General features: G+C 66.5%; 55 protein-coding genes and 1 tRNA gene. 34 read left to right on the top strand and 22 right to left on the bottom strand.

All coding sequences use genetic code 11. The annotated features are described in order from the left end of the window. Nucleotides 1-577: 577 nt before the first annotated feature. Entirely contained in the window at nt 578-1090 is a 513-nt protein-coding gene (locus VI123_RS16945; RefSeq protein ID WP_336339241.1) for a metal-dependent hydrolase, read from the top strand. A 68-nt stretch (nt 1091-1158) separates the two neighbouring features. Here the strand turns inward: VI123_RS16945 and VI123_RS16940 are convergent, their stop codons facing one another. Together VI123_RS16940 and VI123_RS16935 are read right to left on the bottom strand one after the other, a co-directional pair. Beyond that, nucleotides 1159-1542 carry a PIN domain-containing protein gene (locus VI123_RS16940; protein ID WP_336339240.1) on the bottom strand — a complete coding sequence of 128 codons (384 nt, stop codon included), beginning with the start codon at nt 1540-1542 and terminating at the stop codon, nt 1159-1161. After that, nucleotides 1523-1756, bottom strand: a complete 234-nt coding sequence (locus VI123_RS16935; RefSeq protein WP_336339239.1) for an antitoxin VapB family protein — start codon at nt 1754-1756, stop codon at nt 1523-1525. The genes VI123_RS16940 and VI123_RS16935 overlap by 20 nt, the downstream gene beginning before the upstream one ends. Before the next feature lie 252 nt (nt 1757-2008). Here VI123_RS16935 and VI123_RS16930 point away from each other — a divergent pair, with 252 nt between their 5' ends. Next, nucleotides 2009-2776, top strand: a complete 768-nt coding sequence (locus tag VI123_RS16930) for a LolA-like protein (protein WP_336339238.1) — start codon at nt 2009-2011, stop codon at nt 2774-2776. A gap of 51 nt (nt 2777-2827) precedes the next feature. Here VI123_RS16930 and VI123_RS16925 read toward each other — a convergent pair whose 3' ends face one another. Then, nucleotides 2828-3394: a hypothetical protein gene (locus VI123_RS16925; RefSeq protein WP_336339237.1), complete on the bottom strand. Its 567-nt coding sequence runs from the start codon at nt 3392-3394 to the stop codon at nt 2828-2830. 172 nt (nt 3395-3566) lie between these two features. On the opposite strand from VI123_RS16925, the gene VI123_RS16920 reads away from it, so the two are divergent. Next, the gene (locus VI123_RS16920; protein WP_336339236.1) at nt 3567-3827 is read left to right on the top strand and encodes a ubiquitin-like small modifier protein 1; all 261 of its coding nucleotides are present in this window, start codon (nt 3567-3569) and stop codon (nt 3825-3827) included. 14 nt (nt 3828-3841) lie between these two features. On the opposite strand, the gene VI123_RS16915 is transcribed toward VI123_RS16920, so the two are convergent. After that, entirely contained in the window at nt 3842-5146 is a 1305-nt protein-coding gene (locus VI123_RS16915) for an acetamidase/formamidase family protein (RefSeq protein ID WP_336339235.1), read from the bottom strand. A gap of 602 nt (nt 5147-5748) precedes the next feature. Here VI123_RS16915 and VI123_RS16910 point away from each other — a divergent pair. Beyond that, nucleotides 5749-6657 (top strand): aldo/keto reductase, encoded by a 909-nt coding sequence (locus tag VI123_RS16910; protein WP_336339234.1) that lies wholly within the window; start codon nt 5749-5751, stop codon nt 6655-6657. 194 nt (nt 6658-6851) lie between these two features. On the opposite strand, the gene VI123_RS16905 is transcribed toward VI123_RS16910, so the two are convergent. After that, nucleotides 6852-7640, bottom strand: a complete 789-nt coding sequence (locus tag VI123_RS16905; RefSeq protein WP_336339233.1) for a M14 family metallopeptidase — start codon at nt 7638-7640, stop codon at nt 6852-6854. Nucleotides 7641-7685: 45 nt separating this feature from the next. After that, nucleotides 7686-8168, bottom strand: a complete 483-nt coding sequence (locus VI123_RS16900) for a DUF309 domain-containing protein (protein ID WP_336339232.1) — start codon at nt 8166-8168, stop codon at nt 7686-7688. Nucleotides 8169-8292: 124 nt separating this feature from the next. On the opposite strand from VI123_RS16900, the gene VI123_RS16895 reads away from it, so the two are divergent. The 4 genes from VI123_RS16895 to VI123_RS16880 all read left to right on the top strand — a co-directional run bounded on the left by VI123_RS16895 (nt 8293) and on the right by VI123_RS16880 (nt 12587). Further along, a tRNA-Leu gene (locus VI123_RS16895) sits at nt 8293-8376 on the top strand. Between the two features lie 511 nt (nt 8377-8887). After that, entirely contained in the window at nt 8888-10210 is a 1323-nt protein-coding gene (locus VI123_RS16890; protein ID WP_336339231.1) for a PGF-CTERM sorting domain-containing protein, read from the top strand. A 305-nt stretch (nt 10211-10515) separates the two neighbouring features. Continuing rightward, nucleotides 10516-12270, top strand: coding sequence for a PGF-CTERM sorting domain-containing protein (locus tag VI123_RS16885; protein ID WP_336339230.1), 1755 nt, complete (start codon nt 10516-10518; stop codon nt 12268-12270). Nucleotides 12271-12446: 176 nt separating this feature from the next. After that, nucleotides 12447-12587, top strand: coding sequence for a hypothetical protein (locus VI123_RS16880; protein ID WP_336339229.1), 141 nt, complete (start codon nt 12447-12449; stop codon nt 12585-12587). Between the two features lie 401 nt (nt 12588-12988). Here VI123_RS16880 and VI123_RS16875 read toward each other — a convergent pair whose 3' ends face one another. Continuing rightward, complete coding sequence (locus VI123_RS16875) at nt 12989-14008, bottom strand: DUF1616 domain-containing protein (protein ID WP_336339228.1); 1020 nt, start codon at nt 14006-14008, stop codon at nt 12989-12991. Between the two features lie 201 nt (nt 14009-14209). Between VI123_RS16875 and VI123_RS16870 the strand changes: the two genes are divergently transcribed. The 7 genes from VI123_RS16870 to VI123_RS16840 all read left to right on the top strand — a co-directional run bounded on the left by VI123_RS16870 (nt 14210) and on the right by VI123_RS16840 (nt 24361). After that, entirely contained in the window at nt 14210-16279 is a 2070-nt protein-coding gene (locus tag VI123_RS16870; protein WP_407067016.1) for a hypothetical protein, read from the top strand. A 104-nt stretch (nt 16280-16383) separates the two neighbouring features. Then, nucleotides 16384-18072, top strand: coding sequence for a sodium:phosphate symporter (locus VI123_RS16865; RefSeq protein ID WP_336339226.1), 1689 nt, complete (start codon nt 16384-16386; stop codon nt 18070-18072). A gap of 85 nt (nt 18073-18157) precedes the next feature. After that, the gene (locus VI123_RS16860; protein WP_336339225.1) at nt 18158-18856 is read left to right on the top strand and encodes an ABC transporter ATP-binding protein; all 699 of its coding nucleotides are present in this window, start codon (nt 18158-18160) and stop codon (nt 18854-18856) included. A 7-nt stretch (nt 18857-18863) separates the two neighbouring features. Then, nucleotides 18864-21926, top strand: coding sequence for an FtsX-like permease family protein (locus tag VI123_RS16855; protein ID WP_336339224.1), 3063 nt, complete (start codon nt 18864-18866; stop codon nt 21924-21926). Nucleotides 21927-21994: 68 nt separating this feature from the next. Then, nucleotides 21995-22270 carry a hypothetical protein gene (locus VI123_RS16850; RefSeq protein WP_336339223.1) on the top strand — a complete coding sequence of 92 codons (276 nt, stop codon included), beginning with the start codon at nt 21995-21997 and terminating at the stop codon, nt 22268-22270. After that, complete coding sequence (locus VI123_RS16845; protein ID WP_336339222.1) at nt 22270-23358, top strand: DUF4350 domain-containing protein; 1089 nt, start codon at nt 22270-22272, stop codon at nt 23356-23358. The genes VI123_RS16850 and VI123_RS16845 overlap by 1 nt, the downstream gene beginning before the upstream one ends. Then, the gene (locus VI123_RS16840) at nt 23351-24361 is read left to right on the top strand and encodes an AAA family ATPase (protein WP_336339221.1); all 1011 of its coding nucleotides are present in this window, start codon (nt 23351-23353) and stop codon (nt 24359-24361) included. The genes VI123_RS16845 and VI123_RS16840 overlap by 8 nt, the downstream gene beginning before the upstream one ends. A 12-nt stretch (nt 24362-24373) precedes the next feature. Here the strand turns inward: VI123_RS16840 and VI123_RS16835 are convergent, their stop codons facing one another. Genes VI123_RS16835 through VI123_RS16825 form a run of 3 tightly spaced genes read right to left on the bottom strand, consistent with a single transcriptional unit; the run spans nt 24374 to nt 27242 of the window. Continuing rightward, complete coding sequence (locus VI123_RS16835; protein WP_336339220.1) at nt 24374-25312, bottom strand: hypothetical protein; 939 nt, start codon at nt 25310-25312, stop codon at nt 24374-24376. Then, on the bottom strand, nt 25309-25812 hold the full coding sequence (locus VI123_RS16830; RefSeq protein ID WP_336339219.1) for a hypothetical protein: 504 nt from the start codon (nt 25810-25812) through the stop codon (nt 25309-25311). Before VI123_RS16830 ends, VI123_RS16835 begins: the two co-directional genes overlap by 4 nt. After that, nucleotides 25809-27242 (bottom strand): DUF58 domain-containing protein, encoded by a 1434-nt coding sequence (locus VI123_RS16825; RefSeq protein WP_336339404.1) that lies wholly within the window; start codon nt 27240-27242, stop codon nt 25809-25811. The genes VI123_RS16830 and VI123_RS16825 overlap by 4 nt, the downstream gene beginning before the upstream one ends. Before the next feature lie 270 nt (nt 27243-27512). On the opposite strand from VI123_RS16825, the gene VI123_RS16820 reads away from it, so the two are divergent. Continuing rightward, nucleotides 27513-28424, top strand: coding sequence for a hypothetical protein (locus VI123_RS16820; RefSeq protein ID WP_336339218.1), 912 nt, complete (start codon nt 27513-27515; stop codon nt 28422-28424). Nucleotides 28425-28445: 21 nt separating this feature from the next. Here VI123_RS16820 and VI123_RS16815 read toward each other — a convergent pair whose 3' ends face one another. Beyond that, nucleotides 28446-29663: a glycosyltransferase family 2 protein gene (locus VI123_RS16815; protein ID WP_336339217.1), complete on the bottom strand. Its 1218-nt coding sequence runs from the start codon at nt 29661-29663 to the stop codon at nt 28446-28448. A gap of 540 nt (nt 29664-30203) precedes the next feature. Continuing rightward, complete coding sequence (locus VI123_RS16810; RefSeq protein WP_336339216.1) at nt 30204-30383, bottom strand: hypothetical protein; 180 nt, start codon at nt 30381-30383, stop codon at nt 30204-30206. Between the two features lie 120 nt (nt 30384-30503). Between VI123_RS16810 and VI123_RS16805 the strand changes: the two genes are divergently transcribed. The 3 genes from VI123_RS16805 to VI123_RS16795 all read left to right on the top strand — a co-directional run bounded on the left by VI123_RS16805 (nt 30504) and on the right by VI123_RS16795 (nt 32858). After that, nucleotides 30504-30704 (top strand): hypothetical protein, encoded by a 201-nt coding sequence (locus VI123_RS16805; RefSeq protein ID WP_336339215.1) that lies wholly within the window; start codon nt 30504-30506, stop codon nt 30702-30704. A gap of 72 nt (nt 30705-30776) precedes the next feature. Beyond that, entirely contained in the window at nt 30777-31616 is an 840-nt protein-coding gene (locus VI123_RS16800; RefSeq protein ID WP_336339214.1) for an inositol monophosphatase family protein, read from the top strand. Between the two features lie 93 nt (nt 31617-31709). Then, on the top strand, nt 31710-32858 hold the full coding sequence (locus VI123_RS16795) for a DUF63 family protein (protein WP_336339213.1): 1149 nt from the start codon (nt 31710-31712) through the stop codon (nt 32856-32858). A 13-nt stretch (nt 32859-32871) separates the two neighbouring features. On the opposite strand, the gene VI123_RS16790 is transcribed toward VI123_RS16795, so the two are convergent. The 3 genes from VI123_RS16790 to VI123_RS16780 all read right to left on the bottom strand — a co-directional run bounded on the left by VI123_RS16790 (nt 32872) and on the right by VI123_RS16780 (nt 37753). Beyond that, a complete protein-coding gene (locus VI123_RS16790; protein WP_336339212.1) occupies nt 32872-34581 on the bottom strand; it encodes a YcaO-like family protein in 1710 nt (569 codons plus the stop codon). Nucleotides 34582-34612: 31 nt separating this feature from the next. Continuing rightward, nucleotides 34613-35431 carry a transcriptional regulator TbsP gene (gene tbsP / locus VI123_RS16785; RefSeq protein ID WP_336339211.1) on the bottom strand — a complete coding sequence of 273 codons (819 nt, stop codon included), beginning with the start codon at nt 35429-35431 and terminating at the stop codon, nt 34613-34615. A gap of 240 nt (nt 35432-35671) precedes the next feature. After that, a complete protein-coding gene (locus tag VI123_RS16780) occupies nt 35672-37753 on the bottom strand; it encodes a hypothetical protein (RefSeq protein WP_336339210.1) in 2082 nt (693 codons plus the stop codon). A gap of 146 nt (nt 37754-37899) precedes the next feature. Between VI123_RS16780 and glyA the strand changes: the two genes are divergently transcribed. Continuing rightward, nucleotides 37900-39147 carry a serine hydroxymethyltransferase gene (gene glyA, locus VI123_RS16775; RefSeq protein WP_336339209.1) on the top strand — a complete coding sequence of 416 codons (1248 nt, stop codon included), beginning with the start codon at nt 37900-37902 and terminating at the stop codon, nt 39145-39147. 16 nt (nt 39148-39163) lie between these two features. On the opposite strand, the gene VI123_RS16770 is transcribed toward glyA, so the two are convergent. Further along, a complete protein-coding gene (locus VI123_RS16770; protein ID WP_336339208.1) occupies nt 39164-39511 on the bottom strand; it encodes a hypothetical protein in 348 nt (115 codons plus the stop codon). A 211-nt stretch (nt 39512-39722) separates the two neighbouring features. Here VI123_RS16770 and VI123_RS16765 point away from each other — a divergent pair, with 211 nt between their 5' ends. Next, nucleotides 39723-40616: a bifunctional methylenetetrahydrofolate dehydrogenase/methenyltetrahydrofolate cyclohydrolase gene (locus VI123_RS16765; protein WP_336339207.1), complete on the top strand. Its 894-nt coding sequence runs from the start codon at nt 39723-39725 to the stop codon at nt 40614-40616. Next, entirely contained in the window at nt 40617-41102 is a 486-nt protein-coding gene (locus VI123_RS16760) for an NUDIX hydrolase (protein ID WP_336339206.1), read from the top strand. It abuts the gene before it with no gap. Here the strand turns inward: VI123_RS16760 and VI123_RS16755 are convergent. Next, on the bottom strand, nt 41099-41818 hold the full coding sequence (locus tag VI123_RS16755; RefSeq protein WP_336339205.1) for a DUF7117 family protein: 720 nt from the start codon (nt 41816-41818) through the stop codon (nt 41099-41101). The two genes, VI123_RS16760 and VI123_RS16755, sit on opposite strands and share 4 nt — an antisense overlap. 59 nt (nt 41819-41877) lie before the next feature. Here VI123_RS16755 and VI123_RS16750 point away from each other — a divergent pair, with 59 nt between their 5' ends. Next, nucleotides 41878-42024 (top strand): hypothetical protein, encoded by a 147-nt coding sequence (locus VI123_RS16750; RefSeq protein ID WP_336339204.1) that lies wholly within the window; start codon nt 41878-41880, stop codon nt 42022-42024. 229 nt (nt 42025-42253) lie between these two features. Here VI123_RS16750 and VI123_RS16745 read toward each other — a convergent pair whose 3' ends face one another. Next, complete coding sequence (locus tag VI123_RS16745) at nt 42254-42526, bottom strand: amphi-Trp domain-containing protein (RefSeq protein ID WP_336339203.1); 273 nt, start codon at nt 42524-42526, stop codon at nt 42254-42256. Between the two features lie 209 nt (nt 42527-42735). On the opposite strand from VI123_RS16745, the gene VI123_RS16740 reads away from it, so the two are divergent. Continuing rightward, on the top strand, nt 42736-43011 hold the full coding sequence (locus VI123_RS16740) for a PadR family transcriptional regulator (protein ID WP_004518082.1): 276 nt from the start codon (nt 42736-42738) through the stop codon (nt 43009-43011). A gap of 109 nt (nt 43012-43120) precedes the next feature. Next, nucleotides 43121-44401 carry an MgtC/SapB family protein gene (locus tag VI123_RS16735; protein WP_407067012.1) on the top strand — a complete coding sequence of 427 codons (1281 nt, stop codon included), beginning with the start codon at nt 43121-43123 and terminating at the stop codon, nt 44399-44401. Here the strand turns inward: VI123_RS16735 and VI123_RS16730 are convergent. Then, nucleotides 44389-44715: a hypothetical protein gene (locus tag VI123_RS16730; protein WP_336339202.1), complete on the bottom strand. Its 327-nt coding sequence runs from the start codon at nt 44713-44715 to the stop codon at nt 44389-44391. The two genes, VI123_RS16735 and VI123_RS16730, sit on opposite strands and share 13 nt — an antisense overlap. 117 nt (nt 44716-44832) lie before the next feature. Here VI123_RS16730 and VI123_RS16725 point away from each other — a divergent pair, with 117 nt between their 5' ends. Further along, entirely contained in the window at nt 44833-45768 is a 936-nt protein-coding gene (locus VI123_RS16725) for an A/G-specific adenine glycosylase (RefSeq protein ID WP_336339201.1), read from the top strand. Nucleotides 45769-45814: 46 nt separating this feature from the next. Further along, on the top strand, nt 45815-46822 hold the full coding sequence (locus VI123_RS16720; protein ID WP_336339200.1) for a sodium:calcium antiporter: 1008 nt from the start codon (nt 45815-45817) through the stop codon (nt 46820-46822). Nucleotides 46823-46875: 53 nt separating this feature from the next. Here VI123_RS16720 and VI123_RS16715 read toward each other — a convergent pair whose 3' ends face one another. Further along, complete coding sequence (locus tag VI123_RS16715; protein ID WP_336339199.1) at nt 46876-47409, bottom strand: GNAT family N-acetyltransferase; 534 nt, start codon at nt 47407-47409, stop codon at nt 46876-46878. Nucleotides 47410-47643: 234 nt separating this feature from the next. Here VI123_RS16715 and glmS point away from each other — a divergent pair, with 234 nt between their 5' ends. From glmS to VI123_RS16685, 6 genes are all read left to right on the top strand, one after another. Then, on the top strand, nt 47644-48090 hold the full coding sequence (gene glmS / locus VI123_RS16710) for a methylaspartate mutase subunit S (RefSeq protein ID WP_336339198.1): 447 nt from the start codon (nt 47644-47646) through the stop codon (nt 48088-48090). 87 nt (nt 48091-48177) lie between these two features. Next, complete coding sequence (locus tag VI123_RS16705; protein ID WP_336339197.1) at nt 48178-48756, top strand: NADPH-dependent FMN reductase; 579 nt, start codon at nt 48178-48180, stop codon at nt 48754-48756. Nucleotides 48757-48907: 151 nt separating this feature from the next. After that, nucleotides 48908-49555, top strand: a complete 648-nt coding sequence (locus VI123_RS16700) for a YIP1 family protein (protein ID WP_336339196.1) — start codon at nt 48908-48910, stop codon at nt 49553-49555. A gap of 26 nt (nt 49556-49581) precedes the next feature. After that, nucleotides 49582-49845 carry a hypothetical protein gene (locus tag VI123_RS16695; RefSeq protein ID WP_336339195.1) on the top strand — a complete coding sequence of 88 codons (264 nt, stop codon included), beginning with the start codon at nt 49582-49584 and terminating at the stop codon, nt 49843-49845. 64 nt (nt 49846-49909) lie between these two features. After that, entirely contained in the window at nt 49910-52072 is a 2163-nt protein-coding gene (locus VI123_RS16690) for a DHH family phosphoesterase (protein WP_336339194.1), read from the top strand. Nucleotides 52073-52112: 40 nt separating this feature from the next. Further along, nucleotides 52113-52601: a cupin domain-containing protein gene (locus VI123_RS16685; protein ID WP_336339193.1), complete on the top strand. Its 489-nt coding sequence runs from the start codon at nt 52113-52115 to the stop codon at nt 52599-52601. 1 nt (nt 52602) lies between these two features. Here the strand turns inward: VI123_RS16685 and VI123_RS16680 are convergent, their stop codons facing one another. Continuing rightward, complete coding sequence (locus VI123_RS16680) at nt 52603-54495, bottom strand: methyl-accepting chemotaxis protein (RefSeq protein WP_336339192.1); 1893 nt, start codon at nt 54493-54495, stop codon at nt 52603-52605. Between the two features lie 128 nt (nt 54496-54623). Beyond that, nucleotides 54624-54758 (bottom strand): hypothetical protein, encoded by a 135-nt coding sequence (locus VI123_RS16675; protein WP_336339191.1) that lies wholly within the window; start codon nt 54756-54758, stop codon nt 54624-54626. Between the two features lie 104 nt (nt 54759-54862). Here VI123_RS16675 and VI123_RS16670 point away from each other — a divergent pair, with 104 nt between their 5' ends. Continuing rightward, entirely contained in the window at nt 54863-56518 is a 1656-nt protein-coding gene (locus VI123_RS16670; protein WP_336339190.1) for a tRNA uridine(34) 5-carboxymethylaminomethyl modification radical SAM/GNAT enzyme Elp3, read from the top strand. The last annotated feature ends 1 nt before the right edge of the window (nt 56519 follow it).

Here is a 56519-nt window from a genome sequence, read left to right as displayed (position 1 = left end):
TGTGTGCCTGTGGGAGTCACTCGCGGAATACAGTAAGATGGCAGTCGGGTCGAATACTCGATTCGGCTTGCGACTTCGCGGCTTTTGCCAGTTCAAACCCCGCTATCTGGCGTTCATCGGGGCTCGTGGAGAACCCGAGCTTACACTCGGTGTGGGGTGTGTCTGAGAAGGGCCGTTGTCGTTCAGACACCAACAGCCAGTACACTCGGTGTGAGGTGTGCCTGGGACAGACTTCTCGTCAATCAGGTAGCGACAATCACACCCTGTCTCGACTCTATCCCCGCGTCACCCATTCCAGAACACTACCCACATCGGCAGCCGTGGAGCCGCTCTGGCAATTATCGTCGAAATAGAGGTGCCAATCCGCACACGGACCAACTGTTATCAAAGACACTGAACACGGTGAGGTGTGTCCCAGCAATGGCAGCGCGTCTACACTCAACAACCCAAGAGGGCACTCACAGCGCCCTCTGTGACGCGATCAATGTGAACTGCGTATCTGAAGCAATAGCACACGAAAGCCCCATCCCACACAAGGCATTTCCTCGCAGACGGCTTCATCACTACCAATCAGAGCATGGTCCTCCCGATTGAGCACTTCATCATCGCCCTCCTTCCAGTCGCAGGATACGCACTCCTCCGGGACAGACGGCTCCCGTCGCTCCGGCTAGCCGCGGTCACGTTCTTCGGGAGCCAGTTCCCGGACCTCGTCGACAAGCCACTGGCGTACGAACTCTATCTGATTCCCTCCGGGCGGGTGTTCATGCACTCGCTGCCGTTCGCGATTCCGCTCTCGATTGTCGTCATCGCATACGCCGTCCGAACAGACCGTCCCAGACTTGGGGCGGCGTTTGCGTTCGCGCATCTCTCACACCTGGTAGCAGACAACCAACGTATCCTGCCACCGGACTTCTACGTATCGCCGGACCTGCTCTGGCCGCTCCGGCCGCCAGTCGCACGCTCGTCGGTCCCGCAGTGGGTCGGCGAGGGCGCAGTGAACCTTCACCTCTGGACCGGGTTCTCGGTGGTCGTCCTCGCGCTGGCGGCGTACGTCTTGGTCGGTGACCTGCAAACGCATCTCGACCTGTAACTGCTGTCAGCCGACTGGGACTCGCCTGAGCTAGACATGTCGGTGACTGTGGCTCGAATAGCGAAGAATCAGTACGTTTCCGTGTCGAGTCCGTCCACGCGGTCGAAGTGATCATCACGAGTGACAAGTGACCCAGACGAGTCTCGAACCATCCCAGCGATGAGGGTGTCCATCGCTCCGATCTTTGCCCCCTTCTCGCGGAGCTCTGTCTTGATTACTGCGGCTTCCGCTGCACCGTCAACGGTGAGTTCAAGCGGCTCTACCCACTCCAGGTCTTCCTTGGCGTCTTTGATGCCGTCTCGTCCCCGCAACCGAGCAGCACCGACAAATACCTCGTGGAGTGAGACGGTGGGTGCAAAAATCGGCAACTGCCTATTTTCCTGGAGAAATTGGGCTATCGCCTCCTCGCCATGCAGATAATCAATGAGCGCGTTAGTGTCCAAACAATTCATCCTGACGCTCCTCGAAGTCCTCGGCAAGTTCCTCACGCCCCTCCACAACCTCGTCCCGCAGTCCGCTGTCTTTCCACGCACCGAACCCCTTCATCAGGTCCTGTTCGCCGCCGGTTATCCGGAGCAGGGTGTCTGTAAAGCTCTCATCCTCCCGCTTCATCTCGCGTAACCGCTCGTACGCTTCTTCTGTCACAGTGATTGTTTTCGTCGCCACAGTGTAAACATACATGTACACATACAAATAGCTACCGAGCACATACAACACGGAACGAACTGCCTTGGGGTCAAGCCCCGAGGCACTCGGCCTGTTCCGCCTGTAGATGGGTGGTTATGGAGGACCGATACCGTTCTTGTTCCATTCTACCGGAGTGCTTTCCCAGGGTTGAGGCCCGATGGTTATCAGCCATCACTCCGCCACGGGTCAACTCCGCGACGTTTTTAGAAGCCAGGCATACGAGGGTAGCGTATGCGACGACTGGTCCTCGCCGTATGCCTCGTGTCCCTCCTCGCGGGGTGTGGCACATTCATCGGTGATAGCCCGCCGCCGAGCGACGAACGCGCCGTCGCGGCCGTCGAGGAGGCGAACCGTTCGATAGCCCCCGTCGACGCGTACCGATTCGAGATGGACATGCACGTGGCCGCGTCGGCCGACGGCCAGTCACGGACCGTACAGGTCGACGGGGACGGTGCGGTCAACGTCTCTGCAAAGCGGATGCGGGCGACGTCACAGACCCAGGACCAGACGGTCGACTCCTACGTCGACGGGTACAGAGCGTACCAGGGGTGTCAGGAGCCATGGGGCGGCTACGCCGTCGAGAACGTCTCCCGGACCGAGCCGTGGGCGACCGCGACGCCGCTCCATCGGCAGGTCCTGCTGTTCGAACGCTCGAACGTGTACTGGCGCGGGAACGAGACGCTCGACGGCAACCGGACCGTCCTCGTGACGGCCTCTCCGAGCGCCGATACCCTCGAATCGATTATGGACCGCCGCCGGACCGGTGACGTCGGTCTGGACGGTGCCTCGCTAGAGAACGCGACGGCTCGACTGTGGCTCGACCCGGAGACGAACCGGCCGGTGCAGTCGGAGTTACGGATACGGATATCGCAGCGTGGCGCGACCGCGACTGCGACGATTACGGTCCAGTACACGGGGTACGACGAGCCGACCCGAGTCTCGATTCCGCCGGACGTGTACGACGACCCATACCAGCTCGGCTGTCCCGGGGCCGGCTGACGCCGGTCGTCGGTGAGGTTCGGCCGCGGGGCCAGCGCGTCGGGAGCTCGCTCAGTCCGACCAGCTTTCGTACAGGTCACGCCCGACCACGCCCAGGCCGACGAGCGTGATGAGGTTGAGGAGGAAACCGCCGACGACCGGAATCGCGAAGGGGACTGCCAGCAACAGCGCGCCGGCGACCCCGTCGGTTACGCTGACGGTCCCGTCGTCTCCGATGACCGAATTGCCGACCCAGACGGCGGTAATCCCGGTGCCGACGATACCGAGGACGCCGAGAAGGAGCAGTCCGGGAATCGAAATCAGCGCGCCGATGACCGTCAGTGCGAGCAACACCAGTCCGATGGGAAGCAGAATGCCGACAAGAATCCCCCAGCCGATGGCGGCGCCGGGGTCGTCCTGAATCTCTCGCACGGCGTTGGTGGTGTATTCCGGGCCGATAGCGGCGGCCGCGGCACCCAATACTGCGAGAACGACGAAGCCGATACCGAACTGGAGGACCACTCCGAAGGCCGGGTTTGTGAAACCGTCCGGTGCCGTCGACTGTGCTGTTGCGACCCCGGAGAGTCCGAGTACGGCGAGGAGACTCCCGAGGCTACGGAGGGCATGCTTGGAGGGCATCGTAGCGTCTCTCCCCTTTCGATTGGGAATGTAAACATCTTCTGGGAGTGTGAGTCCTGTCATGCCGGTCGCCGATGTCCACGCTCTCGATACGTCTCGTCGAGCTACTGACATCGGGTCGAGAATCCGAGCGAGACCTGTCTTTTTGAACTCCGCGACACGACTAGTCAACGTGGAAGTGACTGTGTACGGCCCGCTTCGGGCGGCGACGGGGGCGAAGACGGTCGAAGTCGGAGCCGACGGTGACACGGTCGGAACCGTCATAACGGCCTTAGTCGACGCGTATCCGCGTGCGGAATCACAGCTGGTCGACGAAGACGGCGACCTTCGGCCGAGCGTGCGTGTGATGGTCGGCGGCGAGAGTGCCGACCGCGACGAACGGGTGCCGCCCGGCGCGGCGGTCGAGATTTTCCCGGCGATGCGCGGCGGCTGAGCGTCGGTGCGTCGCTACAGGTCGTACTGTTCGCGGACGGTATCGGCGAGGCCACGGTCTTCGAGCAGGTCCATCGGCGCGAGCATCGAGAGCTGCACGACGCCGGGCAGCCGCGCGATTTCGACGCCGCCGGTGAACGTACATCTCGCTCGGACCTCGCCCTCCGACATGTCGAACAGCGTGCCGGCGCGTGCGAACGCGTTCTCGGTGGCGTCGTTGATGGTCGCGCCGGACCCGATAATCTGGAGCGGCGCCGCGTCGACGACGTCGTCGACCTGATGTTCGGCGGCGAGGGCGTCGCCGGCCGCTCGTTCGGCGTCCGTGTACGGTTTGGCGATGTCCGGCAGGTCCGACTCGTTCGGGAGCAGGAGCGGGCCGTCGATGTCGAGGCCTTTGATGACGCTGACTTCGAGTTCGGTGCGGCCGCTCACGTCGGTCGTGTGAAGCGAGAGTTCGCCGTCGCCCTGGTTTGCGTGCAGGTCACCGACGTACAGTCCCGCGCCGTCGATTTCGACGGGACAGATGAGCGTCGCGCCGGGGCGGACGTCGTTCGAGTCCAGGTGACCGTCCGTACGGGCGTCCAGCGCCGCTTCGTCGGGGAGACCCCAGTCGTGGTCGGCACCGATGAGGAACTGGCCGAAGTCACCGGCGTTGTGTGAGTCGGGGAACTCCACCGACGGCGTCGTGCCGATGTTCCCGATGAACGGCCGGAGATGGCCGAGCGTCCCGGGTATCTCGTCGGGCTTGTACAACAGAATCGGGTGTTGCCGGGAGTGTTCCGGCAGTGCCATCGCCTCGTCGGCGCGTTCCGCGAGGTCCGCGGCGCCGTCGGGGCCGACCGTCAGCCCGACCGAGCGGTCATCGTCGAACGCGACGGTGTAGCCGAACTCGAAGCCAAACGAGGAGGCGTTGGCCCCACACTCCGCGCAGCGAATCGCGTCCTCGCCGGTGCCCTCAACGACGCTGTCGGGCCACTCGGTCCCACACTCCGGACACCGGTGGTCGACGAACGGGTCGCTCCCGAACGCGCCCTCGCGCTCGGCCATGCTGCCCGTGCTCGTCGCGACGCTCGTCACCTCAACGTCCTTGATGTGGACGGCGAGGGCATCGCCAGGCTCGGCGTTCTCGACGCGGATGGGACGTGTCACCTCGTGGCCGCCGCGGAACTCGGGAGTTATCATCGGTCCCCAGCACGCGGGCGGCGTGTGCGTGCGAACGGTCCCACCGTCGGCGACCGTCCCGGCCCACTCCTGGTCCGGGCCGACGAGTCCCAGTGTGAACCTGTCGACGTCGAGTTCCTGCTGGATTTGCTCTGACATACATTCTCAAGCACGGGCTATTGGAGAATAAATCATCGTGTGGATCGAATCGTCCCCAAGTGTCGACCTGCACAAACAAACGTCCGCCACGGTACGTTCCTCAACTCCACCGCGAAGTCCCACTGACGGTGCTCATCTGACCCACAACTAGGCGCTGGAGCGTCTCGCGTTTGCAGACTTTTCGAACTCTCGGCCGAGTAGCCTCGGTACCTGAACGTTTGCTTACGACCCGTCGAGTAAGGTTCTCTTCACGCGCACCGCTGACATCACACCAGGTCGTCCAAGGATAGCGGCCAGCGTCTCGATTATCCTCGGGAACTAACGAGTCGTCTGGATCGCCGCTATTCTGCCGGGTTACAACCCCTTCCAGCTACACACTACAGGAACGAAGTAAATTCTCCTGTAAAGCCACTCGAATCGCGGAGCCTCTGTTTAGCATGGTCCCGATGAAACCGTGGTACAGAGCTGTAAATTATAGGCACGCAATTATGTCATACAGAGTTTATTTCTTTGCCCCATATCTAAATATGTTGAATTATAAAGCCCATACCAATACAGGCCCGGTTCTACTGTCATGATTATATCAGATAAAACTGAGGAAAATGAAGCGACCACAACAGTCAGCCGACATGGCAACCGAGCAGAATGGTACGACCACGGTCCCTACTCTCGGGTTCGGCACCTACCGAACTGGAGGGTATAAGTGCTACAACGCGGTTAGTAATGCGCTTGAGTGTGGGTACACGCACATTGACACTGCGATGGCCTACGAAAACGAAGCGGCCGTCGGTCGCGCAATCGAACACTCCAGCGTTGACCGCGACGACCTCTTCTTGACGACGAAAATCAAGGGATATCCCGAAATGGTCGAGTATGACCGCTTGATTCAGGCAGCTAAGGGATGTCTCGAACGGCTGGGAACGGAGTATTTAGATCTGTTATTGGTTCACTGGTGGAACCCGCTGGCAGATATGGAAGAAACGTTCAACGCGCTCAACACACTCGTCGATGATGGGTTGGTCAATCAGATCGGGGTGAGTAACTTTTCTATCAAGGAGCTCATGCGGGCGATGCAGCTTTCAGACGCTCCTATTGCGACAAATCAGATTGAATACCATCCCTATTGGGGTGACGAGGAACTCGTCAGATTTTGCCAGGATAACGATATCACAGTTACCGCGTACAGTCCGCTTGCAGAGGGGCGAGTTGTTGAAGACGATGTCCTACGTTCGATTGGTGACCGGTACGGTAAATCGGCAGCACAGCTATCGATCAGGTGGCTAATACAACAAGAGAACGTTGTCACGATTCCGAAGGCCACGACGCCGAGACACGTAGAGGCGAACATGGACGTCTTTGATTTCGAACTCACGGACCGCGACATGCAGCGGATCAGGGAACTCAAACCCCCGTTCTGGTACCGAGAAAACCGCGAAGGTGGATCGATATACAAGGCTCGCAATGTACTGGGGACTTTCGTACCGGACAGTCTCTATAATCGGATTGCCTGAGCTTCTTTCCAAGTCATTGAATGGAAGGTCGACAATTGAGCGGAAATATAATTTGTGCCGAGAACACGAGAATTTTCCACTGAATACCTCGGCCAGCGCGTTTGACAACTGCCACCCGATAATCAGTGCGAGGTGTGCTTTGGTTTTTTAGACGGGCGCTTGCCGTCTAAATCAGCGGGTCAACAATAGATTGCTCAGTCTAGCATCCCAATTCGATCCGCGGTAAAGCCGAACACGTCCTCGTAGCCGTGGGCCGAGAGCAGGACCGGGTGGAACGGCTCCTCCGCGACGACAGTCTCGTCGTCGGCCGCGGCCACGGGGTCGCCCTCGGGGACGTGCTCGAAGTTCCGGACGAACACCTCGTACTGTTCGGCGGCTGACTTGGGAATGGGCTCGCCGAGCTGGAACACCGGCAGCTCCGTGTCTCGCTGGAGCGGTGGCTCGGCAGTGACGCCGGTGGCGGCGAGGAACTCCCGGATGACCTGCTCGGCGTTCTCGGCGGCCTCCGCCGAGCCCTGATAGCCACACTCGACTTCGACGACGGAGTCCACTGTCGCGAACAGCCGCCCTTCGTTTGCCCCCTTCGTCTGGACGACGGCGTCCACGGAGAGCGCGCTACAGAGCCGTTCCATCTCCGACGTGAGGTCGTCGACGAGGGCAAACATCCCCTCGTAGGACTGCGTGGAGTGCAGCGAGAGCACGGTGCAGTCCTGGAGTTCCGCGGCCAGAGCCGCAGCCAGCCGCGTCTCGTGGGACTCGCTGTCGGCGTCGCCGGGGAACGAACGGTTGAGGTCCGTGTCGAGGTACCGCTGGTCCGCGTCGAGGGCCGCCTCGTTCGCGATGATGAACTTGACCGGTCGCTCGACTTCGGGCGGGTCGGCCAGGACGGCTTCGATACCGTCCCGTCCGCACGGTTCGTCGCCGTGGATGCTCCCCACGACGGCCACCTCCGGAATCCCGTCTCCCAGTTGCTCGATTCGCATCTACCCGTAATAACGCCTCCAGCCTTTAGAAGTGCCCGGAACCGGTCAGTGTTCGAGCGACTCGGCGAACTCGATGTCCTCCGGGCGGACGGTCGGATACTCGCCGTCGAGGCGAATCTGCCAGCCCTCCAGCGCCGACGGGTCCGACAGCGCGTTCGTGACCGTCGTCCGCACGTCGAGCAGGTCGACGCCGTAGTAGTCGTTCGGGACGCCACGGAAGTACTGCAGCGACGTGCGAAACAGCGACCGCATGCCGTCGTCGTCCTCGAAGTCGAAGTGCTTGTACGCGCCGGCGGCGACCTGCACCATCCCGTGGAGGAATTTGCTCTCCGTGTTCCCGCGGCCGTAGTTGTACCACTCGTCCTCGAAGCAGTCGTGTGACTCGTGGAACTCCCCGGAGTTGTACAGGCGGACGCCGTGGACGACGGCCCGCCTGAGCGTCTCGTGTTCCCACTGTCCGTCGGCTCGCCAGCCCGCCGGATTCCCGTCCGGGGGCTCGACGGTCGGGTCGCGCGTGTGGTCGTCCATGCGTACGCTACCGTCTCCCAGGGGGTCAAACCACCGGTTCCGTGGGCCGTGCGGCCGCCCGCTCCGAGTCCGTTCCGTACGACATTTATACCGTACTGCCGTGTGTTTCGAGTGCAACACGCGTGCGAGGGTAGCCAAGCCAGGAAACGGCGGCGGACTCAAGATCCGCTCCCGTAGGGGTCCAAGGGTTCAAATCCCTTCCCTCGCATCGTGTAGGGGTCGCACGGCGCGACGCCGAAAGATGCACGCGGAGGGGGCGAAAAGTGCGCGGCGGCCCCACCGTCGCGCGGTTCGCTCCCTTCCATCGCACTGCTGGACCGACGCGGTCCCTCGCAAACCGCGAGCGGCCACCGTCCATCGACCCCGATGGACGACGGTTGACCGGTGCCGGAAGACTCGCACGGAGCGGTCTTCCCTCGCAATTCTCCGACGTACCGCGGCAGAGTCCGGGCTACCGCTCGGGACGGATTGACTCGGATTCCTTCTCGACGCTGGCTACTCTAGATACGATTTACCACCAGTAACACCCTATCTAATCTGTCTTGAAACTGGGTAGTTACCACCTTATTTTCGAGTATATATACTAGATGCACAACTACAAGAAATATATCACTTTTGGGGACACGAGAATATAGTTGTGTCTGAAAAGACGCTTTATACCACTCTCAGAAGTGCTACTGCATAAGAAATATACCACAGGCTTCTGTAATTTCCTCGTAATGGTAAAATCCCCAATACTACGGCGCGCTGCCATCCTCGCCTTGGCAGCCGCGATGTTACTCGCAGGCCCTGTCTCGGTGCTGTCCACTGCCGGGGCGACGCCCGTCGCCGAGCGTCAAACCATCTCGGTGACCGAGAACGTCGACGTGTGGGAGCGGTCGCCGCTCACGCTCCGGACGACCTCTGAAGGTCCGACGACGATTGTAGGGCCCCGGACGTTCATCAACGTCGAGTCGGCCGCGACCGGTGACCTGCCGCTCAACAAGCGCACGCTGACGGTCCACGAGCGCAACGAGTCGATAAACATGTCTTTCGAGCCCAGAATCGGTGCCGGGACGAGGGCGCTTGCCGGCGACGAGGCGCAACTGCTCGCCGTCAAGCTCAATCGGGTCCCGACCACGGACGGCCTGGACACCGGCAACGTCACGGCTTCGATCGGGGCCGTCTTCGCGAACAACACGAACGTCACGTCGTCCGAACTGCTCGACGACGCAGCGGGCGTCGGACGGATTAGTGAAACGGGCGAACTGAACGCTTCTTACACGCCCGAGTCAGGCGGTGCGTACGCCTTCGTCCTGGTGACTGTCGACGAGGGTGACGAAGGGTTGTCGGTCTCCGACGGCAACGTTTCGGTCAACGGGCAGGTGACGGTCGTCGGTGTCGAGCAGGCCATCGTGCAAGACAACGCCTCGACCGTCGAGCCGACCCGGAACCCGGTCAATCCCGGCGACGACGTCACGCTGAACGTCGACACGGAAATCGAGGACGAAAACGCCACGCACGCGGTGGTGCTGGTGCGACAGGGCGAACTCCAGCGCCAGTCGAGTACGGTGACGGTGTCGGGCGAACTGAACGAGAGCTTCAGCCAGGACCAGATTTCCGTCCGAAACTCCTTCGACAGCGTCAGCGGCGTGGCGACGGTCGGGAACGGCACCAGAATCGCCGGCATCAACCTCTCTACAAACCAGTCGATACCCGCAATCGGTCTGCAGGGGCTGTTCGGCGTGCTTGTCTCTCAGGCTGACTCGGACGCCGGCGGTGACGTCGTCCACGCCTCTGCCACGGTCGTCAGTGACGCCCCCGACACCAACGTGACCGTCCAGACGCTCGATTCTTGGCCGAACGGCGCGTACCAGTACGTCCACGTCGCCGTCGGCAACGAGTCTGGGACCATCAACTCGGACACCGGAACGGTGGCACTGAGTCCGGGCGGCGGCCCCGACGACGGAGGGCCTCCCGGCGATAGCCCGGGTAACGGCGGTCCCCCGGACAACGCCGGCGGACCGAACGGCGCTGAGAACGACGAAGCCGAAGAAGCGTAACTACTCCGGTGCCCAGCGAGTCCCTCGGAGGCCGCGAATCTGGCACCGGAACTCGCAGACTTTGAACGGTGCGACGCCCGTGTAATACTCGCATTCTGACAACACGCGGTGGTGCCGATTGCCGCCCGTTCTCATACAATATTTTACATATATCTCACAGATACAGACGGACCGATACACGTGTGCCTGATGGCCTGACGGCCCACTGGCGGAGCAGTCCCGTTTCGCGGGTTTTGCACGGCGCTTCGGACCGCTGGATGTCACTGCATAAGAATTATACCGCACCCCTTCGAAAAAATTCAGTAATGTGTAATACAACAAAAATAAAACACGCTGCAATTTTTGCGACTGCAGTGTTACTGGTGTTGGCCGCGCCGCTGTCCGTAACGTCGGCGACGGCGACGCCGGTCGACGAGGGGCAGACGACGGCGGTGACGGAGAACGTCGACGTGTGGGAGCGGTCGCTTCTCCCGCTTCGGACCACTTCAACGGGGCCGACGACGATAGCGGCCCCGCAGACGTACATCAACGTCGAGTCCGCACAGACCGGTGACGTCCCCCTCAACAGGGACCAGTACACGATTCACGAGGCGGGCGAGCCTGTAGGCCTCACGTTCGAATCGACGATTGGGGCCGGAACCTCGGCGGTTGCCGGCGACGAAGCCCAACTGCTCGCCGTCAAACTCTCCGAGCGCCCGGACGCGGCCGGATTCAGTGACGGGAGCATCAGAACCGAACTGGCTCGCCTCTTCACCAACGACTCCAGTGCCAGTTCGGTCGAACTGCTAGACGACGGGGAGGGGGTCGGTTCGATTGACGACAACGGAGCCCTCGAAACCTCGTACACGCCCGACTCGGGTGGGGCCTACGGCTTCGTTCTGGTCACCGTCGACGACGGGGCGGGACTGTCCGTTTCGGACGGCGACGTCTCGACCGATGGGAACGTGACCGTCGTCGGCGTCGAGCAGACGCTGGTTCAGGACAGCGACTCTACGGTCGACGCGACTGCCGACGACGTCGGCGGGAACGTCACGCTCGACGTCGAGACCGAACTGGACGACGACTCCGTAACGCACGCTGTGCTGGTGTTCAACGAGAGCGAACTGCAACAGCGAACGAGTACCGTCCGGGTGACCGGCGACATCGGCGCGAACCTCTCGGAGGACCAGGTCACGGTCGAGAACTCCTTCGACGGCGTCAGCGGGGTCTCGGCGACCCACGGCGACGCCGCCTTCGCCGGAGAGTCGACGGCGACCAGGGCGATGCCGTCCGCGGGACTGGTCGGCCTGTTCGGGTTCGTGCTCTCCGAAGCGTCCTCGGACGCGACCGGCGACGATATGATGTACGCCTCGGCTACGACGGTGTCCGAGAGCCCCGATACCACCGTGGCCGTCGAAACGCTGGACTCCTGGCCGACCGGCACGTACACGTACGTCCACGTCGCCGTCGGCGAGGACTCCGACGGCATCGCCTCCAGCACCGGCACGGTCACGCTGTCGCAGTCGAACGAGACCGACTCCGGCGACGATGACTCCGAGGACGAGACCGAAACCGATGACGGCGGTAGTGACGGAAGCGACGACGGCGATGATAATGGTAGCAGCGACGACGGCAACGATGATAACGGTGGCAGCGACGACGGCGGTGACGACAATAACGGCGGCAGCGACGATAGTGATGACGATGACAGCAGCGATGGTGGCGATGGCGACGATAGCAGTGATGGGAGTGACGACGGCGATGGAGACGACGGTGACGACGAATCGGAGACCGAAAGCGACGACGCAACGGATGAAGACACCGAAGCGCTGGACACCGACAACGGAGCGGTGACCGACACGGGTGCGGACGACGGCACTGAGGCGGTCGAAACCGACGGCGGTGCCCAGACCGAGGCGGCCACGACCGCCGCCGGTGGTGGTGCCCAGCAACCCGACGACGTGGGCGCGACCGCAACACCGGGCTCGGTCGAGACCACGAGTTCGAGCGGCCCCGGATTCACCGTGCTCGTCGCGGTGCTAGCACTGCTAGGTGCCGGACTCCTTGCGCGACGGGACTGAGTCACAGGCCGCTGGGGTCGACACGGCGTTGTTGTGATTCTTTCTCCGTTATGTCGCTTCCTGGCGGTGTGCCTCCGGGTAGATGCCGTCGCACGGAACCGGTCGCGGCGAAATGTTGCTGAGACGCATGATTTTATGTTATCTTACAGATAATGCGTGTGTATAAGGTACACACAATGGGGGACTACGCAAAGCAATCGCGCGCGTCGAAGCTCAAGTGCATTACGTGCAACTCACCGGTCGTCGTCACAGTCGACGAGGAGTACATCTGCGTCGACTGCGGCGACACGCCGATTGAATCCGCGACCCAGGCCTGAAACCGTCGGTAGCTCCGGTCCATAGCTACCGGGCGTACGATGGCACGGTCTCGCTGACCGACTAGTTCTGAACGGCGTTGATTCCGGACACAATGAGTCTCCGGTACGGGGTCTGGTCCTATAGTATTTCCACCGCCATCGGCTCGTGACTCCGGTACGCCGCCACGACGCCGTAACTGACGGCCAGTCCGAAGACGACGAGCGGGACGGCGAGCGAGCCCAGGCTGTCGGGGGCGTGGGCCGCGAACGACGGCGACCGGTCGGGGTTTGCTGCCAGCAGCGGCCAGAACAGGTTCGGGAAGAAGTAGTAGTCCGTCCCGAGGCGAAAAAAGCCGTTCGGCGGGTGGAATGCGGAACGGGAGGCAGTGGGACAATCCGCTTTAGACCCCGCGGAAAGGGGGTCACTCGGTCACGTTCACCCAGAGGTGGACTTCCCGATAGGCGGTCGATTGGTTGACCGTCTCGGGCGGCGAACCGCGGTACAGCAGGTACTGGAGCCTGAGCCGCTCTCCCGTCATCCCCGGCGTCACCTCGTGTTGGCGGTGCCAGGTCTCGTTGTGCTCTAGCGTCGGCTGGAAGCGCCGCAGTTCGCTCCGCTCCTGCACCCGCGTCTCGTTGCCGACGCGTTCGACGCGCTGTAACTCGGTGACGACGGTGTACTCCGTTCGCTCGTGTTCCTGATTCCCGATGCCGACTATCAGCGACCGGCTTTCGCCCCGCTGGAACTCCGTCGGGTAGCCGTCCGCGACGAGGTCGCCGTCCTCGCCCTCCGTCAGCAGGTAGAACTCGCTGAACCGCTCGCCCTCTTTCGGGACTGTGACGGCGTACGCGACGCTGCCGGCCGCGAGCAGGATGCTCACGACCAGCAACACGTTCAGGGCGGCGTCCGTCCGCGACGCTGGCGAGAACAGCTCCTCGCGGCCGGCGCTGAGCCACGCCCGGTATGGCACGCGGAACCGCTCGTCGGCGGGCAGCGCCCAGCGACGAACGGCCGCGACGCCGGTCAACACAAGCGTCAGCCCGCTGAGCGAGACGAGAATCGGGAGCAGGCGGATGCCCCACGGCGTGAAGTTCAACACCAGGCCCACGAGGGGGACGAGTGCGATGCTGAGGCCAAAGGAGAGCGCGACCCGTTCGATGCCGTCGATGCCGTCGATACCCTCGGCCTGGGGGTTCGTGACGGCCTCGTCGTCGTCGGGGTCGCTCCCGTCCTCCGGGAACAGCGCGGCGATGAACGCGTACCCGGGGACGAAGAGGACAAACACGAGTCCGGCGACGATACGGACCGGCGTGTCGGAGACGACCGGCAGCAAAACGGCCAGGTTCGTCAGGGCAACTACGCCGACGACGGCGGCCAGGTCGGCCGGGAGACGGCGGAGTTGGCGCGGCAGGAGTAGCTTCCACGCCGGGGTGCCAGCCATTAGACGAGGTTCATGTCGGAACGGTAAAAAAACAGCCGATTGGGCGCTCCTCGCACCCCGACACCGGTGGGGTGGGCCAACCGAACGCATTTTATCAAACCAGCAGAATAACACGGTGTGTTCCGGAGCCAGCCGTGGGCCGTGTTCGTCGCTCTGGCACTGCTGGGGCTCACAGCGGGCGCTGGTGGCGCGGCGGCGACGGTGGGAGACAGCCCGGCTCCGAACCCTCAGGTCGAGACGACGACGGACGGCAACGAGACACAGCAGGTGAACCCCGATTCGGTGGCCGACGGGGAGTACGGGGACGAAACGGCCGCCTGGTTGGCCCGGACAATGGGGGGGCGACTGGAGAGCAGTAGTATCGCGCTGTCCAGCGAGCAGTACGAGCAGGCCCGGAGCGTCCTCGGCGACGACTACGACACGCGTCTGGAGCAGTACGTCGAGGTCGCCGGCGACACGTCCTCGGAGGCGGACGACACCGCTGCGGGGGAGTTTGAGGCCGCGCGCGAGAACCAGCGGACCCTCGCAACCGAGGTACAGCGATACCGCCAGCAGTACGCGGCGTACCGGGCGGCACGCGAGCGCGGTGACGAACGCGAGGCCCGCGTCACCGCGCGCGCCATGGAGCGGACGGCGTCGAACGTCAGCGAACGGGGCCGGCAGTTGAACCGGAACTTCGAACGCATCGAGAACGCCACGTCGGTCGACCTCTCGGAGGGACAGGCCGAACTCAACGAGACCACGGCGAACGTCACGGCAACACAGGCCGCCGTCCGTGAAGAGACGCTCGTCGGGACGACGCTGACGGTTCGGGCGAACGACGCGACCGCGTCGTTCACCGACCCGGGAACCCTCTCCGGCCGGATACAGACCGAGAACGGGTCGGCCGTCGCCGACGAGACGGTCGAACTCCGCGTCGGCTCCCGACTCCGGACGGTCCGGACCGATTCGAACGGCGCGTTCGAAACGCTGTACCGCCCCCGTTCGGCGAGACTCGGGGAACAGTCAGTTTCGGTCGAGTACGTCCCGCGCTCGGACTCGGTGTACCTGTCCGACACTGCCACGGTCACCGTGGACGTGCGACAGGTGACCCCGACCGTGAGGAGCGAGCTCGCACCGGAGACGGTGGGATACGGTGACCGACTCGACGTTTCGGCGGCCGTGACGGTCGAATCAACCGGCCTCGCGGGGATTCCAGTCGAGTTCGGCACGGACGACACCGTTTTGGCACGGACGACGACTGGACCCAACGGGACCGCCACAGCGACGGCCCGGGTCCCGGCGACGGTCGACGACGGCGACCGGCAGGTCGTCGCCCGGATTCCCTACGAGAACCGCGCTATCACCGGCGCGAGGTCCACGGCCCCGGTCGTCGTGGTCGAGACCGGGACCACCCTCGCGGTGAACGCGTCGTACACGGACGAGGGGGTTCTCGCCCGCGGCCGCCTCCGGACCGTCGACGGGACGCCAGTCGCCGGCCGTCCGGTCCGTCTCCGAGTCGGCGAGAGCGGAACGCAGGTCGTCGAGACGGACGGGGACGGGTCGTTCGCGGCTGTCCTCGCCGCCCCACAGACGAACGCGTCAGCCACGGTCACAGCCACGTACGACGAGCCGGAATCGAACCTCGGTAACGCGACAACGACGGCGACAGTGCCGGCGACGGGAGCCCCGGGAGACGACGGCGGGCCAGCGCCGGTCGGCAGCGGGTCCGGCGGCGACTCGCTCGTCGATAGCCTGCTGGCGATACTGTTCGGGTCTGACGGTGGCCTGGGCAGCCTCGGAAGTGGCCTCGTCGGGTACGACTGGCTCCCCGTCGTCGTGGGCGGGGTGGTGCTCGCAGTCGTCGTCGCATCGTGGGTCGTTATCTCGCGGTTCCGCGGCTCCGGGGACACGGACCCGGTGGAAACCGCCGACGAGTCGACGGCCGAACCCGACCGACCGGAAGCGGAACCGACTGTCACGGGACCGACGTTCGACGAACGCGTCGACACGCACCTCGACGGCGGGGACTACGACGCTGCGGCGATGGCGGCCTACGCCGCGGTTCACGACGAGCTAGCGGCACAGAACGGAATCAGCGAGGGGGCGACACACTGGGAACTGCTCCAGCGGAGCCGGGCGAACGGCGTGCCCGAGGAGCAAGTGACGGACATCGAGACGGTCGTCGAAGCCTTCGAGACGGCGGCGTTCGCACCGTCCTCGGTCGACCCCGACCGTGCGGAGACCGCCGTCGAACGCGCTCGGGAGATACGGTCGAACGGTCACCCGTGACCGGGACGCCCCGCCTAGCAGTACCTCGACAGCCGTGGACGGACTCCGAGTCGCCCGTCGGCATGCGGTAACGCTCTTACACCCACCCGGTGTAGGGACGGGCAATGAGTGACGGCCGGACGGGGCGACTGCTGCTCGTCGTGGCGGTGGTCGCCGTGGCGGTCGCGGCCCGCCTGACGACGCTCCACTGGACGCCGCTCCCCTCGACGATAGACGGGTTCGGTTACGTCGCTCTGGCCAGGGACACTCTCGAGACGGGGGCGTTTCCGCTCGGCCGGTTCCGGGCGGACAACGTCGTGTTCGCCGCTCTTCTGACGGTCGTCGGCGCGCTCACCGGCGAGCGGCCGCTGTATATCGCTCAGCCGGTCGTCGCGGTCACCGGTGCGGCGTCCTGTCTGACGGCGATGGCGCTGGCCAAGCGCCTGGCGCGGTCGAGTCGCTGGCCGCGCTCGCGGACGACGCTGGCGATGGGCGTGGTGGGGATGGGACTCGCGGTCGAGGGGGTCTACCTCCGGCGCACCGGCCAGACAGACGAGGAGGCCCTGGCCTTCCTCCTGCTCCCGCTGTTTGCGATTGCCGTCCACCGCCTGCTCACGACCGACCGGGACAGGCGTCGCTGGGGGGCCGTCGTGGTCGTCCTGTTCGCCGCCTTCCCGCTGCTCCACACGTTCAGTTCACTCATCGTGGCGCTGGTCCTCACGGGCGTACTGGCCGCACATCTCGCTCGGATTCCGCCACGCCGCGACGCCGTCGTTTCCCTCGCCGTCGTCGCGGGCTTCTGGACGTACATGTGGGGGTACTACCGGTTCGCCGAACAGTCCCAGTTAGTCGTTCCCTACGTCGACCGCATCAGCGCGTATCCGGGGCTGTTCCTGGCCTGGGTCGTCCTCCTGGTGGCGACGCTGGTCTGGTTCCAGCGGACGAGTCCGCGCCTCCAGCGGGTGACCGTCGGCGGCGCGGTCGGCCTCTGGTTCCTGACGCTCGGCGCGAACGCGCTCCGGACCGTGTTCCCCGGGACACAGACCACGCCGACCGGGCTCTTGGCGCTCGTCGCGGCCTTCGCCGTCCCGGTGGCGTTCGCCCTGGTCGGCCTCCCGCTCGCGAGCCGCGACCGGCGGCGCATCGGCCCGGTCGTGCTGGCGCTCCTGCTGGCTCCGATTGTCGTCGTGTACTTCTCGTTGACCGCCTCGCTGACGCCGGAGTACTACGGGACCGCGCTCCGGGGCCAGACGTTCGTTCACCTCCCCGTGTTCGTGCTGGCCGGCGTCGGCGTCGCGTCGCTCGCCGCCCGGAGGTCGCCGTCACCGGACGGCGGGCTCGGGTCGGTCAGGACTCACAGTCACCGGCTCGCGACCGTCCTGGCGGTCGTCGTCGTGGTCGCCGCGCTCGTGACGATGCCCATCGCGTTCGTCAACCTCGACACGCTGGCGTTCCCGACCGGCGCGACCGAGTCGCAGTTCGCGGCCGCGACGTTCACGGCCGACCACGTCGACGAGCAGTGGGCCTCGGACCACCCGTTCAGCCGCATCGTCGCCCTGTACTACCCCGCCGCGACCGCCGGGACGTACCAGCCGACCGCCCGGTGGCTCGGCGGCGGCGCGGAACCGGACTGCCCGACGCTGTCGCGGGCGTCGTGGGGGACGACCGGGGCGCATCTGTTCCCGGCCGCAAGCGAGAAGACCACGCCCGCGGCGCTGGCGGAGTGGCGCTACGAGCACGACGTGGTCTACGACACGCGAGCGCTCGACTCCGTGTATCTCGTACTGCCCGGCGGCAACCGAACGGGGTGTTGACGCGCCCGACCCGAGAGGGCCCGCTCGTGGCCGCACCGGGTATGTAACCGTGGCATACAATACGGGGCCGGCAGAAAGGTCGACAATGACCGACCCCGTCCTCGTCGGTTCGGACCTGTGTGTCACGCGACGGGGCACGACCATTCTCGACGGCGTCTCGCTCACGGTCGAGTCGGACGCGGCGACGCTCGTCCAGGGCCCCAGCGGGGCCGGGAAGTCGACCCTGTTCAACGTCCTCGGTCTGCTAGAGCCGCCGTCTAGCGGTCGGCTGACGGTCGCCGGCCGGGACGCGAGCGCGCTCTCGGAGCGCCAGCGCGCGCGGCTTCGCCGGACGACGCTCGGGTTCGTCTTCCAGGACTTCCAGCTCATCGGCGACCTGACCGCCCGCGAGAACGCCTCGCTTCCGCAGGAGCACGCGGGCGAACGCGACCCCGACTGGCTGGACACGCTGTTCGACCGCCTGGGCATCGCCGGGCTGGAGCACCAGTACCCCGCGACGCTGAGCGGTGGCGAGAAACAGCGCGTCGCCATCGCACGCGCGCTAGCGAACCGCCCCGAAGTCATCCTCGCCGACGAACCGACCGGCCAGCTGGACCCCGACACGGCGGCGGCGGTGCTAGACCTCCTGTTCAGCATGAAGGAATCGACCGAGACCGCGCTCGTCGTCATCAGCCACGACCCGCAGTTGGCCCAGCGGTTCGACGAGCGGCTGTTCATCCGCGGCGGTACGCTCGTGACCGACGCCGCCTCGACGCCGGACGCGCGGTCGACGGAGACGGACTAGCGGACCGATGGGATACCGAAACGCCCTCCTGTTTCGCTGGTCCAGACGAGACCGGCTCACCGTCGTCGTCGTCGCCGTGACGGCCGCGTTTCTCATCGGCACGGTCCTGCTCCTGTTTACCGCCGTCACGTACTCCGAGACCTTCGCCGAACCGCTCGCGAACTCCGGGACGGTCACCTACCACGAGGCGGAGAACGGCCCGCCGGACGCGAGCGGGAACGTCACCGTCCTCCCGACCGCGACGGCGAGCGCGAACGGGACCGAGGTCCGTCTCGTCGGCATCCCGCCCGATGCGCCGCGGGTGCTCGTCGAGGGGTCGGCCCAGTGGCAGGAGGGAAGACTGCCGACGATACCGGACGGCGTCGACGCCCGGGGGCCGGTCTCCCAGCAGCGGACGCGGGCCGTCAGCGGGTCGAACGGGACCGTCTCGCTGTCGGTCGTCCCGCCGGAGCGGGGGACGACGTTCCTCTCCGACCGGTGGTACGCGACGAATGCCTCGACCGCACAGCGGGTCGGTGTCACCGGCTACTTCGTCATCGACCGGAGTCCGAGCGGGACCGGGCTGGGGAGCCTACCGAGCGCGGGCGCACCGCTCGTCAGCGCGCTCCTGTACGTCCTCGGCGGCCTCGAACAGGTGCTCTGGGCGCTGGGCGTCGCGGCGGCCGCCGGCGGCCTGCTGGTCCTCATCGTCGTCTACAACGTCACCCGGATGAGCGTCCGCGACCGCCTCGAGGCGATACGGGTCGTCCGCTCGACCGGCGCGCCGGGCTGGCGCGTCGGGCTCCTGTTTACGCTCCGTGCCGGCCTCCTCGTGACCACCGGGGTCGTTCTCGGCTACGCCGTCGGGCTCGTCCTCATCAAAGCGCTTGTCAACGTCGCCATCTACGTCGGCCTGCCAATCGCCCTGGACGTCACTGTCTCGGGTCAGAGCGCGACCGTCGTCGCGGCCGTTGCCGGCATCTTCGTGCTGATGGGACTCGCCGCCGGCGGGCTCGCGGCCTACCCCGCGGCGACCCGCCCGCCGGCCTCGCTCGGCAGCCGCCACGCCCGGTCGGGCCGGTCTGGACGGTCGACGCTTTCGAGAGTTCGAGGCTGGGTCGCGCCGACGTTCCTGTCCTGGCGGTCGGTCGTCCCGACGGCGGCGACGCTGACCGTGTTCGGCATCACCTTCCTGCTGGTCGTCTCGCTGGCCGGACTCGCCTCTCCCCTCGGTGGCAACGCGGGAGGCACTGGAACCATCACCCAGGCCGGCGCGCCTCACCCGCTGAACAGTCGCCTTGACGCCGAGTACGCGTCGGCGCTCAGAGCCGACGGGACGCCGGCCAGCCCGGAAATCATCTACGCACAGGTGTCCGACGGGCAGCCGTACATGGCCCACGGGGCGGAGTACGGCCTGTTCGCCAACGTCACCGGGGCGACGCTGGTCGACGGCCGGCGACCACAGCGCTACGACGAGGCCGTCGTCGGGAGCGACCTCGCGCGGACGCTAGACGTCGGGGTCGGCGACGAACTGACCGTCAGCGGGAGCGTCAAGCCCGGGATTCGCCGGGTCACTATCGTCGGCCGGTACGACGCCCCCGGGACGCTCGATGACCTACTGATTCTCCCGCTCGACTCGGCGGCCGACCTGGCGACCGGGCGCGGGCAGGTCCACATGATTCGCGTCGAGGGGCCGGTCTCGGGAATAACCGACGGAGCACCCGACGGGGCCACCCGGTCGGGCGCTGTCGTGACCGGGATTTCCGGCCCGGCCCGCGTCGTCAGCGGCGACACCGTCAATCTCTCCGTCACCGTGCGAAACGTCGGTAACGAGCGGGCGACCCGAGAGGTCACAGTCCGCTATCGGGGGGAGCGGCAAACGACGACGGTGGCCGTCCCGCCGGGACAGGAGCGGACCGGGACCGTCTCCTTCGAGACGTCGGCACTGGGCACCTGGAACGCCACCGCCGGGGAGTACGCCCACTCGGTGACCGTCGTCTCCCCGAACGCCATCGAGATTCCGGACCAGCTCCCGTCGCAGGCACCGCCCGGGTCGGGGCTCTCGGTCCCCGTGGTCACGAAGACCGGCGACCGCGTCTCGAACGCGACCGTCACGGTGAACGGGCCGTCGCTGAGAACGGGGGCGAGCGGCGTCGCTGTCGTCCCCCTGCCGCGCGAACCCGGGAACTACACGATAACCGCCCGTTCGGGCGACCAGACGGCGACACACGACATCCAGGTGGTCCGGGGGGCCCAGCGGGAACTGTACGGGGAGGTGTCCGTCTCACCCTCCTCGGGGTCGGTCCTGACGACGCCGACGCTCAGGGTCGGCCTCGCCAACCCCTGGCAGGAACCGCTCGTCCGGGACGTGCGCGTCGTCGGCCCCGGCGTCTCCCGGAACCGGACCGTCTACATGCCGCCCGGAAACGCCACGCAGACGCGGTTCTCGCCCGACGGCGGCCGGGGCCAGCCCGGGACGTACACCTACCGGGTGACGGCCAACGGGACCACCCTCGCGACGACGGCGTACACGGTGACCGGCGACCGCCGACTCGCCTCCGCCGTGGCGAGCAGCGGGTCCTACGCCGCCGGGACGCCCATCGAACGCTCCGTCGAGGGCGTGTTCGGCAACGTCCAGTTGATTCTCGGCGTCCTCGTGGTCCTCTCGGCGCTGAGCACCGTCGGCAGCACTACCGCCACGTTCGCGCAGGGAGTCCACGCGCGCCGACAGGCCATCGGTATCCACCGCTCGACCGGGGCGACCCAGTGGCGGGTCCTGCGGACGGTCTTGGCGGACATCGCCCGCATCGCGGTTCCGGCGACGGCTCTCGCTCTCGGCCTGTCGGTCCTCGCGTTACAGGCTCTCGAACGGGCCGGCTGGCTCGTCTTCTTCGGCTTCCGCCTCTCCGCACGAACGCCCCCGACCGTCCTCGCGGCGATATTCGTCGGCGGCGTCTCGCTCGCGCTGTTCGGTGCGCTCGTCGCGACGGTGCCGTACCTGACGGCCTCCCCGGTGTCGCTGCTCCCGAGCGGTGACCGGACGCGGACGCCCGACGAAGCGGGGGAACCGCGACGGCACGGCGACGACTGAGCCGGGTCGCTAGACGGCGTTCGCTGCCGGTCGGAACTTTGACTGTCCGCGGCAGCCAACGCCGTGGTATGGCGACCCGACAGCGCCAGCAGTTCATCTACGGTCATCTGGCGTGGGTGCTCGGCACCGTCCTCGTGTTGACCCTGCTGGACGCGTTGACGCTCGAACTGTTCTTCGTCGTCTCGCTCATCGGGTTCCTCGTCACCGTCGAACTGGTCGCGCCGCAGGTGGTGTCGCCGCGCTGGCGACGGCGGCTCTGGTGGCTCATCGGGCTCGGGCTGGCCGGCTTCGCCTACGTGGTTATCAGACGTATCCTCGAAATCCTCCCTCCGGGGCTGGTCTGATGGCGTCGACACCGGTTTCCGGCGATTCGCGGCTGCCGTCGCTCAGTCTCCCGCAGCTACTGCTGGCCGCTTACACCGCCCTGACGGTTATCGCGCTGGTCTACGCCGCGAGCACGTCCTCGGCCGCGTTCGGTGCGTACAACGCCCAGTGGGACGGGGCGGGCGAACTCCGGACCGTCGCCGCCGACACCGGCGCGAGCGTGACACTCGGAACGAACGTGAGCCAGTATCCGACGGCCGACGCGGACGGCACCGTCGCGGTCGTCCTCTCGCCGACCGAGCCGTACACGTCGGGCGAACGGGCACGTCTCGCGGCGTTCGTCCGGAACGGGGGGACGCTCGTCGTCGCCGAGGATTACCGACCACACGGGAACGCGCTGCTCGCGGCGGTCGGTGCCGACGCCCGGTTCGACGGCCGCCCGGTGTACGACAACCGCAACTACTACCGGAACGCCTCGTTCCCGGAAGCGACGCCCGCCGGCGACTACCCCGAGACGGCGGGCGTCGATACCGTCGTCCTCAACTACGGCACGACCGTCAGGGCCGGCGACGCCACGCCGCTCGTCACCACCTCCGAGTACGCCTACCTCGACACCGACGGGGACGCCGAGCTGGACAACGACGAGCGGTTGGCCTCCCGGCCGGTCGCCACGAGCGAGTCGGTCGGCGACGGACGGGTCGTCGCCGTCGGCGACCCCAGCGTCTTCGTGAACGCGATGCTCGAACGCGGTGACAACCGTCGGTTCGTCCGGAACCTCCTCGATGGCCACGACAGCGCACTGCTCGACTACTCACACGCCGACAGCCTCCCGCCGGCGGCCGCCGCCGTGTTGGCCGTCCAGCGGTCGGACGCGCTGTTGCTCCTCTGTGGCGTCGTTCTGGTCGGAACGTTGCTCGCCGTCGACCGTCGCCTAGACGAGCGACTCAGGGACTATTGGGGTCGGGACCCGGCACCGGAACCGAGCCTGTCCCGCGACAGCATCGAGCAGTACATCAGCGCCCGGCACCCGGACTGGGAGCGCGAACAAATACAGCGGGTAACGGAAGCCGTTATTAAACAGCGGACCGAACGTCAACGCAATGACTGATCCGTCGGTCCTGTACGACCGTCTCAGGGAGGAGACGGACACCGTTCTCATCGGAAACGAGGACGTTCTTCGCCACATTACTATTGCGATGCTGACACGCGGCCACGTGCTCCTTGAGGGTGTGCCGGGCGTCGCCAAGACCACGATTGCCACGCTCGTGGCCAACGCGACGGACCTCCAGCACTCCCGGGTCCAGATGACGCCCGACCTGCTCCCGGCTGACATCACCGGCACGACGGTGTACCACCAGCGAAACGGGGAGTTCGAACTCCAGAAGGGGCCGGTGTTTACGAACCTGGTCATCGCCGACGAGATAAACCGCGCGCCGCCGAAGACCCAGAGCGCGCTGCTGGAAGCCATGCAGGAGGAGCAGGTGTCCATCGAGGGGTCGACGCTGGAGCTCCCGACGCCGTTTACCGTCGTTGCGACGATGAACCCGCTGGAGATGGAGGGGACGTTCAGGCTCCCCGAGGCCCAGCGCGACCGGTTCCAGATGAAGCTCGTCACGGACATTCCCGACTCAGAGGAGGAGCGCGCGATTCTGGACCGGTTCGACGCGGACCCGGAACTCGACGCGGACGCTATCTCGCAGGTCATCTCCCGGGACGAACTCCTGCGTGCCCGGACCGTGGTTCCCGAGACGCACATCGAAGACAGCGTCAAGGAGTACATCCTCTCCATCGTCGACGCGACGCGGGACCACCGGAACGTCGTCCACGGGGCCTCTCCGCGAGCGACGATTGCCCTCCAGAACACGGCCAAGGCGGCCGCTCGTCTGGACGGCCGGGAGTACGTCATCCCCGACGACGTCAAGGAGATGGCGCTCCCGGTGTTGCGCCACCGGCTGATACTGAACAGCGACGCGGAACTGAGTCAGATAGGACCGGACGCGGTCCTCGAGGAAATCCTGCAGTCTATCACGCCGCCGGGGGCCGACGCCGACCACGGCGCCGGGCCTGAGCCGGCAGTCGGCGACGGCGGCACGACCGGCGAGTTCGAGTAACGCCCGAGCCGCCTATGCGCTCTCCGAAGCCGGTGTCGCTGCAGTCGCTTGGTCGCCGGACCGCACCGACGACTGGGCGGCGTCCCACGAGACTGTCACGACCCCGTCGAACCGGTCGTCGTCGCGCGTTTCGACGGTCACCGGCCGGTCGAGGGCCGTCGCGAACCCCACAGCGAGCAGAGACACTACCGGGTGGTCCAGTCGGTGCATGTCGCCGAAGGCGGGATTGTCGACGGCGACGGACGCGGTCCCGTTCTCGCCGTCGGTCTCAACCGTCGTGTCGTCGACGAGTTCGAACTGCTCTGCCAGGGCGCCGGCCAGTTGCGTCGCCACGGCTCTGGGGTCGTCATCCGGCTCGGTCGACACCGTCCGCTCGAACTCGGTGTACAGCCGGTCCCCGGTCGGTGGAAGGGAGATGCCTTGTTCCGCTTGCACGTCGCCGGTGACGAACAGCTCACCCAGCCGCGACGCGTCCGGCACCTCGTACTCGACGTGCTGTGGCACGAACAGGCGCGCGTTCGCTCCAGGACGCGACGCCGTCGGGACGTACACCGCCTCCGTCTGGAGCTCCAGTTCCGTGACGAGGCGCTGTTCGACGTCGGCCAGCGTGTCGAACACCGCGTCGCCGACCGACGCCGCGACGAACCGTTCGGGCGTGAGGTAGAACGTGACGAGACCGGCGAACACGCCGGTTCCGCCGAAGGCGACGAAAACCGTCTGCAGGGCCGGAAAGAGGACGGCCGCCGCGAGGGACAGCCCGCCGACTGCGAAAAATCCCACTGCGGTCCGTCTGAACGTCGCCCGCTTCGCGTGGGCGTACCGGTCGCGCAACCGCCGGTTCTCCTCCCGCAGCACCTCCAGTTCCGCTTCGAGCGTCTGCCGGTCCCGGACGATGTCCGTTTCTTCGGTGCGGTCGTCGGCCGATACGTCCTGTCGTGTGGGCTCACTCATGTGTTCTCACTCTCCGTCACTTGTTCATCGGTCACGACGCCGAGGTCTATCAGCAGGTACCGGTGGAGCAGGTAGCCGACGACGGCGACGCCGGTGACCATGGCGGTCCCGACCGGGAGCGGGTCCAGGGTCCAGCGACCGACTGACAGCCAGCAAAGGCCGCCAAGCAGCGGGACGACGAGCGCAGCGAGGCCACCGGCGGCCCTGCCATCGGGCGTCCCGACAGCCCCGGCGAGCAACACGACCAGCAGGCCCCCTTCGACGAGGAGAAGGGCCAGCAGCGACGGTGCGTCGACCGCGACCAGCGCAATCTGCCCGAACACGACGGCGAGAACCGGCGTGCCGAACAGGAAGAGTCCGCCCAGCGCGACACCGGCGAGGCCGAGCCACGTCGGCCCGTCAAGGGCGAGGCCGGCCGTCGCTGCGGCGACGCCAACCGCGCCGAGGGCGGTCGCTGCTGTCCGTCGCGGCCGTTCTCTCGACTCCCGCCCCGTACTCATGCGTACTCCCCCCGTTCGGCGCTCGCCGGACTGTCGGACAGGAGAGCCGCCATCCGCTCCGGCGACCCCACCTCGTACGCGGTCACCGAGTCGATGCCGTCCAGTTCGCGTCGGAACTGGTCGAAGGCCCGGTAGCGCTCGTTGGCCTCGTCGAGGTCCGCGACGAGGTCAGTGTCGAAGGCCACCGAGGGCGTCACGAACACCACGACCTCCGTCGCGTTGCGTCCCGCCAATCCGACCGCGTTCCGCAGTTCGTCTGGGTTGCTGTCGTCAGTACAGATGACCAGCAGGTCCGCGCCGCGTATCTCCCGTGGAGCCGCCTGCAGCCCGTTGTACAGCGGTTGGTTCGGCAGGTGTCGCTTCGACCCGGCGGCATCCCGATACGCGAGCAGCGTCGTCTCTATCGGCGACTGCGCCTCCGTCACCGGTCCCGGCGCGCCCCTCAGCGTTCCCGTCCGGCCTGTGGCAGTCTCGGCCGACGACTCGGTATCGAGGTCGTTGATGCGGTGCTGACACGCCCTGTAGCGTTCCGCCCTCGCCGCGGGGATTCGCGACTCGGTCACGCCCGTGTCGTCGACGGTGAGATAGCCAAGCGGGTCACGGACCGTTTCGGCGCGCTGTCGGAACGCCGCGGCGACCGCCCTGAGGTGGTCCAGTTTCGTCTCTCCCGGCCGGCCGTCCCCCAGCGTGTGGCGATGGTCGAGGACGAGCGCCACGCTCCGGTTGCTCTCGGCTTCGTAGTTGCGGACGTGGGCCTCGTCCAGCCTGGCGGTCGCCTTCCAGTCGACGTATTTCAGTGCGTCGCCGGGGACGTACTTCCGTACCTCCTCGGCAGACAGGCCGCCCGTCCGCCCGCGAGCTTCGTGCTCGCCGACGCCGCGCAGTAGCCGTTTCCCGCCCTGACCGACGTGAATCGGACCGACCGATGGGGACTCGACCGTTATCTCGGGACCGGGGTCGGTCGTGAACGACTGCGTAAACAGTCCCGCACCGCTGCGCATCGTCACCGTGGCACCGGCGACGGTGTAGTGACCGACGGTCTCCCAGGTGAGTGGGACAGTTACCGACGACGACTGCATCGACTCGCCGAGGTCTATCACTGGGGCCCGTCCCGCCTCCATCCGCGCCGCGAGTGGGACCGTCGCTTCGACGGACAGCGGGAGGTGTTCGCCGGCGGTGGCGACAGATGCCTCGAGCGTGTACGTCGTCTCGACGCCGGTCCGTATTCGGGCCCGACTGAGCGACTGGCTGACTGTGAGTCCGTCCCGCAGCCGAGAGACGGCGCGGACGAACACGACCTGCATCGCGAGCAGCCAGCCCGCGAGTCCGACGGCACCGGCGACCAACAGGGGGGCATCGAGTAGCCCACCGCCCAGGAGGAGACAACCGATAGCGGCGAGCGTGAGCCAGAACCGCCGGGTGACACGCATTAGCTTCGGGTACTGGACCGAGGCCATTGAAGATACCGACGGCCACACCCGCAGTGCTTCGGCAGATGTCTGCGCATAATATCGAAATCGATACTGATATCTGGAGAATCAATTACTTACCCGCAACACTACAATCCGGAAGTAGAGATGCCAATGTCGTCTATTTTATCTCGATTGCTGCGACCCGTATTCGGCGCAGCTTTAGATATCGAAATCAATATTGGTTCCAACGCCCGCCGACTCGCGGGCGACTCGGGCCGTCGGCTGCCGGTGCTCCGCGTCGGGGCCGTCCTGTTCGTCGCGTTGCTTCTCGCTGCCGTCGTGCTACCTGCCGCCGGCACGTCGCCGGAGGCTGCCGCTGGCGGCGGGGCCGACGGCCCGGCCGCGCAGCAGGTCGACGCGAACGCCACCGATACGGACGGAGACGGACTGGCGGACCCGCTAGAGCGGTCCGTCTACGAGACCGACCCGACCGACCCGGACACGGACGGAGACGGCTACCCGGACGGCATGGAGGTCCGCTGTGAGGGGGTCGTTCCGGGCGCGGACCCGCTTCGAACGGACATCTACGTCGAGGTCGATTCCACGCAGGCGGCGACGCTCAGCGACCCGGTCCAGGGGGCTATCGTCGAGACCTTCGCGGACGCGCCCGTCTCGAACCCGGACGGCTCCACCGGTATCGACATCCACCTCGTCGCGGACGACACCGACCTTCCAGTCAACGGGACGGTCTACTCGAAACGCCGCGCAGGGCCCGGAAACGACATCTACGACTTCCGGGCCAACCACTCGGAGTACCGCTCCGATGGCTACTACTACCTCTTGGTCACCGACGACGTGGCCTACAACGGTGACGACTACTACGTCGGCGCGGGACGGCCCGGAATCGCGGCGATGGAGCGATACAACTCGACGACTGTCACCGCGTCGCTGTTCATGCACGAGTTCGGGCACGCGATGGGGCTGGACGCCCATCAGGACGGCATCGACGAGAAGCGCTACTCCAGGGCGGAGTACGACAGCGTGATGAACTACAACGGGCTGTACAGACAGCTCTCGTACTCGAACGGAACCGATAGCGTGGGACGAGACGAATGGGAGTTCGTCGCCCAAAACCGAACGCAGCCCGAACTTCAGTGCGTGGAAAACGGGACCTGCGCTAGTCGATGTGTGCAGGCCTGACGGCCCGCCGAACGCCGGTGTTTAGCTGTTGTCCGCTAGCATGCTCATGAAGAACGAGCCAAACACCGTCTGTAGCCCGAGCACCACGACCGTCGAGGCCAGGAGAGTGGCGGTGGCCGACGGCAACGCCGCCTGGCCGGCGAGGAGCCACTGCCCGAACACGGTCCCGAGGTACAGCACGCCGATAGCAGCCGCGAGGACGCCGATAGACGCTCCGTGCTCTAGCTGGAACTGTTCCCGTATCATGCCGACGAGGGGGCCGTCGGGTTCGTTAATCGGGTTCGCGGCGATGGAACTGAACAGCGCGAGCGTCCAGACCTGATACCCGACGATTGCCAGCAAGGACCCGCCAACCATCGTCTGGATGCCGAAGTTGACGCCGGCGACCGACAGCCGAGCGACCGAAAGCGCCATCAGCACCGCCCCGGCCGAAACGAGCAGCAAGGCCGGATAGGAAAACAGGTAGTCGGGAGCGTTCACGAGCATGAACCGGACGTGTCGCCAGCCGTCGCTGAAACTGTCGAGCGTCTCCTCGCCCTCTCGCTCGTGGTATATTATCGGGACCTCCTCGATGACGAGGTCGTTCGCGCCCGCTTCCATAATCATCTCGCTGGCGAACTCCATCCCGGTCGTCTCTAGCTCTAGCGTTTCGAGCGCGTCCTTGGTGAACACGCGGAACCCGCTGTGTGCGTCGCTCACGCCGGCCCCGTAGAACGTGTTCAGGAACCGCGTCAGCAGCGGGTTTCCGACGTACTTGTGCAGCGGCGGCATCGACCCGTCCCGTATCTCGCCCTCCAGCCGGCTCCCCATACAGATGTCAGCGTCGCCGTTCCGAACCGGTTCGAGGAGCTGTGGTATCATCTCGAAGTCGTACGTCGTGTCCGCGTCGCCCATCGCGATGTACTCCCCCCGTGCCTCGTCGAACGCGTAGCGGTACGCGTACCCGTACCCAGGTTCGTCCGGCGTCACGACTGTCGCGCCGCGCTCGCGCGCTAGCTCCGGTGTCGCGTCGGTCGAACTGTCGCTCACGATTATCTCGGTCGGCACGCGCAACTCCGATATCGCCGTCTTGATCCGGTCGATACACTCCACGATGCCCCTCTCCTCGTTGAGCGTGGGCATCACGACGCTCAGAACCGGCGTGACGTCGCTCTCCGGAGTAACGAGGAACTCGTCGACTGCCTTCGAAGCGATCCCCTGTTGGTCTGCTTGATTTGCCTGTTTTGCCTGTATCGTCATTCCCGTACCTCAGTTGATGGATATCCTAGCATACGCTCTACTCCCCCTGAGCCGCAGCTGCCACCGCTGGTAAGCCCCGTTTTATTGGGTTTCAATGGCTGGCTTTGGATAGGTGCCGCACGTTTCCCACACAAGATGTCATGTCAAAGTAGCATATAATAAAGCTGTCGGGTGAAGTAATCCACAATTAATAACCAGGATCGGCACATTCACCGGAAATTTTGGTCGGCTTGTACACGATTCCGTCAGAGTGTGGTTCGCGCGTCGTGGTATTCACTGCGAATACGCCACATTACCAGCATACTAACACACACCTCACCCCGACATATATCAAATTCTATGACTATGTATATCGGGGACCCCTCATAATCCTTTCAAACAGGTAATGGAACAGCGCCCGATAGGCCCGGACAGACCCAGGGTCGGGCCCTACTCACGGGACGTCACGGGATGCCTCGGACAGTGGCCACCGACGGCGGCGTAGTCCGCTATACATACTCGACTGTCGCGGTTCGTCGCGGTCGACGGTGTCTCGCCGTCTCACGCCGGCCGGCGGAGTCGGTTTCGGATTTCGTCGCCGAGAGCGTGTAGCCGCGGCAGGCGACTCGACGATGCACTGGCGACAGTCTTCACGCTCAGTCCGAGGACGTAGACGGCCCCCAAAAGCATGATAACCGCGACGTTCTTGCTGAACCGGAACGCCCCACGTATCGAAGCCATATGTACACATTTCCGGGGGTAGTATAATCCGTTTGGGTCCAGTTATCAATTATTGAAACGCGGCCCGGTTCTCCCGCCCCGAGCCGTAGATTTAAATCGATACATGCGTTACGTGGTAACATGGCTACAGACCAGTCCGAGGGGGCCAGCCTGCGCGTGCCGCCGCTGGAGAACACGGCGTTTTTCTCAATCGAGGACGACGACGGCTACGTCCGCATCGAGCAATCGCTGGGGAACCAGGTCCTGTACACGCCCGACGAGGCACGGGACATCGCCGAGGCTATTCTGGAGGCCGTCGACGAGGCCGTCGAAGACGACTGAGTCGTCGCCGGTCGAGGGCCCTGTTTTGCTGGAAGCCGAGGTGGTTTGAACGAGGCCAGTCCAGCCACAGGTATGACTGATGCAAGCCACCGGGCGGCGGTCGCCGAACGGGCGGCTCGCGCCGGCGGTGTCGTGGCCCGCGAGCAGTTCCGTGGCAGCCTCAGCGTCGAGTCGAAGGCCAACAAGAACGACCTCGTCACGGAAACCGACCGCGACGCCCAGCGACAAGTCGTCGCGACGATCCGGGAGGCGTTCCCCGACGACGGGTTCCTCTGTGAGGAAGAACTCTCGATAGTCGCCGGCCCGGAGAGCGACCGCGACGCCGAAGCGGTCGACAGCGTCCCCGAGAACGGCGCGGCGTGGGTCATCGACCCTATCGACGGGACCGCGAACTACGTCCGTGGGATGCGTCTGTGGGCGACGAGCGTCTGTGCGGTCGTCGACGGCGACCCGGTCGCTTCGGTGACCTACCTGCCCTCCTATGGTGACCTCTACGCCGTCGGCCCCGAGAGCGCGACGCGGGACGGGACCGGACTCTCGGTGAGCGGCCGGACCGACCCGGAGACGTTCGCCGTCGCCCCGGTCGGCTGGTGGGACCGCGACGCCAGGGCCGAGTTCGGCCGGCTGTGTGGTGCTATCGGCGACCGCTTCGGCGACATCCGCCGTCTGGGGTCGTTCCAGGCCACGCTCGCCCACGTCGCCGACGGGGCACTCGAAGGCCTCGCGTGCACGCGCCCGATGAACCCCTGGGACACGCTCGCCGGCGTCCACATGGTCCGTCGGGCCGGCGGCACGGTCACCGACCTCGACGGCGAGCCCTGGAGCCACGACAGCGATTCGGTCGTCGCCTCCAACGGCGAGGCACACGAGGCCCTCGTAGCGGCGGGCAACGAGGCGCTCGCCCGGGACTGAGCCGGTCTTCGACCCCGCCGAGCGGGCCACGCGAGTCCGGGCCGCGCAGACGCGACCGGAACGCTAAAACCGCCTGCCACCGGTCACTCGGCCATGGAAACGTTCGAGCGAGCCGTCGATGACTTCGGGCCCGGTCAGCTCTGGGTGGGCTCTCTCGTCGCAATTCTCGCCGTCGCGGCCGGAGCCGTCACCGCCGCGCCGCAGGCCGTCTGGGACCGGTTCCTCTGGCGGTATTTCTGGGGACCGGTGTACGCGGACGCCAAGGCGGCCAGCTGTGCGGAGATGACCGCGTCCGGGCCACAGCCACTGTACGAGGGCTGTGCGGCGGCCATCCAGGAGGGACGGCTCGTCGCCGAGCCGGGGTACACCATCGTCTCCGAGGTCGGCTACATGCTGATTCTGGTGTACATGCTCGTCGGCGTCTACTACCTCCTCGAACGGCTCGACATCGCCGAGGACCCGAAGCTCTACTTCGCGTTCGTCCCGTTCATGCTGCTGGGCGGCGCGTTGCGGACCGTCGAGGACGCGACCGACCGCGCGGTCGACGCCGGCGTCACGCCCATCGTCGAGTACCCGCTGAGTTCGCTCATCATCAGCCCCGTCATCTACGGCACGGTGTTCCTGCTGACGCTGCTCGTCCTCGTCGTCTGCGTGGACCTCGACCAGCGCGGGGTCGTCGACAGCTACTACCGGACGACCGGCGCTGTCGGCAGCGCGTTCGTCCTCGTGACGCTCATCTATCTCACGTTCGTCGCGCTGACGCGCGAGTACGCGACCCTGTACCCGTCGGTCCTCGCCACGACCGTCGGGCTGGCCTCGGTCCTGTCTTACGGGCTGTACCGCCTGTTCGAGTCCTATCGCCCGGCGATAAACGACGGGACCGGCTACATCGGCCTGCTGGTCATCTGGGGCCACGCCATCGACGGCGTCGCCAACGTCCTGCTGGCCGACTGGCTCGACGCGCTCAACGTCCCGCTGACGTACTACCCGAAACACCCGGCCAACGAGTTCATCATCGCGGCCACCGAGTCGCTGCAGCCGGCCGGCCTCTCGGCCGCTATCGGCACGTCCTGGCCGTTCCTGGTCGTCAAGCTCGCCGTCGCCTCGCTGGTCGTCTCGCTGTTCAACCGGGAGTTCATCGACGACAGCCCGCGGTACGCGCTCCTGTTGCTCATCGCCGTCACCGCGGTCGGGCTCGGGCCGGGCACGCGGGACATGCTGCGGGCGACGTTCGGTATCTGACCCCGCGGCGCTCCTACGGGAACGGGTGGTGGGCCCGGTCGAGTCGCGGCTCGAAACCCAGGTCGGCCGGCACCGCCTCGGCGCGCTCGCCGAAGAACGAATCACCGAAGAACAGCGGCTGGGCCGACGGACAGACGACGCGGACCGCCTCGAACCCCAGTTGTTCGAGGTCGCACGTCGTCAGCCGCGCCGCGTACGGCCTGAGCCCCGCGTCGGCGGCCCGGTCACACAGCGCCTCCAGTTCCGCCTCGCCGGAGCGGTCCGCGTCGGGACCGAGCGAGTCCAGCGGGACCGCCGTCTCGGCCGCCGTCAGGTCGGCTGCCTCGCCGGGCGATTCGGCGTAGCGCCCGATGGCCCCCTGTGCGTCCATGGCCGCCTCCGGCCCCATCCCGTCGAGTTCCATCCAGTTTTGGAGCGCCTCCTCCAGCGCGCCGGCAGCGGCGGCACCCGGGTCCAGGTCCGCGTCGGTGCCGAGCGCGAATCGGGGCCACTCGTCCCGTTCCAGCGCGACGGTGACGACCGGCACGTCGACGTCCTGTGTCAACAGCAGCGCCGTCACGTCGAGCCCCTCGGACGTGGCGCGCCGCCGGAGCGTCTCGTATCGGTCGTGGTCGTCGACGGTGACCCGGAGCGGCTCGAACGTCGAGTACCACGACAGCATCGCCGCGTCGCGCTCGACGACCTCGTACAGCCCGGTCAGCAGCGCCTCCGTGACGGTGTTGCCCAGCCCCAGCCCGGTCGTCGTCGCCGGCCTGACGGCGTTCGACGGCGGCGGATAGTGGACGGTCTCGGCCGGGAGCGACCGCCGTTCGTCGGTCAGCAACGCCTCGGCCGGCACCCAGGGCAGTTCTGTGGACGGTTCCCACTCGGCTTCGTCCCTGACGAACGAGTCCGGCCCGACGGCGTCCGGGACGTCGGCGACGGGTCCCTGCTGGAAACTCCGTTGGCGGTAGACTCCGGCCGCGTACCGCTCGTAGTTCTCGCCCAGCGCTTTCATGAACGCCGTGTCCCAGTCGACGGCGACGCCAGCGGCCTTGGCGGCGGCCGACACGTCGCTGAAGCCGGCGGTGTCTGCGAGCGTCGACAGGTAGTAGGGGGCCGGGAACGATGCGACCTCGCCGACCTCCGTGGCGATGCCGACCCGTTCGTCGAGCCCGAGTTCCGCCCGCGACAGCGCCTCGCCGTCGGGGGCCGTCCGGCGGCCGTCACCGAGCGTTCGGCTCGGCGGCTCGCCGCAGTCACAGCCCGGGACCGGGAGGAACCGCCGCTGGGTGTGTGGTAGCTCCGTGACGGTCCCGAGGAGGGTGCCCCCGCCGTCGAGGAACTGTGTCACAAGCCGGCCGGCCAGCGCTCCCGCGAACCGCTGGGTGGCCGCCGACGGGGCCTCCGCGAGCGCCTCGGTGTCCTCGACCGTCGCCTCGACCCGCGACCGCAGACAGTCGAAACAGCCCGTCTCGGGCCCGAAGCCGCTGATGGCGGCATCGGACACCGGGACGCCGCCGACGCCGCCCAGTTCGACGGCCACCCAGGGCGTCCCGGCGTCTCGCAGCCGGTCGTTCCACGTTCCGAACCGCTCGGAGCCGACGGTGTCGACGACGACGGCGAGGTCGCCGCCAGAATCGGTCGGCGTCGACGGCTGTGATACTGAGACGTCGATATCGGCGAGAAACGCTGTGAGTGCGTCGACGGCCGGTCCACGCCCGACGACTTCGACAGTTCGCATGCCCAAGCCCTCGCGGTGGAGCCTGAAAAACCTACGCGGCGAGAAGCGACTGTGCCACGGCGGCCAGTTCGTCCGGCTCGGCCTCCTTGAGCCGCTCGTCCCCGAGCATCAGGCGGAGTCGCGGCCGGCCCACGTCTATCGGGACCTTCTCGGTGTCGATGAGGTTCATGTCCTCCAGTTTCGTCTTCGTCCGGGAGAACGTCGCCTTGCTCGCCAGCCCGACGTCCTCGCCCCACTTGCTGATGTCGTACAGCAGTTCGCCGTTCCGTGCGGCCACGAGTAGGCTGATGGTGACTTCGTCCAGCCCGTCGCCGTCGCCGCGGGCCGTCGACAGCGAGTTCAGGACCTCGTCGAAGTCCGACGCGGTCTCCGAGCCGATGTCCGATTCCAGCGTGCTCCGGACGCGGTCGAGCGGCGGCGTCCGGAGCGAGTACTCGTCGGCGTCCGCCCAGCTGGACTCGTAGTAGTCGTAGGCGTTCTCGACGAACTCCGCGTCGTCGGTGCCGAGACCGCCGACAGTGTCGCTTATCGTGACCAGCGCGTACACCGTGTCGGCGGTCACCGCGACCGAGTGGTTCGGCACGTCGTCCAACAGCCGCATCGCGAGCCGCCCCTCGTCGACGAGGTCGGCGGCGGTGCTCGCCACGAGGAAGTCGTCCATGACGTCTTTCAGCGCGCGCTCGTCGGCCAGCAGGCGGACCTCGGGGGCATCCGAGTCGGCGTCGAGTGTCGACACGAGCTCTGAAATGCTCCGTCGCGAGGGGTTCACGACGTACACCGGCTCGTCTGTCGACCCGAACACTGCGGTCAACATAGAGCCGACGTCGTCCTGTAGGAGATTTTCAGTCATTGTCCGTTGGACGGATATAGTGTATTAGCATATTTAATTTTACCGACCAAGTAGTGTTGATTTCGCCGGGAATCCGACAACACCCACCGTCGAGCGGCGATAAAATATTGTTCACCCGTTCTAACAGAAGTCCTCGAACGGGCGGGCTTGACACCCCGCTGTGTTCGCCAGCGTCGCCCGACGACGGCCGAATCGGTCGCCGGGAGCGACACTTCCACACCGGAACGCGACGGCGACGCGTCAGAAATCCGTCCGGAGACGCGCGGCCAGGTCGTCCGACCAGTGGAACTCGCCGTCGTAGATGACCGGCAGCGACGTCTGTGCCAGGGCCTCGGCCAGCTCCGCGGCGTCGAGCGAATGGCTCGTCTGCTCGCCGTTCAGCGCCGTGCTGTCCTCGAACGGCAGCCGGAAGCGCTCACCGGGCCGCTCCGGGGCGACGACGGTACACTGCACGTCGAACCCGGTCTCGCCCTCCGAGAGCCAGACCACCGCCGGATGCGCGGGTGTGGGCCCAATCGAGTAGGTCCCGTCGCCGACGACCGCGTAGTCCTTGCACATCACTATCCGCCGCCGGGCGAGTTCCAGCGCCCGCTGGATGCTGAAGCCGTTGCTCAGCAGGCGCGCGAAGGCGGTTCCGACAAGCGCCGCGTGTCTGTCAAGCACGTCGGTCATCGTCACTGCACCGGCGACCGCGCCCCGTTCGACTAGGTCCAGTCCTTCCTCGTAGGACCCGCAGGCGTTCAGGAAGAACGTCTGCGTTCGGGCCTCCGACAGCGAGGACAGCGCCAGGTTCCCGTCGGGACAGCGCAGTCCATCGTCGTCGCAGTGGCCGATGAAATGGACGAACTCCGTCGGCTGTCGGAACACCTCGGCCAGTTCCTCGACCGACAGCAGTTCGCTGACCCGCACGTCCATCTGGAGGTCCGCCGCCCGGTATATCTCCGTGACCTCCGTGTGCTCCTCGGCCATCTCCTCGTCGTTGAGGACGACCGCGACTCGCTGTCCGTCGGTGTCGCGGCTCTGGCTCCGGTGGCGGTTCGCGTACGCCTCCGGCGGCGTCTTGCAGGCGTCGATTGGGGTGCCCGGCGCGAGCCAGGCGTGTAGTTGCCCCTCGCGCAGGGTCGGCTCGATGACCGGCGGGCGCTGGGCCGACCCGCGGCTCAGATACGCGTCCGCCAGCGTCCTGTCGAGGAGTTCGTCCCGGTCGAGCCGGGAGCTGTCCGGCAGATAGACGAGGCTGAGACGGTCGAGCAGGAACGGGAGACAGCGGACCCGTTCCGGCTCCGGGGGGACGTACGTCGACAGGGGCCACTCCGGCAGAATCGAGTTCACGGCCTCGTCGGAAACCTCGGCGTACCGTTCGAGGCGTCCGGCCGGCGACAGCGACCGAACCGCATCCGGGTCCAGCGAGAGCGCCGACGTGATGCGGCCCCCGCTCTCGGCCGGGTCGACGCGTCTGACCAGGCAGTCGAGGTAGAACACCTTCCGGAGCAGCGCGACGACGCCCTCCTGTAGCGACGGCCACGCGTCGAAGGCGACCCTGACCGACGCGTCCTCGGCCGTCAGCACCGCGGCGTCCCGCGACTCGACGACCACGTCGGCCCCGAGATAGTACGCCAGCGGCGCGCTGACGAGCAGTTCCGCCTCACACGGCGGCACCCGGAGCGTGATGCCGGTGTCGGGGCGGTTCTGCCGAACGGTCTCGGGGATGCGGGTCGTCTCGCCGGTCGTGACCAGCGGCGGCCGGCCACGCAGATCCGGGTGCGACCGGGACGGGGCCATCGTGTCGTGGGCCCCGCTCAGGTGCGTAATCGCGGTGGCGAGTCCCGTCGGCGTCGCCGGGACCTGCAGACGCGGTCGGTCCGCGTCCGTTCCCCGGACGAACCCAACGGTGACGCTCGTCGGCTCCTCGAACGCGAGGACGGCGGTCACCCCGGCCGAGTGGAGCGACGCCGGCCCGTCGAATCGGACGTGAATCCGGACTTCGTCACCGACCCCCGGCGAGACCGCCCGGCCGCGACCGGCGACGCGGGCCTGCATCGTCAGCAGATACGTCCCCTCCCGGAGCGTCGCCGGCACCTCGGCGGGGTCCTCGTCGGCGTCGACCCGGGTCACCGTGGCGTCAACCGCCGGCAGCGCCAGCTCGGTGACTGTCCCGCGGTAACAGTCGTCGACGCGTCCCGGCAACCGCTCGCCGTCCGTGGCTTCCCGACTGTGCAACTGACACACCAGCGCGTTCGGGTCGACCGTCTTCCCGTCCCAGTCCGGCGTCTCGCCGCTGTCCCGGCCCACCCGCTCGCCTGTCACCCCCCAGGCGACCATGTGTGGTCATGTGGAACGTCATCCAATATATACGTACGGATGTCAGCCCGCCGTCACTCCCCCCGCACCCACAATAGCGAGGTGATGCGTCTCGCACACGCGGGGCAAAGGGTAGATTATTGTCGCACCGGTCCCGACCCGGATATATGAGCTACGAAACCGTACGGGATGCGGACCCGGCAGTCGCGGACGCCCTGGAGGGCGAGCGCGGCAGGCAAAACGACACGCTAGCGATGATTGCGAGCGAGAACCACGTCAGCGAGGCCGTCATGGAGGCCCAGAGCTCCGAGCTGACGAACAAGTACGCCGAGGGGTACCCCGGCGAGCGCTACTACGGCGGCTGTGAGTACGCCGACGACGTCGAGGAACTCGCCATCGACCGCGCGAAGGAACTGTGGAGCGCGGACCACGTCAACGTCCAACCGCATTCGGGCTCGCAGGCCAACATGGGCGTCTACCTCGGCGTGCTCGAACCCGGCGACAAGATTCTCTCTCTGGACCTGACCCACGGCGGCCATCTCTCCCACGGTCACCCGGCGAACTTCGCCGGCCAGGTGTACGAGGTCGAACAGTACAAGGTCGACGAGGAGACCGGCTACATCGACTACGAGGGCCTCCACGACCACGCCGAGGAGTTCGAGCCCGACATCATCGTCTCGGGGTACTCGGCGTACCCCCGGGAGGTCGACTTCGAGCGGATTCAGGAGACCGCCGACGCGGTCGACGCCTACCACCTCGCGGACATCGCCCACATCACCGGTCTCGTCGCCGCCGGCGTCCACGAGTCGCCCGTCGGCGTCGTCGACTTCGTCACGGGCTCGACCCACAAGACCATCCGCGCGGGCCGGGGCGGCATCATCATGTGCGACGAGGAGTACGCCGACGACATCGACGCCGCCGTCTTCCCCGGCTCCCAGGGCGGCCCGCTGATGCACAACGTCGCCGGCAAGGCCGTCGGCTTCGGCGAGGCGCTCGCCCCCGAGTTCGAGGAGTACGCACAGCAGACCGTCGACAACGCCGTCGCTCTCGGCGACCGACTGCAGGAACACGGTCTGGACCTGGTCTCGGGCGGCACGGACAACCACCTCGTGCTCGCCGACCTCCGTCCCTCCCACCCGGACACCACCGGCAAGGAAGTCGAGGAGGCCCTCGAAGAGGCCGGCATCGTCCTCAACGCCAACACCGTCCCCGGCGAGACCCGCTCGGCGTTCAACCCCTCGGGCATCCGCGCCGGCACGCCCGGGCTCACCACCCGTGGTTTCGACGAGGACGCCTGCCGCGAGGTCGCCGACCTCATCTACGAGGTCGTCGACGCTCCCCACGACGACGACGTCGTCGCGGAGGTCAGCGCCCGCGTGGACGAACTGACCGACGAGTACACGCTGTACGACTGAGCGGCACCGACCCCTTTTACCGGTGGTACCGCCGTTCGTCGTTGACGCCGGTGAACAGCATCGAGAACGGGACAAGCACCGCCATCGCGGCGGCGATGAGCGCAAGAACCGGGAGCGGCGGCAGGAGCGCCAGTGCTATCGCCACCGCGTCTCCCTCCGCCGCGTCGACGGCGGCGGCCGCTCCGCTGTCGACGACGATGGTGTAGACGACGCCGAAAAGCAGCGTCATGAACACTATCGAGTAGAGCGTCCGAAACGGTCGGGTGACGATTTCTGCGGCGTTACGCCGGATTCGGTCGGTTTTTCGGTTCACATCTCTGGTCGTTCCGCTGATGAGCAGTCCCAGGAGCCGTCGTGCAACCATGAGACACAATGGATAGCTGACAGCATGAACGTATACCCTGATTACCGACGACGGTGGACTGGTGGTCGGCCGTTGGCCCGGGGTAGAGACCCCGTCACGCAGGGACCACAGCGTCGGGTCGTCGATGGCTCGGGCCGTCCCTGAACAGTACGGCCGGCGCACCGGTCGAATTCCGGGACGTTCATACCATCCCGCGCCGCGGGTGTACGTAATGACCGAGATTATCGACGGCAACGCCGTCGCACAGTCTATCCGTGACGACTTGGTCGCGTCCATCGACCGTCTCGCCGACGCCGGTGCCCGGCCCTCGCTGGCGACGGTCCTGATGTCCGAGGACCCGGCCAGCGAGACGTACGTCTCGATGAAACAGGACGATTGCGAGGAGGTCGGCATCGAAGCCATCGACATCGACATCGACCCCGACGCGGACGCCGCCGAACTGTACGACACAATCGAGGATCTCAACGCCGACGAGAACGTGAACGGCATTCTCGTCCAGATGCCGGTCCCCGACCACGTCGAGGACCGCGAGGTCCTGCGCGCTATCGACCCGCTGAAGGACGTGGACGGCTTCCACCCGGAGAACGTCGGCCGGCTCGTGGCCGGCGACGCCCGCTACAAGCCCTGCACGCCCCACGGCATCCAGAAGCTCATCGAGAGCGCCGGCGTCGATACCGAGGGCAAGGACGCCGTCGTCGTCGGCCGCTCGGACATCGTCGGCAAGCCGATGGCGAACCTGCTCATCCAGAAGGCTCCGGGCGGCAACGCGACGACGACGGTGTGTCACTCCCGGACCGACGACCTCGCCGAGCGGACGCGAAACGCCGACATCCTCGTCGCCGCGGCCGGCGTCCCGGAGATGATAGACGGCGAGATGATACAGGAGGGCGCGACGGTCATCGACGTGGGCATCAACCGCGTCGAGGCCGACACCGAGAAGGGCTACGAACTGGTCGGCGACGTGGAGTACGAGAGCGCGAAGGAGAAAGCCGGAGCCGTCACGCCGGTCCCCGGCGGCGTCGGCCCGATGACCCGCGCGATGTTGCTGTACAACACGGTCAAAGCGGCGGGCCTGCAACACGACATCAAGGTCGACCTCGCCTGAATGCCGGCGCTCGCGGCTTTCCGGGACCGTGACGTGCTCACCCGGCGGGTGACCCGCGAGACCGACGCGGCGGGCGTCGATGGGGTCCGGGCCCGCGCCGAGCGCGGCCTCCGCTGGGCGGTGGGTGCGCTCGTCACCGACTCCGAGGACCGCGTGCTGTTCGTCTACGAGGACGACACGTGGAAGCTTCCGGGCGGCGGCGTCGAGGCCGGCGAGACCCGCCGAGAGGCCGTGCGCCGCGAGGTGCGCGAGGAGACCGGGGTGGACATCGCCGTCGACGGACTGGCCGCCGTCACCGAGGTCACGGTGACCGACGGCGGGCGCGAGGCGACGTTCTTTTTCGGGACCTACCGCGGCACGCCGGAGTCGACGGCGCTCGCGTCGGACCCGGGGCTCGACGGCGAGGGTATCGAGACCGCGGCGTGGAAGGGGGCAGTGCCGTCGGACTGCCTGGACGAGACACTGCTTCGGCGACTCAGGGGCTAGACGGCGTCGTCCTCGATGCCGGCGAGCCAGTTTTCGGCCCTGACGAAGGCGCTCTCGTCGCCGGTGACGTACGACCCCAGGTCCCGCGCCGCGTGGACCAGCCGGTTGGCGTCCGCGGGGTCGACGTCGCCGTCCAGCGCCTCGATTCGCTTCCGGTGGTCGCGGATGCGTCCGGAGAGCCGGCGGGCAGTCGGGTCCGGATTCTCGTCCAGATACGTCCGCACGTCCCGCTGATAGCTGTCGACGGCGGTGGCCATTGCCAGCCCGTACGGGACCCGCAGCGTCGACGGAACCGTCTCGACGGCCGGGCGGTCGCCGTCGTCGGCCCCGCCGAGCAGGTCGTAGAAGTACCGCTGTGCCGGGTCGCTGTGTCGCATCTCGCGGGCGAGGTGCGTGCCGACGTGCTGGAGTTCGACCGCGGCGACGAACGTCGGGTCGAGCGGGCGCAACTCGCCGGCATCGATGAACCCGCGCTTGCGCGTGTACTCCCGGCACCGCTCGGCGGCCGCCTCCGCGAGTTCGCGGGTCGACTCGGCGTCGATTCGGTCCCGGACCGGCGTCAAATCGAGCGTGGCCGGCGTGTCGGTGTGCTCGGTGTGGTCGTCGATGCCGACGCTGTGGATGCTGCCACACTCCGGACAGGCGATGCTCCCCGTCTCGTAGTACCGCCACCGCGTGCCACAGTCCTGGCACTCGCGTTCCCCGCGGACTTTCATACCTCATGCTGGGAGGGCGGCCCTCAAGATTGTTCCGCGAGGGAGGCGTAGGGCGACGCATGCGCTCGGAAGCCGAGATACGCGAGCAGTACGAGTTCCTCGCCGAACAGCTACAGGACGAGGAGATGAACCACGAGCGGGTCCGAATGATGTTTACACACTACAAGCGGGCGCTCGGGTGGGTACTGGAGGAGGACCACATCTGAGTTAGTTACAACTTACGTCCGTTTCAGATTCGAAAACTAACACCTGCTGGACGGGGCCGGTACTTTTAAGTTATTCTGCCCCATTCGACAAGATGACGCTTCGCTTGGAGGGCCGAAGCGTCAGCGGGGACCAATTCAGGGCGGCAAGCGGTCGCGGTTTCCGCGACCGCTTTCCACTTACTTCGCTGCACTCGACCCGAAAAGAGCGTTCTTTACACTCGACGACGGCTTACTCGATAGACAGTTCGGTGTCCGTCGCGTTCTCGGGCCACTCCAGTTCGAGTTCGATGCTGAGCTCGCCGTCGCCGCCCTCCGGCCCCTCGCGTTCGGCTTTCACTTCGAACTCTACCTGGGACGGCGGGGCGAACGTGGCCTCCTGGCTGCCCGCGCTGAGCGTTATCTCGGACCCCTCTTCCAGGGAGTCGGCCACCGTTCTGAGATACGCCGCGACGGCGCTTCGGTCGAGTACTTGTTCGTTTTCGAACAGAACAGTTTCTACCATATCACCTGTAGGCTGTGCTGACAAATAATACTGTTGCCATCAGTTTCGAGAGAATGATGATATACTGACTGGATTTACCATATGGACAAAACCTCGTTTGAGCCGCCAAATACAGAAAATTCGACATTCCGTACTATCGAAACCAATCCAAGTTCTCCCGGCCGATATATTTAACAGTATAGATACTAAATCATTACATAGGTGAATCGATGCACGATTTGACAGGATTCCAGCGTGACCTCCTGTACGTGATCGCTGGCAGGGAGGAGCCCCACGGCTTAGCTATCAAGGAGGAACTCGAAGCGTACTACGAGAAGGAGATACATCACGGTCGCCTGTATCCGAACCTCGATACCCTCGTTGACAAAGGACTGGTCGAGAAGGGGCAGCGCGACCGTCGGACCAACTTCTATACGCTCACGCGGCGCGGCCGCCGCGAGATAGACGCCCGGCGTGAGTGGGAAGACCAGTACGTCGACCTGTAACGGCGCACTTGTGCCGAGGCCGTCGCTTCGTCGATAGCCCTGCGTCCGCGAGCCGGTCGTCCCGCCGTCCGGCCCTATCACTTTAACCGACGCCCGCCGTATCTCGGCCGTGGACCCTCTGCAACTGTCCCCCGAGCCGATTCAGACCACGGTGTTTCGAATCCTGCTCGCGGGCGCGCTCGGGATGTTCCTTGGATTGGAGCGGGAGTGGTCACAGAAGTCGGCCGGCATCCGGACCTTCGCGCTGATAAGCCTCCTCGCCGCGGTGTTCACGCTGGTCGAGAACCAGGCGCTGCTGGTCGTCGGCGGCGTCCTGGTCATCGTCCAGGGGATTCTGCTCGCGGCCCAGGGGCTGCTCGGCGACGGGGAGAGCGAGGGGCTGTCGCTGACCACGTCCGTGTCGATGCTCGTCGCCTACGGCGTCGGGGCGCTCGTCGCACGGGGGTTCGTTCTCGAAGGGGTGTCGGTCGCCGTCTTCTCCTCGCTCCTGCTGGTGCTCAAGCGGGAACTCCACTCGCTGGCGTGGGGGCTCTCCCGCGAGGAACTGCGCTCGGCGACGGAGTTCGCCATCATCGCCTTCGTCATCTACCCCCTGCTCCCGGCGCAGCCGGTCGAGGTGCCCGGCGGCCTGCTGGACATCGCCGTCGAGCTGCGGGTCATCTGGCTGATGGTGGTGTTCGTCGCCGGCATCGGCATCGTCAACTACGCCATCGTCCAGACCTACGGCGGCCGCGGCATCGCCGTCACCGGCTTCTTCGGCGGTCTGGCGTCGTCGACGGCGGTCGTCGGCACGATGCTCGACCACGTCCGACGGCGGCCCGACGCCACCTCCTACGCCGTCGCCGCGATTCTGCTGGCCGACGCGGCGATGGCGCTCCGGAACCTCCTCATCACCGTGTTCTTCACCATCGAGCGGGGCGTCCTGGTCGAGGCAATCGTCCCCCTCGGAGCCGTCATCGCCGGCAGCGTCGCCGTCGCCGCCTACACCGCCGACTGGTCCGAGACGGTCGACATGGGGCTGGAAAGCCCGTTCTCGCTGCGGAACGCGCTGGCCTTCGGCGGGGTGTTCCTGCTGGTCGTGGTCGCCGGCGGGTTCGCGGAGACGCAGTTCGGCACGGCGGGGCTGTACGTCACGTCGGCGCTCAGCGGCCTGGTTTCGAGCGCCGGCGCGACGACCTCGGCCGTGTTGCTGTACCGCGCCGGGGCTATCAGCGCCACGACGGCGATGCTCGCTATCCTCGCGGCGACGGCAGCCAGCATCGCCGTCAAGGCCGCCCTGACCGCGCCCGGACCCAACCGTGCGTTCGCCTCCCGCGTCGCGTTCTGGAGTTCCGTCGTCCTGGGCGTGGCGGCGGTGCTCGCGCTCGGACTGCTGTTTCAGAACTGGTAGCGGCGGTCGTCGTTGTCCTGTGGCTGGGGGAAGTCGTTGCCGGTCATCTGGTCGAAGGTCATCCCAGAGAGGTACTCGTCGTACGTGCAGTCGTAGCTCGACCGGAGGTGGAAGTCCAGGGTCCCGCGGTCGACGGTCGACTGGAACAGCATGTGTACCGCGCGCCTGACGAGTTCGTCCGGGTCCTCCGGGTCGAGCGCGACAGACAGCATGGCGAGCTCGTTGCGCGTCTCGCGGTCGACGGACAGCTCGAACTCGTCGTCGAAGTCGCCGTACGCCGCTTCGATGTCGTCCTGTAGCTCCTCTAGGCTCATACGAACTCGGACGGCGAGCGCGAGGAAACCCCTTTCGTCTGCGGGCGGTGTTCGCGGCCGTGCGACCCGGTCGGCGACGACCACCACGCACAAATCGGGACGGAGCCAAACGGGGGTATGACCGACCAGCCGGCAGCGACGGACCGTCCGGGAGGCGTGCCCGCGGACCCGTCGGCTGTCCAGGACGCGCTCGTGGAGTGGTACGAGGCGGACCACCGCTCGTACCCCTGGCGTGAGACGACCGACCCCTACGAGATTCTCGTCTCCGAGGTGATGAGCCAGCAGACCCAACTGGACCGCGTCGTCGACGCCTGGGAGGACTTCCTGGACCGCTGGCCGACCGCGGCGGCCCTGGCCGAAGCCGACCGTTCTGCCGTGGTGGGCTTCTGGACCGACCACTCGCTGGGGTACAACAACCGGGCGAAGTATCTCCACGAGGCCGCGGGGCAAATCGTCGAGGACTACGGCGGCGAGTGGCCCCGCGACCCGGACGGCCTCAGCGACCTGATGGGGGTCGGCCCCTACACCGCCAACGCCGTCGCCTCCTTCGCGTTCAACAACGGGAACGCCGTCGTCGACACGAACGTCAAGCGCGTCCTCTACCGCGCCTTCGGCGTGCCCGACGACGACTCGGCGTTCGAGGCGGCCGCGAGCGCGCTCATGCCCGAGGGCCGGTCCCGGGTCTGGAACAACGCCATCATGGAACTGGGCGGGGTCGCCTGCGAGAAGACGCCCGACTGCGACGGCGCGGAGTGTCCCTGGCGCGAGTGGTGCGGGGCGTACGAGACCGGCGATTTCACCGCGCCGGACGTGCCCACACAGCCGGAGTTCGAGGGGAGCCGCCGGCAGATGCGGGGCCGAGTCGTCTCGGCGCTGAAGGAGTACGACGAACTGCGGCTGGACGAACTCGGCCCGCGTGTGCGCGTCGACTACGTCCCCGACGGGGAGCACGGGCGGGCGTGGCTCCGCGGGCTGCTGTCGGACCTCGAAGACGACGGGCTGGTCGAGTGTGATGGGGCCGGCGACGGACTCGTTGCCCGCCTCCAGCGGTGACCCCAGTTGAACACACCCTTGAACCCCTGTGGCTAATACCTCCCCAATGGTTGGCTTGCTCGGCTCGGTCGTCCTCATTGTCGTCGCCACCGCTGTCATCTGGAAGGGGACCGCGTACTTCGAGCGGGCCGCCGAACGGCTGAGCCGGTACTACGGCCTGCCGGTAGCGGTCCACGGGGCAATCGTCGTCGCCGTCGGGTCGAGCTTCCCGGAGATAAGTTCGGTCGTCATCAGCACCGTCGTCCACGACGAGTTCTCGCTGGGCGTCGGTGCCATCGTCGGGAGCGCGATATTCAATCTGCTCGTGATTCCGGCCCTCGCGGCGCTGTCGAGCGAGGAGCTACGGGCGACGCGCGACATCGTCCACAAGGACGCCCAGTTCTACGTCATCAGCGTCCTCATCCTCTTCATCGTGTTCGCGCTCGGGGCGACGTACGTTCCGGGCGGGACGAACCGGGCGGCCGTCCTGACCCCCGCGCTCGCCGTTGTCCCGCTCGTGACCTACGGCATCTACGTCTTCCTGCACCAGCAGGACGCGAGCGACCACGTCGCGGACGAGACCCACACCGTCCGTCCGGGTCGGGAGTGGGGCATGCTCGGGGTCGGACTCGTCGTCATCACCGTCGGCGTCGAGGGGATGGTCCAGGGGGCGCTCTCGCTCGGGGCTATCTTCGATACGCCGACGTTCCTCTGGGGACTGACCGTCATCGCCGCCGGCACGAGCCTCCCCGACGCCTTCGTCAGCGTCCGGGCGGCGAAAAACGACGACAGCGTCACGAGCCTGACCAACGTCTTGGGGAGCAACACGTTCAACCTCCTGGTAGCGATTCCGGTCGGCGTCCTCCTGGCCGGCCGGGCGACAATCGACTTCCTCGTGGCGATTCCGACGATGGGGTTTCTGGGCTTTGCGACGCTCGTGTTCATCGTGTTCACGCGGACCGACCTCGAACTCACCGACCGCGAGGCGTACACGCTGCTGGGCCTGTACGTGGTGTTCGTCTGCTGGATGGTTCTGGAGTCCGTCGGACTCATCGAGACAGTCCGCGGCATCTGAGCGGCGCTGCGTCGTTCTGTCCGACGTCCAGGCCCGCGACCCCAGTCCGCGGGCTACTCGTCGGCGGGCGGTAGCTCGCGGGAATACACCGCCTCGTCGTGGGGCTCGCCGCCGATAGTGAGCGTGCGCGTCTCGACCCGCTCGAAGCCGAGGTTCTCGAAGAACGCCCGGCTCCGGTCGTTCGAGGCCAGGTCGAGCGCCCGGAACCGCTCGACGCCGTGGTCCCGGAACGTCGATTCGAGCCTGTCGTACAGCGCCGTCCCGACGCCCTCGCCGTGGTGGTCCGGGTGGACGTACAGCCGCAGCATCGTCCCCATGGTGTGCATGGTGATGCCCTGTGTGAACCCGACGACGTCGCCGTCCTGCTCGGCGACCAGCAGCGTCGCCTCGATGTCGTCGAGGTCGTTCGCCGGGACGCCGCCGGCCCACCCGTGGAGCGCGCTGCCCAGCGGGTCGGCGTACCAGTCGGCTATCGTCTCGTCGATGACTGCGGCGTCCAGCGAGTCGTAGGCGTCGTGCCACGCCGCCCGAGCGACCCGGCGGATGCCGTCGGCGTCCGCGTCGAAGGCTCGGCGGATGGTCGTCATGCCTGTCCCGTCGGCGGTCGGGCCGCAGATACGCGAAGCCGCAACCGACGCCACAGACGGTGTCCTGTCCGAAAATCCCCCGAGAGCGTGCATGCGTCGCGTAACATAGCGTGTCCACTGGATGATTTGTGCTAGCACGGCTAATATCATTCCCTTCGACAGTGTGAACCGTTGCCACAATCTATAATGGTTTATCATTAGGTTTATGTAGGTGACGCGCTTTGGTGGTCCTGTATGAGGACAGTCATCCTGGGTGTCATCGGCTCCGACGCGCACGTCGTTGGGATTACCATTCTGGAACGGGCGTTCGAAGCGGCGGGGTTCGAGGTAGTCAACCTCGGCGTTCAGTCGTCCCAGTCGGAGTTCGTCGACGCCGCGGATGAACACGACGCCGAAGCGATACTCGTGTCGTCGCTGTACGGCCACGCCGAGCAGGACTGCCAGGGGTTCCAGCAGCAAATCAACGAGGCGGGGCTGGACGTGACGACGTACATCGGCGGGAACCTCGCCGTCGGGCAGGATTCCTTCGAGGAGACGCGCGAGACGTTCAAGGCGCTCGGCTTTGACCGGGTCTTCGATTCGGAGACCGACCCGGAGGAGGCCATCGAGGCGCTGAAAGCCGACCTCGGCCACCGCTCCCGCGAGGAAGCCTCGCCCGAGAAGATTCAACTCGGCTCCTGAGCGACCGCCCGCACGGCCGACGTTCTCGGACGACCGGCGACGCCGCCCTCCATCACCGATATACCGGCCGCCCGCGATAGCCTTCTCATGAGCGAACCACGCGTCGTCGGTGTCGCCGGGAGTCTCAGAGACCAGAGCTACACTCGTATCGGCATCGAGCGCGCGCTTGCCGCGGCCGGGCGGATGGGAGCGACGACGGACCTGCTCGACCTCCGGGAGTTCGACCTGCCGGTGTTCGACGCCGACCGCCGCGAGGCCGGCGACGCCGTCGCGTTCGCCGACGAAATCCACGCGGCCGACTCGATTCTGCTCGGGACGCCGGTGTACCACGGGTCCTACTCCGGCGTGCTGAAGAACGCCCTCGATTACTGTGGCTTCGACGAGTTCGAACACAAGACGGTGGGGCTGCTGGCAGTCGCCGGCGGCAGTTTTCCCATCACCGCGCTCGAACACCTCCGCTCCGTCTGCCGGGCGCTGAACTGCTGGGTCATCCCCCACCAGGCCGCGATTCCGAACGCGCGCAACCACATCGCCGACGGTCGGATAGTCGACGCCGGCATCGACGAGCGCGTGGCGACGCTGGGCGAGGAGGCGGTCCAGTACGCGAACATCGAGCCGGACCCGGCGTGTTTCGAGAGCACGGAGAACGTCGGGGCAGATGATTAACGGTGAGGACCGCTGTGTGTGTCAGACCCGTGAGCATCTGCGCCGAAGAAGCAGCGGAGTAGCCCCGAGCACCGCTGTGCGTGTCCGAACCTGAACCCCACGCGCCCGGAAGAAGGAAACGGTCAAACCGACCCACGCCCTACGCACTGCCGTGACTCAGTGGGTCGAGAATCCGAGCGGCGGCCGGGACCGGGGGCCAGTCGCGCTGGTTCGCGCGTGGGTCGAGATACTGTCTCGCCCGCGGCGGTTCTTCCGCACCGGCGTGGCTCCGGGCGACCAGGCACCGGGGCTGGTGTTCGCGGCGACGGTCGTCCTCGTCGAGGAGGTGAGCCGCTACGCCGTCGTCAAGCTGGCCGAGCGGGGACTGCTGTCGACGGGGCCGTTCGACTACCCCGCCATCGCGGGCTTCTCGCCCGGCGTCGCGGTGCTGGCGCTGTTTGCCGTCCTCGTGTTCGTCACGCCGGCGACGGTGCATCTGACGGCGGCGTTACAGACGCTACTGTTGCTCCCGCTCTCGGTGCTCCCCGTCGCCTCCGACCGCGGTGGCGTGAGCGAGACCGTCCAGGTGCTGTGTTACGCGATGGCTCCCTGCCTGCTGGCCGGCCTGCCAAGTGCCGAGGTCCGGGTGTTCGTCACCGCCTGGGGCGCGGCGCTGTACCTGCTCGGGACGGCCGTCGTCCACGAGGTCAGACTGCCGGTCGCCGCGGTGGTCGGAGCCGTGCCCGCCGCCATCGTCTTCGGCTACGGCTTCCGCGGCTTCCAGGCCCTCTCGGTGCTGGTCGCCGACTCCGGGTTTTAGGGGCCGCCGGCCCGCGTCTCCACGCGATGCTCAGTATCGACATCGACCAGTTCATGCTGGAACTCAAGGACGGCGCGTTCAAGAGCGTCGGCCCGTCGAACAAGGAAGCGACAATCAAGATGTACGACGTGGCGGGCGTCGACGTTCGCGAGTACGGCGACAAGCGCGTGAAGCTCGCCTTCGAAGACGAGCAGGGGAGCGAAATCGAGGTGGCTCTGTTCCCGGAACAGGCCGAAGCGGTCGCTGCAGGGCTCGAACTGCTCGAAGAGGAGAGCGACCTGTTCGAATAGCGGGCCCGCCCAGCTCGTCCGGAATTCGACAACCGTTTTAGGCCCGACATGCTTGCACCGTGTAATGGGTTCGTGTATCATCTGTGGCAAATCTGTCGAAGGACGCATCTGTGACCTCCACGAGGAGGACGCCCTGTTCGAGTTCCGCGGGTCTCGTGCCGACCAGCTATCGGTCGACCGCTACTACCGCGGCAGTGTCGACGGCTTCGCCGAGTTCGGCGTGTTCGTCGACATCGGCGACAGCGTGACGGGGCTGCTCCACCGGAGCGAACTGGACCAGCGGCTCGATTCCCTCGACTGGGAACCGGGCGACACCGTCTACGTCCAGGTCAAAAACGTACGGGACAACGGCAACGTCGACCTCGGGTGGTCGATTCGCCAGTCCGAACGCGAGTTCCGCGGCGTCCTCGTCGACGACCCGGACATCGGCCACTCCGTCCTGCTCGAAAACGAAGACGACGAGGACGACGAAGACGACGAAGCCGCCGACTCAGAGGCCGACTCTGCGACGGAGTCCGAGAGCCAGGGCGAGAGTGAATCGAGCGCTGACGACGATTCGGGCTCGTCCGACTCGGACAGCACCGCGAACGCCGGGTCGGTCAGCCGGGCCGGCGACGCAGACCGCGTCGAAGGTACCGCGGCCGTCGGCGGCAACGACGGCGGGTCGAACACCGCCGTCGTCACGGAGTCCGACGACGAGACCGACGAAGGCCAGACGGCTGAGGCGGTCGCCGCCGCCATCGGCGACCTGGAAGGCCACGTCGGTTCGGACGTGCAGCTCGAAGGGGAGGTCGTCGGCATCCGACAGACCTCCGGGCCGACGGTGTTCGAACTGCAGGACGAGACCGGGACCGTCGACTGTGCGGCCTTCGTCGAGGCGGGCGTCCGCGCCTACCCCGAGGTCGAGGAAGACGACTACGTCCGACTGATGGGCGAGGTCCGCGAGCGTCGCGGCGAACTGCAGGTCGAGACCGAAACGCTCGAGGTGCTCGAAGCCGACGAGCGCGAGGCGGTCGAGCAGCGACTCGCCGACGCCCTCGACGACGAGGCCCGCCCCGACACGGTCGACCCGCTTGCCGAGGACACGGCGGTCGCGGCCCTCTCCGATGCCCTGGTCGAAGCCGCGACCCACATCCGGAAGGCCGTGCTGACGGACCGCCCGGTCATCGTGCGCCACGCGAACACCGCGGACGGCTACCTGGCCGGCAGCGCGCTCGAACGGGCGACGCTCCCGCTGGTCACCGACCAGCATCGCCGGGCCGACGCGAAGTACCACTACTTCGACCGACGCCCCATCGAGGGCGGCGTCTACGACATGGACGACGCGACGAAGGACACGACGACGATGCTGGACAACCGGGAGCGCCACGAGGAGAAGCTCCCGCTGTTCGTCTTCGTCGCCGCCGGCGGCACGCGCGAGAGCCTCGACGGGTTCGACCTGCTGAACGTCTACGGCGCGCCGACGGTCGTCGTCGACGACATCGACGTCGACGGGGCGGTCGTCGACACGGTCGACGCCGTCGTCTCCCCTTCGGCCGAGACCGTCTCCGAGACCACCGCGACGTCGCTCGCCGCTAACGTCGCCGCACACGTCAACGACGACGTGCGCGACGACCTCCAGCACCTCCCGGCCGTGAGCTTCTGGGAGAACATCCCCGAGCCGTACGCCGCGGCCGCGAGCGAGGCCGGCTACGACGAGAGCGCTGTCTCGGAGCTCCGGGAGGCCGTCGCGCTCGAAGCCCACTACCAGTCCTACGAGGACAAGCGCGAACTCATCACCGACCTCGTGTTCGGCGACGACGAGGAGGACGTGGGCGGCCTGGCCGGCCACATCGCCGAGCAGTTCCGCGAGAAGGTCGACGAGGAGGTCGCGACCGCCGAGGCCAACCTCGACTACCGGACCGTCGACGGCGTGGACATCGCCGTCCTCGATACGGACGCGTTCACCCACCAGTACGAGTTCCCGCCGGAGTCGCTCCTGCTCGATGAACTCTACCGCGAGGTCCGCGACGAGAGCGACGCCGTGCTCGGCATCTCGACGGACACGATGTACGTCCGCGCCGACGGCGACGTGGACCTCCACGAACTGGTGCGCGAAGTCAGCGAGCGGGTCCCCGAAGGCGGCGTCGCGACGCGGAGCGTCCGCGAGGGCACCATCCGCTACCTGGCCGGCGAGCGCCCGGCCGTCCTCGACGCCACGCTCGACGTGCTGGCCGACGAACTGTAGCGCAGTAGATTTTTTCTCCCCGCGGGCAGTCTGACCGGGCATGAGCGACGGCCCTGTCAACGAATCCGACCTCGACTGGACGGACTACGAGCACGGCGACCGGACGTTCAGGCGCAAGCAACTGGGCGACGCCGCCGGCGGCGAGGACCTCGGCGCGAGCCTCTACGCCGTCCCGCCGGGCAAGCGGCTCTGGGTGCGCCACTATCACGAGGGGAACGAGGAGGCGATATTCGTCCGATCCGGGACAGGGACGCTCTGGCTCGGCCCCGAGGCCGAGGCGCACGCGCTCGAACCGGGCGATTACGTCGCGCTCCCGGCCGGCGAGGAGAGCGCCCACGAAATCGAGGCCGGCGACTCCGAACTCCGCCTGCTGATGGTCTCGACGATGGAGGAACCGGACATCACCGTCTACCCCGACAGAGAGATGGTCGGGCTGTACGCCGGGTCGCCGCCGGGCGGGGAGAAAGCCGACCGGACGCTGTCGACCTACCTCGACAGCAACGCCGAGAAAGAGTACTGGGAGGAGTGAGCTACCGGCTGCCGACGTCGAACTCCGACAGCATCGTCTGGAGCTGCTCCGACTGTTCGGCGAGCGATTCGAGGCTGGCGCTGACCTGCGACATGGACGCGGCCTGTTCCTCGGCGGTCGCGGAGGCGGTCTCGGTCTCCGTGGCGGTCGCCTCGCTGATGTCCACGGCCTCCCCGACTATCGACACCGCCTCTTCGGTCGTGGCGGCCTGGTCGTCGGTCGTGTCGCTGATTTCCTGAATGCCGTCGTCGGTCGCCTCGGCGTTCTCGGCGACCTTCGTGAACGTGTCGACGACCGCCTCGACGGCCTCGGTGCTCTCGCGCATGTCCTGTTTCGCCTCGCGTGCCTCCGTGACCGTGGTCTCGGTCTGGGCCTGGGTCTCCTCGATTAGCTGCTCGATTTCGGTCGCAGAGGCCTGGGTCTCCTCCGCGAGCTGTTTGACCTCGTCGGCGACGACGGCGAACCCGTCGCCGCCCGACCCGTTCCCGGCACGCGCGGCCTCGATGTTGGCGTTCAGCGCGAGCATGTTGGTCTGCTCGGCGATGTCGCCGATGAGTTCCACGATGTCGCCGATTTCGCCCATCTTCTCGTCGAGCCGTTCGACGTTCTCGACCGTCGAGTCGATGGCGGTCTGGACCTCCCGGGACCCCGCAATCGCCTCCTGTGCCGTCTCCTCGCCGGCGTCCGCGATTTCGGCCGTCTCGCGGGACCGCTCGGCGACGGTCTCTGCGGAGGCGGCGACCTCCTCGACGGTCGCCGACAGGTCGGTCATCTCGCTCGAAACGGTTTCGAGCATCTCCCGCTGTTCGTCCGCACCGCTGGCGATGCCCTGAATCGACTCGCTCATGTCCTCGCTGGCCTCGGTCGCCTCGCTCGCACCGGCCGTGACCTGGTCACTCGTCGACGCGACCTCCTGTGAGAACGCCTGGATGTCCTCCATCGCCGACTCGGTCTCGGTCATCATCTCGTTGAACGACTCGGCGATCTGGGCCATCGCCTCGCTCTCGCTGTCGGGGTCGATGCGGACCGTGAGGTCGCCGTCTGCCGCTCGGGACATCGCCGCGCTGTAGGCGTCGGCCGTGGCTTCGAGGTGCTCGTTGAACTCCTCGACCTCCCGCTGGCGCGCCTCCGCTTCGGCTTTCGCCTCCTCGGCTTCCGCGATGGTTCGCTCCATCTCGGCTTTCTTCTCCTCCAGATTCTCGACCTCCTGGGTCTTCGTTCTGGCCTGTTCGAGTTGCTCCTGTGCCGCCTCACGGGACCGCTCGGTCGAAGCCCAGTGGGCCATCAGCGCCGCGGCCAGCATGAGGACGAACGCCGCGTGGATGAACGCCCACGCCCACGGGTTGTTTATCGCCGCCGAGTGGTTGTACACGCGGCTCGGGTCTATCATGCCGAACACGCCGTGTTGGACGGCGACGTACCCGATGCCGAGGAAGAACGGCAGCCAGTCCTCGTAGACGGCGACCACGGCCATCACGACGAAAAAGTGGAAGTGGGCCTCGATGTACCCGCCGGAGAAGTGGACCAGGAACCCCGAGGTCGTGACCAGCCCCATCGTCGCCAGCCCGGTTCGCGTCCGCCGACCGAACCGCGGTACAATCGCCAACGCGGCGAGCGCGACGACGACACCGACCTCCGCGAGAACGTGGAGCGTGTCGATTTCCGGGAGCGTCGCGCCCGTTACGAGCGACTCGGTTCCCGAGTAGAGCCCGAGCGCCAGCAGGAACGGGACGTGTGCCAGCAGCAGAATCAGGATGTTGCGGTGTCGTCCGCGCCACGTTTCGTCCGGAATGGTGTCGCCGCTGGGAACGTATGAGACGAACTCCCGGAACCGTTCCATCGGCGTCAATCCCCGGAAGCGAGTTCGCGTAGAGCCACTGGTCGTGTCCGGCATATAGACACACTGGAGGCGAGGACTGACTAAAAAACTCGGCCGGCAGTATCATTCGAAATAACGAGGGACAGTGCCGGAGGCGGCGCTACGTCGACTACGGAGTTGTTTCAGAACAGTTGACACGGACCTCACGTGTCCGGCGACGAGACAGACCCGACCGCTTTCTTCGCGCCGTAGTACGCCCACTCCGCGCCGTAGCAGAACACACAGCCCCGGAAAGTCGGCCGGTCGGGGCCGTCGGCGTCGTCCGTTTCGCTGCTCATACCGTCACTTGGTGTGACGACACAATGAATCTCACGGCTGGCCTCGCCGCCGACACCCGAGCGACACGCTTATTCGGCCGAGACGCCGATTCCGGACAACGCCGATGAGCACGGAGACGCCGGACCCAGAGGAGACAGAGACCTTCCAGCAGGTGTGTGCGGAGCTGGTCGACCGGATTCTTGCTGGCGAAATCGAGCGCGACGAGGTCGAGTCGGCCAAAATCGACGTCTGCCGCGAGTACTCCGCGCCGAAAGTGCCGAAAAACTCCGAACTGCTCGACTACGCGCCACAGGAGCACCGCGAGGTACTGGAGGAGGTCCTCCAGCGCAAGCCGGTCCGGACCGCCTCGGGGGTCTCACCCATCGCCATCATGACCTCGCCCGAGCGGTGTCCCCACGGGAAGTGCCTGTACTGTCCCGGCGGCCCCGACTCGGAATTTTCCTCCGCCCAGTCCTACACCGGCCACGAGCCCGCGGCCGCACGCGGCGAGCAGAACGACTACGACCCGTACGGCCAGGTCAAGCTCCGGCTCAACCAACTGCGGGAAATCGGCCACCCCGTCGACAAGGCCGAGCTCATCCTGATGGGCGGGACGATGACGGCCCGGAGCCACGATTACCAGGAGTGGTTCGTCAAGCGGGCCCTGGAGGCGATGAACGACTTCGATGTCGACGCGGAGCCGACGCCCGCCGAGGACGTGAGCTTCGCCGAGGACGACTACGAGTTCCGCTACCTGGAGGACGTCATCGCCGAGAACGAGACTGCCGACGTCCGCAACGTCGCCACGACCTTCGAGACCAAGCCCGACTGGTGTGACCCCGAACAGATAGACCGGATGCTGGACCTCGGCGGCACGAAAGTCGAGGTCGGTGTCCAGACGACCTTCGAGCGCATCAACCGCGAGATGCACCGCGGCCACGGCGTGCAGGCCTCCATCGACGCGAACCGCCGCCTGCGCGATTCGGGGTTCAAGGTCGGCTTCCACATGATGCCGGGTCAGCCGGGGATGTCCAAGGAGATGTGTCTGGAGGACTTCCGGCGCATCTTCTCGGAGACGGACTGGCGGCCCGACTACCTCAAGATATACCCGACACTCATCGTCGAGGGCACGGTCACCTACGACTGGTGGCGGAAAGACGAGTTCGACCCGCTAGACAACGACGAGGCCGCCGAACTCGTCGCCGAAATCAAGGACATGATTCCCCGCTACACCCGCCTCCAGCGCGTCCAGCGGGACATTCCGGCGGACTTCATCGAGGGCGGCGTCTGGAAGTCCAACCTCCGCCAGCTCGCCTGGCAGCGGATGGAAGAGCACGGCTGGACGTGTGACTGTATCCGCTGTCGGGAGGCCGGTCACAGCGACGAGGCCGCCGAGAACGTCGAACTCGACGTCATGACCTACGACGCCTGTGGCGGCACGGAGCAGTTCATCTCCGTCGAGGACTTCGACAACGACGTACTCGTCGGGTTCTGTCGGCTCCGGTTCCCCAACGACCCGGTGCGACGGGAGCTACAGGACGCCGCAATCGTGCGCGAACTCCACGTCTACGGCAACGCCGTCGGCGTCGGGCAGCAGGGCGACGACGGTGACCACCAGCACAAGGGCTACGGCCGGAAACTGCTGGAGCAGGCGGAGCAACTGGCCCGGGAGGCCGGCTACCCGAAACTGGCCGTCATCTCCGGTATCGGCGTCCGGCAGTACTACCGGGAGAAACTGGGATATAAGCAGGACGGGCCGTACGTGAGCAAGCGTCTCTGAG

Source organism: Haloarcula sp. DT43 (assembly GCF_037078405.1).
Lineage (GTDB): Archaea > Halobacteriota > Halobacteria > Halobacteriales > Haloarculaceae > Haloarcula > Haloarcula brevis.
Note: the sequence above shows the minus strand (reverse complement) of the source record. Positions and strands in the feature narration are given on the sequence as shown.

Bases quoted from the DNA above. Each gene is read 5' to 3' on its own strand.
- VI123_RS16945 (WP_336339241.1), top strand. From the start codon at position 578: ATGGTCCTCCCGATTGAGCACTTCATCATCGCCCTCCTTCCAGTCGCA.
- VI123_RS16940 (WP_336339240.1), bottom strand. From the start codon at position 1,542: ATGAATTGTTTGGACACTAACGCGCTCATTGATTATCTGCATGGCGAG.
- VI123_RS16930 (WP_336339238.1), top strand. From the start codon at position 2,009: ATGCGACGACTGGTCCTCGCCGTATGCCTCGTGTCCCTCCTCGCGGGG.
- VI123_RS16925 (WP_336339237.1), bottom strand. From the start codon at position 3,394: ATGCCCTCCAAGCATGCCCTCCGTAGCCTCGGGAGTCTCCTCGCCGTA.
- VI123_RS16915 (WP_336339235.1), bottom strand. From the start codon at position 5,146: ATGTCAGAGCAAATCCAGCAGGAACTCGACGTCGACAGGTTCACACTG.
- VI123_RS16910 (WP_336339234.1), top strand. From the start codon at position 5,749: ATGAAGCGACCACAACAGTCAGCCGACATGGCAACCGAGCAGAATGGT.
- VI123_RS16905 (WP_336339233.1), bottom strand. From the start codon at position 7,640: ATGCGAATCGAGCAACTGGGAGACGGGATTCCGGAGGTGGCCGTCGTG.
- VI123_RS16900 (WP_336339232.1), bottom strand. From the start codon at position 8,168: ATGGACGACCACACGCGCGACCCGACCGTCGAGCCCCCGGACGGGAAT.
- VI123_RS16890 (WP_336339231.1), top strand. From the start codon at position 8,888: ATGGTAAAATCCCCAATACTACGGCGCGCTGCCATCCTCGCCTTGGCA.
- VI123_RS16885 (WP_336339230.1), top strand. From the start codon at position 10,516: ATGTGTAATACAACAAAAATAAAACACGCTGCAATTTTTGCGACTGCA.
- VI123_RS16880 (WP_336339229.1), top strand. From the start codon at position 12,447: ATGGGGGACTACGCAAAGCAATCGCGCGCGTCGAAGCTCAAGTGCATT.
- VI123_RS16875 (WP_336339228.1), bottom strand. From the start codon at position 14,008: ATGGCTGGCACCCCGGCGTGGAAGCTACTCCTGCCGCGCCAACTCCGC.
- VI123_RS16865 (WP_336339226.1), top strand. From the start codon at position 16,384: ATGAGTGACGGCCGGACGGGGCGACTGCTGCTCGTCGTGGCGGTGGTC.
- VI123_RS16860 (WP_336339225.1), top strand. From the start codon at position 18,158: ATGACCGACCCCGTCCTCGTCGGTTCGGACCTGTGTGTCACGCGACGG.
- VI123_RS16855 (WP_336339224.1), top strand. From the start codon at position 18,864: ATGGGATACCGAAACGCCCTCCTGTTTCGCTGGTCCAGACGAGACCGG.
- VI123_RS16850 (WP_336339223.1), top strand. From the start codon at position 21,995: ATGGCGACCCGACAGCGCCAGCAGTTCATCTACGGTCATCTGGCGTGG.
- VI123_RS16845 (WP_336339222.1), top strand. From the start codon at position 22,270: ATGGCGTCGACACCGGTTTCCGGCGATTCGCGGCTGCCGTCGCTCAGT.
- VI123_RS16840 (WP_336339221.1), top strand. From the start codon at position 23,351: ATGACTGATCCGTCGGTCCTGTACGACCGTCTCAGGGAGGAGACGGAC.
- VI123_RS16835 (WP_336339220.1), bottom strand. From the start codon at position 25,312: ATGAGTGAGCCCACACGACAGGACGTATCGGCCGACGACCGCACCGAA.
- VI123_RS16830 (WP_336339219.1), bottom strand. From the start codon at position 25,812: ATGAGTACGGGGCGGGAGTCGAGAGAACGGCCGCGACGGACAGCAGCG.
- VI123_RS16825 (WP_336339404.1), bottom strand. From the start codon at position 27,242: ATGCGTGTCACCCGGCGGTTCTGGCTCACGCTCGCCGCTATCGGTTGT.
- VI123_RS16815 (WP_336339217.1), bottom strand. From the start codon at position 29,663: ATGACGATACAGGCAAAACAGGCAAATCAAGCAGACCAACAGGGGATC.
- VI123_RS16810 (WP_336339216.1), bottom strand. From the start codon at position 30,383: ATGGCTTCGATACGTGGGGCGTTCCGGTTCAGCAAGAACGTCGCGGTT.
- VI123_RS16805 (WP_336339215.1), top strand. From the start codon at position 30,504: ATGGCTACAGACCAGTCCGAGGGGGCCAGCCTGCGCGTGCCGCCGCTG.
- VI123_RS16800 (WP_336339214.1), top strand. From the start codon at position 30,777: ATGACTGATGCAAGCCACCGGGCGGCGGTCGCCGAACGGGCGGCTCGC.
- VI123_RS16795 (WP_336339213.1), top strand. From the start codon at position 31,710: ATGGAAACGTTCGAGCGAGCCGTCGATGACTTCGGGCCCGGTCAGCTC.
- VI123_RS16790 (WP_336339212.1), bottom strand. From the start codon at position 34,581: ATGCGAACTGTCGAAGTCGTCGGGCGTGGACCGGCCGTCGACGCACTC.
- tbsP (WP_336339211.1), bottom strand. From the start codon at position 35,431: ATGACTGAAAATCTCCTACAGGACGACGTCGGCTCTATGTTGACCGCA.
- VI123_RS16780 (WP_336339210.1), bottom strand. From the start codon at position 37,753: ATGGTCGCCTGGGGGGTGACAGGCGAGCGGGTGGGCCGGGACAGCGGC.
- glyA (WP_336339209.1), top strand. From the start codon at position 37,900: ATGAGCTACGAAACCGTACGGGATGCGGACCCGGCAGTCGCGGACGCC.
- VI123_RS16770 (WP_336339208.1), bottom strand. From the start codon at position 39,511: ATGGTTGCACGACGGCTCCTGGGACTGCTCATCAGCGGAACGACCAGA.
- VI123_RS16765 (WP_336339207.1), top strand. From the start codon at position 39,723: ATGACCGAGATTATCGACGGCAACGCCGTCGCACAGTCTATCCGTGAC.
- VI123_RS16760 (WP_336339206.1), top strand. From the start codon at position 40,617: ATGCCGGCGCTCGCGGCTTTCCGGGACCGTGACGTGCTCACCCGGCGG.
- VI123_RS16755 (WP_336339205.1), bottom strand. From the start codon at position 41,818: ATGAAAGTCCGCGGGGAACGCGAGTGCCAGGACTGTGGCACGCGGTGG.
- VI123_RS16750 (WP_336339204.1), top strand. From the start codon at position 41,878: ATGCGCTCGGAAGCCGAGATACGCGAGCAGTACGAGTTCCTCGCCGAA.
- VI123_RS16745 (WP_336339203.1), bottom strand. From the start codon at position 42,526: ATGGTAGAAACTGTTCTGTTCGAAAACGAACAAGTACTCGACCGAAGC.
- VI123_RS16740 (WP_004518082.1), top strand. From the start codon at position 42,736: ATGCACGATTTGACAGGATTCCAGCGTGACCTCCTGTACGTGATCGCT.
- VI123_RS16730 (WP_336339202.1), bottom strand. From the start codon at position 44,715: ATGAGCCTAGAGGAGCTACAGGACGACATCGAAGCGGCGTACGGCGAC.
- VI123_RS16725 (WP_336339201.1), top strand. From the start codon at position 44,833: ATGACCGACCAGCCGGCAGCGACGGACCGTCCGGGAGGCGTGCCCGCG.
- VI123_RS16720 (WP_336339200.1), top strand. From the start codon at position 45,815: ATGGTTGGCTTGCTCGGCTCGGTCGTCCTCATTGTCGTCGCCACCGCT.
- VI123_RS16715 (WP_336339199.1), bottom strand. From the start codon at position 47,409: ATGACGACCATCCGCCGAGCCTTCGACGCGGACGCCGACGGCATCCGC.
- glmS (WP_336339198.1), top strand. From the start codon at position 47,644: ATGAGGACAGTCATCCTGGGTGTCATCGGCTCCGACGCGCACGTCGTT.
- VI123_RS16705 (WP_336339197.1), top strand. From the start codon at position 48,178: ATGAGCGAACCACGCGTCGTCGGTGTCGCCGGGAGTCTCAGAGACCAG.
- VI123_RS16695 (WP_336339195.1), top strand. From the start codon at position 49,582: ATGCTCAGTATCGACATCGACCAGTTCATGCTGGAACTCAAGGACGGC.
- VI123_RS16690 (WP_336339194.1), top strand. From the start codon at position 49,910: ATGGGTTCGTGTATCATCTGTGGCAAATCTGTCGAAGGACGCATCTGT.
- VI123_RS16685 (WP_336339193.1), top strand. From the start codon at position 52,113: ATGAGCGACGGCCCTGTCAACGAATCCGACCTCGACTGGACGGACTAC.
- VI123_RS16680 (WP_336339192.1), bottom strand. From the start codon at position 54,495: ATGCCGGACACGACCAGTGGCTCTACGCGAACTCGCTTCCGGGGATTG.
- VI123_RS16675 (WP_336339191.1), bottom strand. From the start codon at position 54,758: ATGAGCAGCGAAACGGACGACGCCGACGGCCCCGACCGGCCGACTTTC.
- VI123_RS16670 (WP_336339190.1), top strand. From the start codon at position 54,863: ATGAGCACGGAGACGCCGGACCCAGAGGAGACAGAGACCTTCCAGCAG.